Origin of the sequence: Alteromonas sp. KC3, from assembly GCF_016756315.1 — a bacterium.
Taxonomy (GTDB): Bacteria; Pseudomonadota; Gammaproteobacteria; order Enterobacterales; family Alteromonadaceae; genus Alteromonas.
In genome coordinates this window covers 1,672,475-1,730,145 of record NZ_AP024235.1, presented here as the reverse complement: position 1 = coordinate 1,730,145, position 57,671 = coordinate 1,672,475, and the positions used below count along the sequence as shown (strand labels likewise).

53 protein-coding genes and 1 tRNA gene (2 of these 54 running past the window's edge) are annotated in these 57,671 nt (G+C 44.0%); 31 read left to right on the top strand and 23 right to left on the bottom strand.

Features of this window, described 5'->3' with window-relative positions:
- Nucleotides 1–75 carry the 5' portion of a diguanylate cyclase gene (locus JN178_RS07795; protein WP_202265042.1) on the bottom strand. 1,203 nt of this gene lie to the left of the window's left edge, so only the first 75 of its 1,278 coding nucleotides appear in the window; the start codon lies at nt 73–75; its stop codon lies beyond the left edge, outside the window.
- A gap of 312 nt (nt 76–387) precedes the next feature.
- Here JN178_RS07795 and JN178_RS07790 point away from each other — a divergent pair, with 312 nt between their 5' ends.
- Nucleotides 388–972, top strand: a complete 585-nt coding sequence (locus JN178_RS07790) for an NAD(P)H-dependent oxidoreductase (RefSeq protein ID WP_202265035.1) — start codon at nt 388–390, stop codon at nt 970–972.
- A 121-nt stretch (nt 973–1,093) separates the two neighbouring features.
- Complete coding sequence (locus JN178_RS07785) at nt 1,094–1,366, top strand: putative quinol monooxygenase (RefSeq protein ID WP_202265034.1); 273 nt, start codon at nt 1,094–1,096, stop codon at nt 1,364–1,366.
- A gap of 80 nt (nt 1,367–1,446) precedes the next feature.
- Here JN178_RS07785 and JN178_RS07780 read toward each other — a convergent pair whose 3' ends face one another.
- Nucleotides 1,447–1,815, bottom strand: coding sequence for a winged helix-turn-helix transcriptional regulator (locus tag JN178_RS07780; RefSeq protein ID WP_202265033.1), 369 nt, complete (start codon nt 1,813–1,815; stop codon nt 1,447–1,449).
- Nucleotides 1,816–2,316: 501 nt separating this feature from the next.
- Here JN178_RS07780 and JN178_RS07775 point away from each other — a divergent pair.
- From JN178_RS07775 to JN178_RS07765, 3 genes are read left to right on the top strand one after another with little or no spacing between them, the layout of a single operon-like run.
- Nucleotides 2,317–2,808 (top strand): (2Fe-2S)-binding protein, encoded by a 492-nt coding sequence (locus tag JN178_RS07775; protein WP_202265032.1) that lies wholly within the window; start codon nt 2,317–2,319, stop codon nt 2,806–2,808.
- Nucleotides 2,805–5,102: a xanthine dehydrogenase family protein molybdopterin-binding subunit gene (locus tag JN178_RS07770; RefSeq protein WP_202265031.1), complete on the top strand. Its 2,298-nt coding sequence runs from the start codon at nt 2,805–2,807 to the stop codon at nt 5,100–5,102. Before JN178_RS07775 ends, JN178_RS07770 begins: the two co-directional genes overlap by 4 nt.
- Before the next feature lie 12 nt (nt 5,103–5,114).
- Entirely contained in the window at nt 5,115–5,876 is a 762-nt protein-coding gene (locus tag JN178_RS07765) for a hypothetical protein (RefSeq protein ID WP_232369721.1), read from the top strand.
- 68 nt (nt 5,877–5,944) lie between these two features.
- On the opposite strand, the gene JN178_RS07760 is transcribed toward JN178_RS07765, so the two are convergent.
- Nucleotides 5,945–6,439: an acyloxyacyl hydrolase gene (locus JN178_RS07760; protein ID WP_202265030.1), complete on the bottom strand. Its 495-nt coding sequence runs from the start codon at nt 6,437–6,439 to the stop codon at nt 5,945–5,947.
- 217 nt (nt 6,440–6,656) lie between these two features.
- Here JN178_RS07760 and JN178_RS07755 point away from each other — a divergent pair, with 217 nt between their 5' ends.
- The 5 genes from JN178_RS07755 to JN178_RS07735 all read left to right on the top strand — a co-directional run bounded on the left by JN178_RS07755 (nt 6,657) and on the right by JN178_RS07735 (nt 14,124).
- On the top strand, nt 6,657–7,301 hold the full coding sequence (locus JN178_RS07755; RefSeq protein WP_202265029.1) for an NAD(P)H-dependent oxidoreductase: 645 nt from the start codon (nt 6,657–6,659) through the stop codon (nt 7,299–7,301).
- A 1-nt stretch (nt 7,302) separates the two neighbouring features.
- Nucleotides 7,303–9,234: a monovalent cation:proton antiporter-2 (CPA2) family protein gene (locus JN178_RS07750; RefSeq protein WP_202265028.1), complete on the top strand. Its 1,932-nt coding sequence runs from the start codon at nt 7,303–7,305 to the stop codon at nt 9,232–9,234.
- 135 nt (nt 9,235–9,369) lie between these two features.
- On the top strand, nt 9,370–10,503 hold the full coding sequence (locus tag JN178_RS07745) for an efflux RND transporter periplasmic adaptor subunit (RefSeq protein ID WP_202265026.1): 1,134 nt from the start codon (nt 9,370–9,372) through the stop codon (nt 10,501–10,503).
- 2 nt (nt 10,504–10,505) lie between these two features.
- A complete protein-coding gene (locus JN178_RS07740) occupies nt 10,506–13,553 on the top strand; it encodes an efflux RND transporter permease subunit (RefSeq protein ID WP_202265024.1) in 3,048 nt (1,015 codons plus the stop codon).
- Nucleotides 13,554–13,698: 145 nt separating this feature from the next.
- Nucleotides 13,699–14,124, top strand: coding sequence for a hypothetical protein (locus JN178_RS07735; protein ID WP_202265022.1), 426 nt, complete (start codon nt 13,699–13,701; stop codon nt 14,122–14,124).
- Between the two features lie 95 nt (nt 14,125–14,219).
- Here the strand turns inward: JN178_RS07735 and JN178_RS07730 are convergent, their stop codons facing one another.
- The 4 genes from JN178_RS07730 to JN178_RS07715 form a co-directional block, all read right to left on the bottom strand.
- Complete coding sequence (locus tag JN178_RS07730; RefSeq protein ID WP_202265020.1) at nt 14,220–14,753, bottom strand: peroxiredoxin family protein; 534 nt, start codon at nt 14,751–14,753, stop codon at nt 14,220–14,222.
- Nucleotides 14,754–14,887: 134 nt separating this feature from the next.
- The gene (locus JN178_RS07725) at nt 14,888–15,712 is read right to left on the bottom strand and encodes a 2OG-Fe(II) oxygenase (protein ID WP_202265018.1); all 825 of its coding nucleotides are present in this window, start codon (nt 15,710–15,712) and stop codon (nt 14,888–14,890) included.
- A 10-nt stretch (nt 15,713–15,722) separates the two neighbouring features.
- Complete coding sequence (locus tag JN178_RS07720) at nt 15,723–17,060, bottom strand: aldehyde dehydrogenase family protein (protein WP_202265016.1); 1,338 nt, start codon at nt 17,058–17,060, stop codon at nt 15,723–15,725.
- Complete coding sequence (locus JN178_RS07715) at nt 17,053–17,856, bottom strand: CmcJ/NvfI family oxidoreductase (RefSeq protein WP_202265014.1); 804 nt, start codon at nt 17,854–17,856, stop codon at nt 17,053–17,055. The genes JN178_RS07720 and JN178_RS07715 overlap by 8 nt, the downstream gene beginning before the upstream one ends.
- 87 nt (nt 17,857–17,943) lie before the next feature.
- On the opposite strand from JN178_RS07715, the gene JN178_RS07710 reads away from it, so the two are divergent.
- The gene (locus tag JN178_RS07710) at nt 17,944–18,837 is read left to right on the top strand and encodes a LysR family transcriptional regulator (protein WP_202265012.1); all 894 of its coding nucleotides are present in this window, start codon (nt 17,944–17,946) and stop codon (nt 18,835–18,837) included.
- Nucleotides 18,838–18,861: 24 nt separating this feature from the next.
- Here the strand turns inward: JN178_RS07710 and JN178_RS07705 are convergent, their stop codons facing one another.
- Nucleotides 18,862–19,446: a TetR/AcrR family transcriptional regulator gene (locus tag JN178_RS07705; protein ID WP_202265010.1), complete on the bottom strand. Its 585-nt coding sequence runs from the start codon at nt 19,444–19,446 to the stop codon at nt 18,862–18,864.
- 156 nt (nt 19,447–19,602) lie between these two features.
- On the opposite strand from JN178_RS07705, the gene JN178_RS07700 reads away from it, so the two are divergent.
- From JN178_RS07700 to JN178_RS07690, 3 genes are all read left to right on the top strand, one after another.
- Nucleotides 19,603–20,757: an aromatic ring-hydroxylating oxygenase subunit alpha gene (locus tag JN178_RS07700; protein ID WP_202265008.1), complete on the top strand. Its 1,155-nt coding sequence runs from the start codon at nt 19,603–19,605 to the stop codon at nt 20,755–20,757.
- 68 nt (nt 20,758–20,825) lie between these two features.
- Nucleotides 20,826–22,358 carry an FAD-dependent oxidoreductase gene (locus JN178_RS07695; RefSeq protein WP_202265006.1) on the top strand — a complete coding sequence of 511 codons (1,533 nt, stop codon included), beginning with the start codon at nt 20,826–20,828 and terminating at the stop codon, nt 22,356–22,358.
- Nucleotides 22,359–22,551: 193 nt separating this feature from the next.
- Entirely contained in the window at nt 22,552–23,568 is a 1,017-nt protein-coding gene (locus JN178_RS07690; protein ID WP_232369720.1) for an MBL fold metallo-hydrolase, read from the top strand.
- Nucleotides 23,569–23,584: 16 nt separating this feature from the next.
- Here JN178_RS07690 and JN178_RS07685 read toward each other — a convergent pair whose 3' ends face one another.
- The gene (locus tag JN178_RS07685; RefSeq protein WP_202265002.1) at nt 23,585–25,303 is read right to left on the bottom strand and encodes a putative bifunctional diguanylate cyclase/phosphodiesterase; all 1,719 of its coding nucleotides are present in this window, start codon (nt 25,301–25,303) and stop codon (nt 23,585–23,587) included.
- A 221-nt stretch (nt 25,304–25,524) separates the two neighbouring features.
- On the opposite strand from JN178_RS07685, the gene JN178_RS07680 reads away from it, so the two are divergent.
- The 4 genes from JN178_RS07680 to JN178_RS07665 all read left to right on the top strand — a co-directional run bounded on the left by JN178_RS07680 (nt 25,525) and on the right by JN178_RS07665 (nt 30,144).
- The gene (locus tag JN178_RS07680) at nt 25,525–26,463 is read left to right on the top strand and encodes a GGDEF domain-containing protein (protein ID WP_202265000.1); all 939 of its coding nucleotides are present in this window, start codon (nt 25,525–25,527) and stop codon (nt 26,461–26,463) included.
- Between the two features lie 150 nt (nt 26,464–26,613).
- Nucleotides 26,614–27,825: a saccharopine dehydrogenase family protein gene (locus JN178_RS07675; RefSeq protein ID WP_202264990.1), complete on the top strand. Its 1,212-nt coding sequence runs from the start codon at nt 26,614–26,616 to the stop codon at nt 27,823–27,825.
- Nucleotides 27,826–27,902: 77 nt separating this feature from the next.
- Nucleotides 27,903–28,982, top strand: a complete 1,080-nt coding sequence (locus JN178_RS07670) for a peptidase M42 (RefSeq protein ID WP_202264988.1) — start codon at nt 27,903–27,905, stop codon at nt 28,980–28,982.
- A gap of 121 nt (nt 28,983–29,103) precedes the next feature.
- Nucleotides 29,104–30,144 carry a helix-turn-helix transcriptional regulator gene (locus JN178_RS07665; RefSeq protein WP_202264986.1) on the top strand — a complete coding sequence of 347 codons (1,041 nt, stop codon included), beginning with the start codon at nt 29,104–29,106 and terminating at the stop codon, nt 30,142–30,144.
- On the opposite strand, the gene JN178_RS07660 is transcribed toward JN178_RS07665, so the two are convergent.
- The 4 genes from JN178_RS07660 to JN178_RS07645 form a co-directional block, all read right to left on the bottom strand.
- On the bottom strand, nt 30,141–31,220 hold the full coding sequence (locus JN178_RS07660; RefSeq protein ID WP_202264984.1) for a cell division protein FtsZ: 1,080 nt from the start codon (nt 31,218–31,220) through the stop codon (nt 30,141–30,143). The two genes, JN178_RS07665 and JN178_RS07660, sit on opposite strands and share 4 nt — an antisense overlap.
- A gap of 257 nt (nt 31,221–31,477) precedes the next feature.
- Nucleotides 31,478–31,554, bottom strand: a tRNA-Val gene (locus JN178_RS07655).
- 175 nt (nt 31,555–31,729) lie between these two features.
- Nucleotides 31,730–32,806 carry a patatin-like phospholipase family protein gene (locus tag JN178_RS07650; protein ID WP_202264982.1) on the bottom strand — a complete coding sequence of 359 codons (1,077 nt, stop codon included), beginning with the start codon at nt 32,804–32,806 and terminating at the stop codon, nt 31,730–31,732.
- A gap of 118 nt (nt 32,807–32,924) precedes the next feature.
- On the bottom strand, nt 32,925–33,377 hold the full coding sequence (locus tag JN178_RS07645; RefSeq protein WP_202264980.1) for a MarR family winged helix-turn-helix transcriptional regulator: 453 nt from the start codon (nt 33,375–33,377) through the stop codon (nt 32,925–32,927).
- Between the two features lie 248 nt (nt 33,378–33,625).
- Here JN178_RS07645 and hmgA point away from each other — a divergent pair, with 248 nt between their 5' ends.
- Both hmgA and hppD read left to right on the top strand, forming a co-directional pair.
- Nucleotides 33,626–34,921 carry a homogentisate 1,2-dioxygenase gene (gene hmgA / locus JN178_RS07640; protein ID WP_202264978.1) on the top strand — a complete coding sequence of 432 codons (1,296 nt, stop codon included), beginning with the start codon at nt 33,626–33,628 and terminating at the stop codon, nt 34,919–34,921.
- 406 nt (nt 34,922–35,327) lie between these two features.
- Nucleotides 35,328–36,401: a 4-hydroxyphenylpyruvate dioxygenase gene (hppD, locus tag JN178_RS07635; protein ID WP_202264976.1), complete on the top strand. Its 1,074-nt coding sequence runs from the start codon at nt 35,328–35,330 to the stop codon at nt 36,399–36,401.
- A gap of 28 nt (nt 36,402–36,429) precedes the next feature.
- On the opposite strand, the gene JN178_RS07630 is transcribed toward hppD, so the two are convergent.
- On the bottom strand, nt 36,430–36,804 hold the full coding sequence (locus JN178_RS07630; protein ID WP_202264974.1) for a VOC family protein: 375 nt from the start codon (nt 36,802–36,804) through the stop codon (nt 36,430–36,432).
- Nucleotides 36,805–37,221: 417 nt separating this feature from the next.
- Between JN178_RS07630 and JN178_RS07625 the strand changes: the two genes are divergently transcribed.
- The 6 genes from JN178_RS07625 (at nt 37,222) to JN178_RS07600 (ending at nt 40,617) form a co-directional block, all read left to right on the top strand.
- Nucleotides 37,222–37,611 (top strand): ACT domain-containing protein, encoded by a 390-nt coding sequence (locus tag JN178_RS07625; protein WP_202264972.1) that lies wholly within the window; start codon nt 37,222–37,224, stop codon nt 37,609–37,611.
- 2 nt (nt 37,612–37,613) lie between these two features.
- The gene (locus tag JN178_RS07620) at nt 37,614–38,114 is read left to right on the top strand and encodes a PTS sugar transporter subunit IIA (RefSeq protein ID WP_159625278.1); all 501 of its coding nucleotides are present in this window, start codon (nt 37,614–37,616) and stop codon (nt 38,112–38,114) included.
- Between the two features lie 90 nt (nt 38,115–38,204).
- The gene (locus JN178_RS07615) at nt 38,205–38,552 is read left to right on the top strand and encodes an ArsC family reductase (protein ID WP_202264970.1); all 348 of its coding nucleotides are present in this window, start codon (nt 38,205–38,207) and stop codon (nt 38,550–38,552) included.
- A complete protein-coding gene (gene dapE, locus JN178_RS07610) occupies nt 38,546–39,682 on the top strand; it encodes a succinyl-diaminopimelate desuccinylase (RefSeq protein ID WP_202264968.1) in 1,137 nt (378 codons plus the stop codon). The genes JN178_RS07615 and dapE overlap by 7 nt, the downstream gene beginning before the upstream one ends.
- Complete coding sequence (locus tag JN178_RS07605; RefSeq protein WP_202264959.1) at nt 39,682–40,374, top strand: M15 family metallopeptidase; 693 nt, start codon at nt 39,682–39,684, stop codon at nt 40,372–40,374. Before dapE ends, JN178_RS07605 begins: the two co-directional genes overlap by 1 nt.
- A gap of 39 nt (nt 40,375–40,413) precedes the next feature.
- Entirely contained in the window at nt 40,414–40,617 is a 204-nt protein-coding gene (locus JN178_RS07600; RefSeq protein ID WP_159625286.1) for a DUF2897 family protein, read from the top strand.
- Between the two features lie 18 nt (nt 40,618–40,635).
- Here JN178_RS07600 and JN178_RS07595 read toward each other — a convergent pair whose 3' ends face one another.
- The 9 genes from JN178_RS07595 to JN178_RS07555 all read right to left on the bottom strand — a co-directional run bounded on the left by JN178_RS07595 (nt 40,636) and on the right by JN178_RS07555 (nt 50,590).
- Nucleotides 40,636–41,106, bottom strand: coding sequence for an energy transducer TonB (locus JN178_RS07595; protein ID WP_202264957.1), 471 nt, complete (start codon nt 41,104–41,106; stop codon nt 40,636–40,638).
- Between the two features lie 103 nt (nt 41,107–41,209).
- Nucleotides 41,210–41,665: a hypothetical protein gene (locus JN178_RS07590; RefSeq protein ID WP_202264955.1), complete on the bottom strand. Its 456-nt coding sequence runs from the start codon at nt 41,663–41,665 to the stop codon at nt 41,210–41,212.
- Nucleotides 41,666–41,873: 208 nt separating this feature from the next.
- A complete protein-coding gene (locus JN178_RS07585; protein WP_014949040.1) occupies nt 41,874–42,200 on the bottom strand; it encodes a heavy metal-binding domain-containing protein in 327 nt (108 codons plus the stop codon).
- 45 nt (nt 42,201–42,245) lie between these two features.
- Nucleotides 42,246–42,662: an HIT domain-containing protein gene (locus tag JN178_RS07580; protein ID WP_202264953.1), complete on the bottom strand. Its 417-nt coding sequence runs from the start codon at nt 42,660–42,662 to the stop codon at nt 42,246–42,248.
- Nucleotides 42,655–43,686 carry a succinylglutamate desuccinylase gene (astE, locus tag JN178_RS07575; RefSeq protein ID WP_202264951.1) on the bottom strand — a complete coding sequence of 344 codons (1,032 nt, stop codon included), beginning with the start codon at nt 43,684–43,686 and terminating at the stop codon, nt 42,655–42,657. The genes JN178_RS07580 and astE overlap by 8 nt, the downstream gene beginning before the upstream one ends.
- A gap of 101 nt (nt 43,687–43,787) precedes the next feature.
- The gene (locus JN178_RS07570; protein ID WP_202264949.1) at nt 43,788–45,104 is read right to left on the bottom strand and encodes a putative bifunctional diguanylate cyclase/phosphodiesterase; all 1,317 of its coding nucleotides are present in this window, start codon (nt 45,102–45,104) and stop codon (nt 43,788–43,790) included.
- Between the two features lie 305 nt (nt 45,105–45,409).
- Nucleotides 45,410–47,887: a glycogen/starch/alpha-glucan phosphorylase gene (locus tag JN178_RS07565; protein WP_202264947.1), complete on the bottom strand. Its 2,478-nt coding sequence runs from the start codon at nt 47,885–47,887 to the stop codon at nt 45,410–45,412.
- Between the two features lie 218 nt (nt 47,888–48,105).
- Complete coding sequence (gene pgm, locus JN178_RS07560) at nt 48,106–49,755, bottom strand: phosphoglucomutase (alpha-D-glucose-1,6-bisphosphate-dependent) (protein WP_202264945.1); 1,650 nt, start codon at nt 49,753–49,755, stop codon at nt 48,106–48,108.
- Between the two features lie 28 nt (nt 49,756–49,783).
- The gene (locus JN178_RS07555) at nt 49,784–50,590 is read right to left on the bottom strand and encodes a SeqA protein (protein WP_202264943.1); all 807 of its coding nucleotides are present in this window, start codon (nt 50,588–50,590) and stop codon (nt 49,784–49,786) included.
- A 313-nt stretch (nt 50,591–50,903) separates the two neighbouring features.
- Between JN178_RS07555 and JN178_RS07550 the strand changes: the two genes are divergently transcribed.
- The 5 genes from JN178_RS07550 to JN178_RS07530 form a co-directional block, all read left to right on the top strand.
- Nucleotides 50,904–51,854: an AAA family ATPase gene (locus JN178_RS07550; protein ID WP_202264941.1), complete on the top strand. Its 951-nt coding sequence runs from the start codon at nt 50,904–50,906 to the stop codon at nt 51,852–51,854.
- Between the two features lie 278 nt (nt 51,855–52,132).
- Nucleotides 52,133–53,035 carry a DUF58 domain-containing protein gene (locus JN178_RS07545; RefSeq protein WP_232369719.1) on the top strand — a complete coding sequence of 301 codons (903 nt, stop codon included), beginning with the start codon at nt 52,133–52,135 and terminating at the stop codon, nt 53,033–53,035.
- The gene (locus JN178_RS07540; RefSeq protein WP_202264939.1) at nt 53,032–55,068 is read left to right on the top strand and encodes a transglutaminase family protein; all 2,037 of its coding nucleotides are present in this window, start codon (nt 53,032–53,034) and stop codon (nt 55,066–55,068) included. Before JN178_RS07545 ends, JN178_RS07540 begins: the two co-directional genes overlap by 4 nt.
- Before the next feature lie 399 nt (nt 55,069–55,467).
- Entirely contained in the window at nt 55,468–56,316 is an 849-nt protein-coding gene (locus JN178_RS07535; protein ID WP_202264937.1) for a formate/nitrite transporter family protein, read from the top strand.
- 98 nt (nt 56,317–56,414) lie between these two features.
- On the top strand, nt 56,415–57,671 hold the 5' portion of the coding sequence (locus tag JN178_RS07530) for a bifunctional protein-serine/threonine kinase/phosphatase (protein ID WP_202264935.1). It continues 564 nt past the right edge of the window; only the first 1,257 of its 1,821 coding nucleotides appear in the window; the start codon lies at nt 56,415–56,417; its stop codon lies beyond the right edge, outside the window.

Below are 57,671 nucleotides of genomic sequence, written 5' to 3'. Positions count from 1 at the left end.
TACACGAATAAACGCGCCATCTAAGCCGACATGCGCTAAGCCGACAGCACAATAATGAAAAGTCTTTTCAAACATGGGACACCGCCCAGTGTAACAACTGCATTCCGTCGCCTCATATGTTGTTTATTGAATCACACGCTCAGCGTGCGAATTAGGGAAAGATAAGAATCCCGCAGAGGTAGCATTTACACTCTAGTCTATATATTAGTACAGCGTAAGCATAAACCTGCAATAAGGCGTAAAAATAGGAAAAAGGATTAGAGCGTCGATCATTTACCTTTTAATGCGCGTTTAAATAAAAACACAGTAGTTACTAAAAATACACTAATTGATTATATTAACTAAGTCACTAAAATAAACCACAATAAATACCAATGTGGAGTTTTTATGAAAAACGTCTTAATTATTAATGCGCATCAATATTACCCTTTTTCTGAAGGTCGTCTTAACAGTAGCTTAGTTGATCAAGCAACCTCACTTTTAACTCAAAAGGGCTACGATACTCGCCATGTGAATATGCTTGATGAGGTAGATGTTCAGCAGCAGCTAGAACTGCACCAATGGGCAGACATCATTCTTTTGCAATCGCCCATAAATTGGATGGGAGTACCTTGGTCTTTTAAGAAATATATGGATGAAGTCTACACAGCGGGAATGGGAGGAGCACTCTGTAACGGAGACGGTCGCTCTGCTGATGAGCCTAAAAAAGGCTATGGCACAGGTGGCACGCTAAAAGGGAAAAAGTACATGATGTCAGTCACCTTTAACGCACCTGAAGAATCATTTAATGATGACAGTGAATATTTGTTTCAAGGTAAGAGCGTAGACGACCTCTTGTTCCCCATGCATGCGAACTTTAGGTTCTTCGGCATGGAGGCCCTTCCTACATTCGCCGCTTTTGACGTAATGAAAAATGCTGACGTGGAAAACGACTTTAAACGCTTTGAAGCACATATCAAAAACACCTTCTAGCGCATGCCTTTTAACGCAAAGATTTGCGTAGCCAGCGTTTTTTGGTTACGCAGTCTTCGCGAATAACCTAGCATTGCTTTCTAACGAAACATATTAAACCTTACAATTGGAAACGAGTTATATGGTCGAATTTTCAGTGCTATTGTCGGCAAAAGAAGGTCAAACAGAGGCACTTGCAAATATTTTGCAACCACTGGTCGAAGCTAGCCAGCGAGAAGAAGGGGCGGTAATGTATGACTTACATGCCTCTGGGGCAGGACTTTTTGTGATCACAGAAAAGTGGCAAAACCAAGAAGTGCTTGATGCTCATGAAGCAACGCCACATTTTACTTCTTTTCAACGTGCCTCAGAAGGCTTAATTGACAGCGTCGTACGACTACCAAAAACTGCATAACGACTTCGTCATTTAAGATAAAAGGGGCATTTTTATGCTTCTTTTATTTAGAGCCCCTACTGTGTCTTTTCTAGAAAGCGCTATGCTGCATTATCCTCGCTGTGGCTTTCTGACCATATGCGTAACTGTTCAAGGATATCAAGGGCCGAACGCCCAAAATCAGTGAGGCTATAGGCCACCGCAATTGGCCGCGTTTCAATGACATTACGCGAAACCATACCATTGTTTTCTAGCTCTTTAAGCCGCTGATCGACCATCTTTCTACTGGCACCGCCTAACATCCGACAAAGGTCGTTAAAGCGTACCGGCTCATCTTTCAAATGATAAATAATGGACCCTGTCCATTTCCCACCAATTAAACGCATTCCACGCTCAATGGCGCATGGTTCATCACAAGTATTTAAAACTGTTTTTTTACCCTTAGCGTCTGTTTTTATTTCACTTTTCATTATTTTCCTCTAGAAAAAGCGGTAGTAACTAAAAGTATACTAATTGCTTTGCTGAACAAGGTAACTAAACTATACCACAAGTCTTTCTCGAGCTGTAACTTTGAGCACTTACTAATTAGTCTACACTTAGTGGTCAAGGTTCCACCGAACACCTCGGAGTCAATCAATGTGTAAATTAGTGTTCAACAACACACATTACTTGATCAGTTTTGGACCAATACCGCGCACCAGAAAGACACTTCAAAGAAATCACAACAATGGTGATTTTCTGTTTCTTAAACACTGCCTTAGGGCCTGTCTAGGGTTTCCTTCCACTACGCAATTGGCGAAACCCACATCTTGGTGTTCATCACTTTCGATCTACACAATGAAAACAGCAGTATCAAGACTATTTTTGACCTTAATAATAACAATATTCACGCAGGCAAAACAGACCGTTCACTCCAAGTATTTCCTTGGCGAGAGCATCACTAACCAACTAATCACACGGTGAATAATACCATGATTGAATTTACGTTAAACGGAAAAACAGTGCGCACCGATGCCGCACAAGATACCCCTCTCGTATGGGTGATAAGAGACGAATTTGGTTTAAAAGGTACGAAATTTGGCTGTGGTGTTGCTATGTGTGGTGCCTGTACGGTTCATGTTGAAGGCAATGCCGTTCGCTCATGCTCCTATCCTGTTTCTTTGGTTAAGGGAAAAGTCGTAAATACCATTGAAAGCTTTAACAATGAGCACCCTCTTCAAAAAGCATGGGTAGAAGAACAAGTGCCGCAATGTGGCTACTGTCAGTCGGGGCAAATCATGCAGGCAGCGACGCTTCTTGATAGAAACCCTAGTCCAAGTGACCAAGATATCGTGAATCACATGAGCACTAACTACTGTCGCTGCATGGCATATGTACGCATTAAAAAGGCCATAAAGCGCGCTTCTACTAATACGGTAGAAATCTTTGACCCACGTGCCACGTCTGAGGGAGAAAACGCATGAGCATAAAATCTTTAAGCCAAGCGAAAAAAGACAATATAAACCTTTCTCGTCGTTCGTTTATGGTGGGTACGGTAAATACAACACTGCTGATGGCGTTTGGCGCGTCAGCCATTCCTTCAGTTTTGTCAGCCAAAGAGGCGTTATCAAGCAAAACGTTCTCGCCCAATGTGTGGTTTGAAATGGACACTGCAGGAAATGTAGTGGTGAACATTGCCAAAGCCGAAATGGGGCAACATGTGGGTACGGCTATTGCTCGTATTCTGGCAGACGAACTAGAATGCGACTGGGACAAAGTGTCTATAGTGCATGTAGATACCGACCCCAAATGGGGCTACATGGTCACAGGAGGATCATGGTCCATTTTCCAAACCTATAAGCCCATGTCTCAGGCGGGAGCCGCTGGTCGCCACGTGCTTATAAACGCTGGCGCAACACTGCTTGGCGTCGCCCCATCAAGCTGCAAAGCACAACGAGGCTTCATTGTTTCTGGTAACCAGAAAATTAGTTACGGAGATATTGTTGCAAAAGGAAATGTGGATAAAACCTATTCCGCCGATGAATTAGGTGCACTCGCTATTAAACCTGGGAACAAACGTCACCTCATCGGTATAGGCAACGATTATAAAGCGTTAGACATACCGCCTAAGACTAACGGTAGCGCCGTATACGGCATTGATGTTGAAGTCGAAAACATGTTGTACGCACGCCCTATCTTGCCCCCAACACGTTATGGAAGCACAGTCACTAATGTTGACGACAGCCAAGCCAAATCACTTCCTGGTTATAAAGGTTTTAAAATATTGACCGACCCTTCAGGTACTGTCGAAGGATGGGTTGCCGTTCTTGCCAACGACTATCCAACTGCCATAAAAGCGGTTGATAAAGTTAAAGTAAGTTACAACGCAGGTAAGACAGCAAATGTTAGCGAAGCCGATATTCAAAAAGAAGGCGAGCGCATTTGTCGCGACCGCAGTGAAGGGACACTTTTTGTTGATGAAGGCAATGTTGCACTAGCACAAGAAAATGCGGCTAGCAGTATTGAAGCAATGTATACCACCGCTACAGCGAGCCACTTTCAATTAGAACCGCTAAATGCCATTGCTGAATTTAAAGAAGGCAAGTGGCACATTCATACGGGCAATCAGTGGCAAAGCCTTACCCTTCCTACTGTAGCAAAAGCCGCTGAAGTGCCAGAGGCCGATGTAGTTATCCATCAGTACTATTTGGGTGGTGGTTTTGGACGTCGTTTATTTGGTGACTGGATAATTCCGGCACTATTGACCGCTAAGGCTGCGGGCCAGCCTGTGAAAATGTTGTTTATGCGTCCTGACGATACTATGTTTGATCAGCCTCGCTCAGCATCTACATCACTATTTAATGCCTCATTTGATGAGTCGGGCAAATTTACTGGTATGGAACATGCGCTAGCGGCTGGTTGGCCTACCTTGGCAATGGCGCCAGGCTTTATGCCTGACGGTGTTGATGGCAAAGGCAAGGTTGACCCATTTTCAGCATCAGGTGCCGATCACTGGTACACCATGGAGCATCACCGAGCTCGCGTTATCAACAACAAAGTCGCGCAAGACACCTTCACTCCGGGTTGGTTGCGCTCTGTCGGCCAAGGTTGGATTGTTTGGGGCTTAGAGAGCTTTATCGACGAAATTGCTCATGAAACAAAACAGAATCCTGTGGACTTCCGTCTTGCTATGTTAGATGGCAAGGGTAAACAAGCAGGTAAAGCGCCAGAAAGTGTAGGCGGCGCTAAGCGACTTGCTAATACTCTTGAACTACTCAAGAAAAAAACCGCGGGTGTAACGCTTGGTGACAATGAAGGTATTGGCTACAGCGTAACGGCGGGACAGGAACGAACCATGCCGGCATGGATAGCAACTGCTGCTCACGTTCACGTTGATAAGCGCTCTGGCAAAATTACATTGAAAAAACTGTGGGTAGTGGCCGATGCGGGCATTGTCGTTCACCCCGATGGTGCAATGGCACAAATGGAAGGCTCGCTGCTTTGGGGCACCAGCCTTGCACTGTTTGAGCACAACGAGATAAAAGACGGCTATGTAGCCAAGAAAAACCTGCATACCTACTTACCACTTCGTATGAACGACGTACCAGAAATGGATATTGAGTTTGTTGAGAGTGACGAGTTTCCGGTTGGGCTTGGTGAACCCGGCGTTATCGGTGTTGCGCCCGCTGTGGGCAACGCTGTATTTGATGCCGTTGGCGTACGACTTCGTCACCTGCCAATGCTGGCCTCGCATGTTACCGATGCGCTAAAAGCATAAGGAGTGTTCACAATGAAGATATCATTTAAGTCAGGGCTGATGATAAGTCTGACAAGTGTTGTAGCACTATTGGCAATGTCAGTAACAGGGTGCACAAATAACGCTAGTGTGACAAAAGCTAGCAGCGAGCCCCTACCAAAGGATGTAGCAACAATTACCACTGCCTATACGGCCTATAAATCAAAACCGAATGCCGAGACCGCATTTGCATACCTGTTTGATGTGGCCACCAGCCCACGGTGTGTGAACTGTCACGGTGTGGTTGAAAACGGTGCACACCGCCCAACTGTTGGCGATAACCGTACGCACCATCCAATGAACATCACTTCCATTAATAACCTTAAGATGGCTGTCCAAGATGGAAAATTTGTTCAGGTAGGTGAAACTAACCCTGTTAATTGTCGTGGTTGTCACCAAGATGAAAATGCGGACGAACCAGGTCGCGCACCTGGCGCGGCAAACGACCTGATGCCTGGTTTCGTGTGGCATATGCCGCCACCCACCATGATTATTGCGCGAGACGTAACGCCCGTGCAGCTGTGTAATAACTGGTTAAATCCGCAGCTTAATTCATTTTTGGCACAGCGGGGTGGACGTAATGATATGAAAACCTTCAAAAAAGAGTTTGAACATCACGTTAAAGACGACCCACTCGTTCGATGGGCTTGGGCGCCAGGTCCAGGGCGCACGCCAGCACCGGGCACCCACGAAGACTTTGGCAATGCAATGACTCTTTGGATTGACGCGGGAGCCCCCTGCCCCAGCCAATCATAATTAAACAGTGGCCAAATAAAAACCGCGCATTTGCGCGGTTTTTAAACAACGCCGAAGCGTAATGATGATTAAAAATGATAGTGTGCACTTAAGACAAATGATTCAGAACCCGGATTAATGTCGCCAAGGCCACCATTTGAAATATGGCCAATTTCAGCTTCAAGTGAAACGCGTTCGTTTAATCGATAGAGGCCAGACAGCGAAGAGTAAAATTCGATAGAGTCACCTAACTCTTCTGATTCATCTACTATACCGGCGTGAAATGCTACACGCACAGTGAAGTCCCCCTGCTGGTAAACATCTTTTGCAACACCAGCAGCAAAGTAGTGCTGACCTTCGTCTGCGGTAACAAGTAACACGGTAGGACGCAAACCGTAGTAATTCTGTAATGGTTTATGGATATAAGCAGTATGCACTGCGTAACGATCGGCTTCGTCAAATACGTTCCATACCGCACCGCCAACTTTAAGTTCGCTGCCTTGTGGAAGTGCAGACGCGGAGAATGTCATTAAAGAAGAAACTGCTGATAGTGCAACTGCGAGTGTTTTAAGGTGTGTTTTCATGGTTATACTGTTCTTAGCAAAGTGTTGAAGTAACGTTCCGTCAAATCCATTATTTTCATCCGTGGGTGTATAATGGTAATCAAGTAACTTTTTTCAACCTAATAAACTTTGGTAACCTTATAACTTTGAAGAAATAGAAATTCGAAATTGATTTAACATCAACTAAACTTCTGAAATAAAAAACAAAAGTAGCTCTAAGCTCGCCTGGAAAACGTGTATGAATAGCGATAAAAATAGCGACATTGATGAAAATAAGAACAGTAAAAAGGTTTTAGTGCTTTTTGCTCACCCTGCGCAGACACGCTCTGAAGTTAACGTTCCACTTTTTTCAGATGCACAAGCTAACAAGCATGTCACCGCTGTAGACTTGTATGCCGAGTATCCCGATTTCAATATTGATATAGAACGCGAACAACAGCGGCTTATCGATCACGACATCATTATTTTTCTGTACCCATTATATTGGTACTCAACGCCGTCAATTTTAAAAGAATGGCAAGATCTCGTGCTTGAATATGGTTTTGCCTATGGACACGAAGGTACGGCACTTAAAGGTAAACAGTTTTTGTGTGCCATAAGCGCTGGTGGCAAAGAAGAAGCGTATCAAACTGATGGCTTTAATCATTTCACTATCCGTCAACTTCTCCAACCCCTTGAACAAATGGCAAGCATTACCCATATGACCTATCTTGCGCCTTTTGCGTTATTTGGCTCTCGCACCGCGCAAGAAGAACACCGTATTAGCGAGCATCGTCGAAAATGGACGACATTGCTAAATAAACTCGTCAAAGGCGAACTGAATATGGAAAAAGCAATGAACATCGAAAACCTAGCCGATTTGTGCACGCAGTCAGGAGAGTAAGATGACAGGCTATTTTCTTTATGCATTTATTTATCTCGTAGCTGCTGTTATTGCCGTTCCCATCGCCAAGCGACTAGGGCTTGGCTCAGTTCTAGGCTATTTAATTGCAGGTCTAATCATTGGCCCGGTATTCGGACTTGTAGGTGACGAAACTACAACCATTCAACACTTCGCCGAATTTGGTGTGGTGATGATGCTATTCTTGGTCGGTTTAGAACTTGAACCCCGGTCTTTGTGGGCCATGAAGTCCAAGCTTCTAGGCCTAGGTGGGTTACAGCTTGGACTGACTGCGGCGCTAATAACCGCCGCCGCAATTGCACTGGGTCAGCCCTTTGGGATATCTCTGACAATAGGGCTCATTTTTGCTTTATCCTCTACCGCTATTGTACTGCAAACCTTTCAAGAAAAAGGGTTACAGCAAACCGAGGGAGGCAAAAGCGCGTTTTCGGTACTCTTGTTTCAAGATATCGCCGTCATCCCTATGCTAGCACTAATTCCGCTGCTGGCTATTCCTGAACTGGCATCAAGTGCAGCAGAGCACGGAGCAGGCGGCGAAAGCCACGATAGCTTGAGCTTAGTAGAGGGGCTTCCGCCGTGGGGCTACGGCTTAGTCATCATTGGCTCTGTCGCCTTTGTCACCGTGGGCGGTCACTACCTAAGCCGCCCCTTATTCAAATTTGTCGCTTCATCAAATTTACGTGAAATTTTCACGGCAACGGCACTGATGCTTATTATCGGTATTGCCGCACTGATGGGTTTGGTAGGCCTCTCCCCTGCTCTAGGCGCCTTCTTAGCGGGCGTTGTACTTGCCAATAGCGAGTTTAGGCACGAATTGGAGGCAAACATTGAGCCTTTCAAAGGGCTGCTGCTTGGACTCTTTTTTATCACAGTCGGTGCAGGCATTAATTTTGGGGTTCTGTCGGACAACGCAGCATTGATTGCAGGTCTTACTCTTGTGGTTATGCTGATAAAAGCCATAGTACTGTATGTAATTGCCGTCGTATTTAAGTTGCGCGATAGCAACAAATGGCTATTTACACTTAGTTTGGCACAAGCGGGGGAATTTGGCTTTGTATTGTTAAGTTTTGCATCGCAAAACTATGTACTACCCAGTGATATTATTTCTGTTCTGTCTTTGGTTGTCGCCATTTCTATGTTCTTAACCCCTGGGCTTTTCATCTTGTTCGACAAGGCCATTATGCCTCGCTATAAAGGCAGTAAAACAGAACGTGAACAAGACACCATAGAAGAACAAGGCTCGGTTGTAATTGCGGGTATAGGGCGCTTTGGTCAAATTATTAACCGCTTACTGGTGGCCAATGATGTAAAAACCGTGGTCCTTGATATTCGCTCAGAACAAATTGATCTGATTAGGCGTGTTGGTACAAAAGCTTATTTTGGTGATGCATCTAAGCCGGATATTTTGCACACAGCAGGTGCTCATGACGCCTCTTTGTTGGTTATCGCCATCGATGATAAAGACACGGCTGCCGAAATGGTAAAGTACGCCAAGCATGCCTACCCCAATGTTAAGGTACTTGCTCGCGCATTCGACCGCGGTCACGGATATCGATTGCGCCAGCTGGGTGCTGACTATGTTGTGTCAGAAACATATCATTCCGCACTGGAAATGGGCGCAGAAGCACTGCGTTCGCTGAATATTCACCCCTTCCATGCTGAACGCCAAAAAATGGCCTATAAGAATATTGAAGACCAACAAAACGATGTGCTGTATCACGCGTGGATTGACGATGCGAGCGGTGAACGCGTTGACAATAACTACCTAAAACTATTTATTGAACTCGAAACGTTAATTGAAAATGCACTGAAAGCAGATTTGCATGACAAACACTCAAAAATGCGCGGTTGGACGCCGCCGCCTAAAGGCTACGCTGAAAAACTTGAGCACGATGAAATGCCTGACAATAAATAAGGTAACGCACATATTTTGAAGTTTGCATATAAAAAGCTGATCGAAACCACCGCTAAACGCTATAACTGTAATTACACTATGCTTTTGCGTGTTGCTTTGCAGCAATTACACACATCACCAATACGGAGAGTTATCATGCCGCTTTTTAAGGGTAGTTTCCCAAATACCGTAACATCTATAGGTTTCGCCATTGTTGTTCTTTGTGGCTTAAGTGCTTGTGATGATGCACCTGCTCCACCTAAGGCCGTATCTTCAACACCGGTCACTTTGTACAAGGTGCAGCATTCAGATGAAACTATTGCTAAGTTTCCCGGTCAGGTTGAAGCGGCAGAATACTCAAACTTATCTTTTCGAGTTGGTGGAAAGCTGCAAGAGCTGCTGGTCAAAGCGGGTGAAGAAGTCAAAGAAAATCAACTTATTGCGCGCTTAGACGACCGCGATGCAAAAGCACAACTGGCAACTGCTCAATCTCAATTCGATGTGACATCTGCCATGTTTAAGCGCATGGAAGCATCGGTAGAAAAAGGTGCTGTAAGTCGCTCTACCTTCGATGAAGCAAAAGCCAATTTTTTGTCCGCCAAAGCCAGTTTAACCAACGCAGAAGATCAGCTTAGCTATACCGAACTTCGCGCTCCGTTTGCAGGGCTTATAGCATCTGTCCCTGTTGAAAATTACCAAGTGGTTGTGCCGCAGCAAACCATTGCTGAACTTCATATGCCAGGGGCAATTGATGTGACATTTCAACTACCTGAACAAAAAATGCGTATGATTGACCGCTCAAGAGCAAAAGCAAACCGTAGTTCTGAAATTGCTTGGGTGACATTCTCTGGAATGCCAGAAAAGCGCTATGGTGCAATGTATAAAGATCATGAAAGTACCACTCGCCAAGGCGAACTGAGCTATGAAGTTACCCTTACGCTACCGGAACCAGAGGATATCAATGTTCTGGCGGGGATGAGTGCTACCGTCCTACTTGATATGTCAAAGCTCATAGAATCAGATGCGAAATTGTGGTTAGTGCCTTTTGGCGCGGTGGTTACCGACAATGCTGAACCTGACAAAGCCATTGTATGGCGCTTCAAACCAGAGGGTGATAATGGCCAAAAAGGCACTGTGGAGCCAGTTGAAGTCATGATCACGCGAGGTATCTCTAACGGCTTATTAGTAGAGGGTCCGTTAAACGATGATGACAGAATTGTCGCAGCCGGTGCCCATCTTGTGAAAGATGGACAGCAAGTTACGGAGTGGACGAAAGAAGGAGGCCTGTAGTCATGGTCGAGTATTTCTTTCGCCAAAAAGTTATTAGCTGGATGGTGGCTATCATCCTTGGACTAGGTGGCATTGTCACTTTCCTTGGGTTGGGGCAGTTAGAGTTCCCTGAATTCACCATTAGAAACGCGCTGGTTATTACGCAATACCCCGGGGCAACACCGGAGCAGGTTGAAGAAGAAGTTACCCTTCAATTAGAGAAAGCGATTCAGCGCATACCCAACGTTAAACGGGTAAGTTCGGTCAACATGGTTGGCTCGTCTCAAATAACCGTTGAACTTGAAAGCAGTGTTCAAGAAAAAGATCTAGAACAATATTGGGATAATCTACGACGAAAAATAGGTGATGCCCAGGCAACCCTCCCCCCAGGCACCAGCACGTCTATCGTAAACGATGATTTTGGCGATGTCTTTGGTCTGTTGATGACCCTTAGAAGCGAAGACTATACGCTAAAACAAATGGAAGACTTTGCTGATTTAATGCAGCGAGAAATTCAGCTTGTAGAAGGGGTGAAAAAGATTTCTATTGCCGGCACGGTTAACGAGCAAATTATTGTTTCACTAGACCACGACAAGATGAAAGCCTTGAATGTATCCACCGAAGCCATTGCAGGACTTTTGACAGCACAAAATATCGTGGGAAATGCGGGCTCTATTAAAGTTCAAGGCAAACGACTTTCTATTCAGCCCACCGGCGAATTCGACAACTTAGACGCCCTTGGTCAAGTGGTTATTGGCTCGCCCGCAAGCGGATTGATAAGGCTCACTGATATTGCCACCATTGAGCGTACGCTTAATGATACCCCCTCTATTTTGTATCACAGTGGCGGCGCACCTGCCCTTTCCATTGGTGTATCATTTGCGTCAGCGGTTAACGTAGTGGATGTCGGTAAACGCCTTGAGGCAAAAATAGCTGAACTAGAAGCGCGCATGCCTCTTGGCATGGAATTAACGACTGTTTACAACCAACCTACGGTAGTCGATGACTCTGTCACAGGGTTTCTCATTAACCTAGTAGAAGCTGTCGCCATTGTTATCTTTGTATTGCTCTTGTTTATGGGCTGGCGAAGCGGCGTATTGATGGGGCTCATTTTGGTACTTACCATCCTAGGTACCTTTATTCTGATGTCCATAAAAGGCATTGAGCTTCAAAAAATCTCCCTTGGTGCCCTTATTATTGCGTTGGGTATGTTAGTTGATAACGCAATTGTGGTTACAGAAGGAATGCTTATTGGCGTTCGCAAGGGGCAAACCAAACTGCAAGCAGCGAAAGATGTTGTGTCGCAAAACGGGCTCCCCCTTTTAGGTGCAACCGTTATAGCCATTACCGCTTTTGCGCCTATAGGGCTGTCACCTGATGCCACTGGCGAATTTGTTGGTTCGCTGTTCTGGGTGCTTTGCTTCTCACTATTTTTAAGCTGGATAACAGCACTCACTATTACGCCTTTCTTTTTCGATTTGTTATTCAAAACTGAAAAAGAACGAGGAACCAGTGAAGATGATGACCCTTACAAGGGGTTCATATTTACCGTTTACAAGCGCTTTTTAACGGCGGCCATTAATTTTAGGTACATCACTATTGTCATCGTACTTCTGGCATTAGTGGGAGGTGTTGCCTCTAGCAAATTTGTTAAAAATGCCTTCTTCCCCGACTCCTCAACCCCGCTTTTCTTTGTTGATTTGTGGCTACCTGAGGGTAGCGATGTTCTTACCACTGAGCAGTCTATACGTCGTTTAGAAAATCGCGTTATGCAGATGGAAAACATTGCTAACGTTACCAGCGTAATTGGAGGTGGCGCACAACGACTAACCCTTACCTATGCCCCGGAAGACAGATACGCCAGTTACGGCCAGCTAATTGTTGAAACCAATACAGTTGAATCACGTGATGCGCGCATGCGCGAAATCATTGAGCTCGTTAGAGAAGATTTCCCTAACGTGCAATACAAAGTAAAAGCATTACAAGTTGGACCTTCTGCCAAAGCAGCAATAGAAGCGCGCATTTATGGCCCAGAGCCAGAGGTTCTGCGGGAAATAAGCAGCGATATCGAAGCCATTTTTAACGCTGAGCAAACTATGGACAGCGTACGGCTATCTTGGAGCAACAAGGTTCCTTTTGTGGAGCCTGTTTTTCTTGAAGAGCAAGCTCGCCGAATTGGCGTTACCAGAGATGCAGTTCACACGGCATTCTTACTCAACAACGAGGGACAAAGCGTTGGCTTATATCGCGAAGGCAGCGACTTAATACCCATTGTCATGCGTAATGACCCTAACCAGCGCTACGACATAGACAACCTTGCGTCGCTTAATGTGTGGAGCCAAGAACAAGGTAAATACATCAGCATGGCCGATGTAATCAGTAATGTTGACGTAAGCCTGGACAACCCGATTATTAAACGCCGAAATAGAGTAAGGATGTTAGCTGTCTATGCCGAACCTTTGCCTTTATCGGGTGAAACGGCCGCTAGCGTGCAAGCCAAAGTACGCCCATTGGTAGATGAACTAACGCTACCAGACGGTTATAGCATTGAATGGGGCGGCGAATATGAAACGTCTCGCGATGCACAAAAAGCGCTTTTCGCTAGCATGCCAATTGGCATTATCGGCATGTTTATTATTACCGTATTGCTGTTTGGTAAATTGCGACAAGCACTGGCCATTTGGGGGGTTATCCCTCTTACCACCATCGGTATTATTGGCGGTTTAGTACTTGTTGGCGCGCCATTTACCTTCATGGCTCTGTTAGGCAGTTTAAGCCTAATTGGAATGGTGCTTAAAAATGGTATTGTACTGATGGAAGAAATAAACGTGCAATCAAGGGGTGATGGTGATGCATTTACTGCTGTTATCAACGCTTCAGTATCACGTGTACGACCGGTTTCTATGGCAGCAATTACTACCATTTTGGGGATGATCCCGCTGTTTTCCGATGCGTTCTTTGCATCTATGGCGGTAGTAATAGTATTTGGCTTAACGGTTGCAACAGTACTCACGCTGCTTATTTTGCCAGTGTTGCACTGCACCTTCCATGGTATTAAGGCAGACAAATAGGCGCCGATACCAAGTAAATGTGTGTAAGAAGGAGCACTAGCCTCGAAAAGCAAAGTGCCATACTATAAGTCAATAAAGCCAGCGTAAGCTGGCTTTTTATTATTTGATTTTGTTTGATAAATACACAGTGGTAACGGAAAAAGTTATGAGAGAACTCGCCAAACTCAAAGGCTATTATTTTACAGCGGTCGTTAGCCTACTGTTTGCTGTTATTGGCTTTTCGTATAACGCATGGCGCATGGAAGTGTCTGAGAGTAACAACAATGTGCGTACTGCGTCATTTGAAGTACTTAAAGCGCTAGCGGAACTAGAACGCAATGTATTTGCCGCACACTACGACCAAGACTCTATAAAAGGAAACCCAAGAGAGGGCTGGGTGCAAGTGGGATTAATTTCCGACCTGAGCGTTCTTATCGACCCCAAGGTTGAGAGCAAGGCAAATGCATTGAAAATCAGATGGGGAAAAAACTGGGAAATGCTTCCAACTACAGAATCGTCAGCGACAACCGTCGTTGCAGCCATTGACGAAGTGCGTGTAGAGATAAAGGATGTGTTATCGTCACTGCAATAAATAGCAGACCAAAGCGAACTTCAGGCTATGCCTATCGCTCGCTTTGGTACTACGCCGGCTATACGTTCTAAGCGTTGACGTTTACAGCACACTTTTTAATAAGCAAATGTACCTCTAATTGGGTAGTTATTGTTTGGGTCTCGTATCCAATTTAAACCATTTGCCAGGGCGCCAAGTTCGGGTCTGACAAATGGGTTATTAGAAATATCGACAACATGCAGGTTGCCTTGCTCATTCACCACAAACAAGCCTGGCTCGGCAAAATTATGATCGGTTTCTTGCTCAGAGCGCGGTATTGAGATGTAGACACCAAGCGCCTTCATTTGCGCTTCTGTTAAGCCGTAGGCGACAGGGAAATTTACCGATACTTGGGTTAACTGCTGACGCATTTGCGCTTCAGAATCAGCCGACACGGCAATAATATCAACACCAGCTTGCGCAAAATGCTCTTTGTATTCTGCAAGCTGGTTTAGATAACGAGTACACAACGGGCAGTGACGACCGCGGTATACAAAAACCGCTTGCCACGTAAAGCCATCACGTGGTTGACCTAAGGTAACTTGATTACCTTCACTGTCTGTTACTTCAATAGACGGAAATGCATCACCTGCATTTAATTTAACTGACATTTGTTTTCTCCAAATCGATTAATAGCTGAGGCATTTTATGGTTGATGTTGCCAAACATCGCGCCTGTGTATGATATTAGGGAGTCTTAGCACTAATACAATGAGTAGCATTTTTGTAACTACCCCGAGTCTCCCTTAAAGTTCGAATAGCATATCGGTACGTATAATGTACTTAACGCCTTTGGTTATTGGCGTTGAGCTGTGTAAACAGTGTAAAGGATGTCGCCCGTGAGGAAATAAAAGTACTCCTCCAGTAGGTGTTCTAACATTTATATGAGCTTGCTTGTCGCCGCGTCGAGCAGGCTCACCCGGCTTATCTGCATTGACAAGAAATTGTGTTTCACCCCCCTCGAAATCATCGTTGAGCAAAATAAGAAATGTCATTTTGCTGTATCTGTCTGAGTAAGCATTGGTGACCAAATTATTGCCAACAACTTTTGATCCTGGCCAATCCCCATCAATATGAAATTTAAAATAATCACCTTCTTGATAGCGATAAAAACGAAACCGAGTATTAATACCTAGCGGTTTTTTACCATCAAATATCGACAAGTGTTGCTCTGCCAGCGCAGATACGCGTTGCCATATACGTCGCTCTGTCGCATCGTCAACCACAATTGTTACATTGTCGTTATGACGAATCTCGCGAGGAAGCGAGACCGCGGCATCTTTCAGAAAGCCCAACGCTTCAGATGTTTCGATAAAGCGGCGGCACTCGGCCTCACTGAAAACATTGAGCAATTGGTATGCACCTGGCACTTCAGCGATATCATTGCGTGTTGCCAAGAGGCCTTGGTCTGCTTTTGCATTAGCCTCGCTTGAATCCGCGTCAAAATTTACGCTTTTTCCAGCGTCTACTGAATCAAGTAAAAAGGCATTGTCGCGTTTCGCGGCCCATGTAGGAATAGCAGGGTTTTGAGCTCCAGGCTCACGTGCAATAACGAAAAAGTTCTCTTTCATCTCTAGTCTCCTATGCGCTTATTACTTGCACTTGGGTAAACTGTCTATGCCCATCTAGAGAGCCGTGATACCCATAGCCACTTTCTTTCGCTCCTACCCAGGGTGCATCTCCCGCTCCTACACCAGCGTTAATACCCACCATACCTGCTTCCATGTTTTCAGACACGTAACTGGCGTTTTGACGACCAAATACAACCGCGCCTAAACCTAGGTTAGAATTGTTAGCATGTGTAATTGCCTCATCAACGTCCTTAAATGAGGCAATGGCGATCACTGGGCCAAAGGTTTCTTCGTTCGACATCAACATACTTTGTGTTAACCCAGCAACAACGGTTGGCTGAATGAACGGTGGATGATAATCATCACTTCCCAACAAAAACTCAGCGCCCTGTTGCTTAGCATCAACCAAGTGCCTTATCACGTGTTGATGCTGTTTTTCATTAACCAAGGGCCCAATATTGACACCCGCTAAGTCCCAAGGTCCGACTGAGTACTGAGCGGCAATATTGACCACCCGCTCACAGAATTCATCATAAATAGCTTCGTCTACGTAGATACGCTCGGTAGACGTACACATTTGCCCGGAGTTTTCAAACGAGCTGGCTACGGCGAAACGCGCCGCGGCATTGATGTCCGCATCGTTAAGCACAATCATGGCGTCATTACCTCCTAACTCCATAACCAAGCGATGAAGTTTGGGTGCGGCTGTTTTCATGATGTGTTTTCCCGCTTCAACGGAACCTGTGAAAGCGACCATATTTATGTTGCTTTGCACCAAAGCCTTACCGACTTCACCGTCACCATGAACAATATTCAGTACCCCTTCGGGTAAAACGCGATTCAGCGTGCTCACAAACAGATCTGCAACCAAAGGCGTATTTTCAGAGGGTTTCAGCACTACCGTGTTACCAGCAACCAATGCTGGTACAAGCAAGTTATTCGCCATGGCTAAGGGATAGTTCCACGGCGAAATAATGCCAACAACGCCAAGCGGACGATAATGGATTTGTGTTCCACTTGGCTTTCTAATCGGGCTTACCGCTTGAACCACTTCTTGGCTGAAGTAAGCTGCGCTTTGCATTACCCCCATTACTTCATAAGTTGCTCTGCGTTTATCTTTTCCCATTTCCTGTGAAATCAAAAAGATTAGCTTTTCAGCTACACTTTCAAGGGCGCTGAAGGCTTCTTTGACTATGCTTGCCCTTTGCTGAGCGGTGTACTTACGCCAAGCCTGTTGTGCTATGCGCGCTTTGCCTACCGTGTCCTCGACCGCACTTCTACTCGCTATTTCTACGCGCCCAATTTCCTTACCATCAAGCGGATTAGTCGATACCAGTGGATTACTCATTCTTATCTCCTGAAAATACAATTGCTCTAATCTCTATACTTGTGCGCGGTGGTAATAACTCTCCTTGCTGATTGTTTATAACTTCGACGGCAGAATGAGGAACACCAAACATGCCTTCTGGAAGCGTCGAGTCGAACACCTTAAATAACAAGCCTTCACCAGGAGCCATATCAGATTGGTAATACCAGCGGTGTTTTGGGCTGTAACTAATCGCCGCTAATTCACCAACTCGGTCGGGGTAAATAAGTTTTAAACGATGAAAATCACTTTGCTGCACTGTTGCCAAATCAACCATTGCAAGAGGCGATGATTTAACAACGCTGTGTACCGGTAACCACAAATTGACCAGCTTATAGTTGCGTGATCGGAGCTGTGACTTGTCTTTTGTCTCTGCAAGCATACGATGCTCAGCTGACGTATTTGTATAGTCGTTGTGTACCGTTTTTACTGGGGCTCTGTTATGGATGGTTTTCTCAGCGCGCGTGGTAGAGCGGTAAGTATGATCAAAGATTTGAACATGCTTGGTATCAAACTTGCGCTGCAAGAATGTAATTACAGAAGGGTATAGCTGCGCTATCACTGCTTCGTCGTTCTCAAAGTGATTAAAAGCCGGTTCAAATCTCACGACTTCAAAACCGTTTGTATCAATTGAAAACTCGCGCTTGCTTTTACGCATATCAGTGATATCGATATTTCGCTTATCAATTGATGTGGTCAATTCCGAAGCGCCAGGCCCTTGATAGGTTTGGTCGTATTCCAATGTACCTTGGGGTAATACATAATTTACAGAAAACATGATTCATTCCTCAATATCGCTTTGATGAGTGAATGATAAAGTCCGAGGTGATACAATAAAATCAAGTAACCCATGTAACTGATACAAGTGAAACCAAGTAAACTTATAGAAATCAAACAACTGAAGATTTTGCTTGCCCTAATTAAGGAAAAGAATTTATCGAAAGTGGCCGAGCAATTAGGCATATCTCAGCAAGCAGTGAGTGAACACTTAAAAAAATTGCGTTCAGCATTCAACGATAGGTTATTTATTAGAAGTGGCAGTGGTGTAGAGCCCACTGCGTTTACTGTTGCGCTTCAGCCAAAATTAATTGCGGCCATTGAAGCGGTAGATGGCCTGCTTAAACCCGACACGTTTTTACCTGCATCGACAAAAGCTACATTTACAATAAGCTGTACCGACTTTGAGCAAGTTTCGCTGCTTCCCAAAGTACTCAGTGTTATTAGAAAAGAAGCGCCCTTTTTAAAGATTGCAGTGAAAAAACTAGAGTTAGACACGCTAGCTGCAGATTTGAAAAATGGTGATGTAGATGTTGCTCTCACTAACCCCGCATTTGCGCCGAGCCACTATCCATGCGAAACACTTTATAATGAACACTATACCTGTGTAGCTTCATCAAAAAATAATCAGGTTTCATCGTCAATGAGCATTGAAAGTATTGCCAACATTCCACAGGTGGTTGTGTCACCCTCAAGAGGTGATTTTAGTGGGGCAATACAGCACTGGTTTGAATCACAAGGCCACCCTCGCAATGTTATGATGACCTTTCCTACTTTTTCTGCGGCAATAGCAGCTATCCACAGTACAGACCTATGCGGATTTATTCCAAGCGCCCTCCTTCCCGACTCTCGCCTTCAAATGATAGAGATCGCTCCCCTCCCTCCTCAATTTGATGTAATTAGTATCTGGCACCAGCGCTTGTCCAGCGACCCCTTAACTCAGTGGATACGCCGTATCATTCGCGATGCAGCCAATAGTTAATAATCAACGCCTAATGCTGAATGGCTATGTATCAAAGATGATCCCTCTTAACATCGCCATGTGTTGCTGTTCGTGTAGCTTCCGTTCTTCGCGCGTATAAAGCTTATCGAGCGTGGGGCGGGAAACGACGTAGTATTGCGTTGCGCCCAACAAGTGGTACACAAAAGCAAGCGGTGAGTGCTCTACAAACCCCCCCTTTTGCTGCCCGCTATCTACAATGGCAACAATCTCATCAAGAAAAGGGCGCAAAAACCACTTATTTGCTTGTTCAGCGCGTTCGCGATTATCGAGTAACTCTCGCATGAGCAAAATGATCACTCTTAGTCGTTCTTCATCAGCGCGTATCATCTTTTCAAATAGTGCAAATAGCTGTGTTTGCGCATCGTCAGATTCAGTTTTGATTTCCGTTACCAGGTCAATAAGATGATTAGCCGCCTTTGCTAGCACAGCAGCGTAAAGCTTTTCTTTTGATGGAAAATGATGAAGCAAACCCTGCTTACTTACACTTACCTCCGCGGCAACATCGTTAATGCTTGTGCCATAGAAACCATTTTTCGAAAAAAGAATAGTAGCAGTATTCAATAACTTGTCTTTCGTTTTTAACTTCACTTCGTCGTTCCAACGCCAAAAGTGTTAATACAATGTTGACAGCTTACCACTTGGTAGGTACTTTGTAAAAAACCTACCGATTGGTAAGTTACCTTAAGAAATGTACACCGCGTTTGAATAACCAAAACGTACGCTTCCCGTTTTAGGAGTGACATCATGAATACCGATATCGAAAAGTTGTTATTAAAGAGTGCGAAACAAAACGTAGCGAATAAAACTACCTCACTAGGTGATATTGAGGTGCGCTCCGATACCAACAGATATACCAGTCAATCTCGATTTAACGATGAAATAAATAAGGTGTTCAATACGTTGCCAACCATTGTGGCTCACGTCTCTGAAGTGAGAGAGCTTGATAGCTATAAAGAAGTTAAGACGACCATGGGGTCCTTAATTGTTAGCCGAGACTCCAACAATCACGTGCATGTGTTTAGAAACGCTTGCCGGCATAGAGGTGCGAAATTGGTAGAAGATTCAGGGTGCACCAAGCAGTTTGTGTGCCCCTACCACGCATGGTCATATACTACAGATGGTACCCTAAACAACATTCCTGGCCACCAGCACTGCTTTCCTAATACTCATAAGTCAGACAATGGCTTGATAGTAGTCCCCAGCATCGAAATGTATGGTTTCATTTGGGCATGCCCAAGCGTTGCTGAAAATGAAGATATCAAAGCCCATTTAACGAGTCACTTGGCTGGCATGAATGCACACCTTGAGTGGCTAAAAGCAGATGAGTTGACGCACTTCAAACGCTTTACCAAGGTATGGAAGGGTAATTGGAAACTCTTTTCTGAGGGCGGGCTTGAGACTTATCACTTTGCATTTGCACACAAAGAAACCATAGCGCCGTTTTTCTACAACAATGTGGCAGTAATAGATAAGGTTGATATGCACTACAGGGTAGTCATGCCCACAAAAAACCTGTCGTCTGAAGCGGCACAAGCAACAGATGATTTATCGCTGCACGACTACAGCCATACACTATTTATGCTGCTTCCGAATACAGCGCTGCTTATACAAAAAGAACATGTGGAATTTATAAGCTTTCGTCCGCTAAGTTCAGGTGAAACCGAAATAACTGTCACGACGTTAATTCCCAATAGTACTGACGTTAACGATGTTAATCAGCTTCGCCATTGGCAGAAAAATCACGACATCACAAATACCACGCTTAACGAAGACTGGGCATTGGGCGAGTCTATTCAATCATCGTTAGAAAGCGGTGCATTACCCTTCATTCAATATGGCAAAAATGAATGGGCTCTGCATGCCTTCAATGAAGAGCTTAATGCCCTTCTTGCTGTGTAGTGACTCTTTTCATGTAAAAAATCGGCTTTGGGTGCTTAAAAACTAATTGGTTCGACGAGGTAGAGTCTATGTCGCAGTATAGAATTTGGGAATGTCAGGCGTGTGGTTGGCTTTATGATGAAGAAAAAGGCTGCCCGGAAGAAGGTTTGCGCCCCGGTACTAAATGGGAAGATATTCCTGACGATTGGTGCTGCCCTGAATGCGGCATTAGTAAGCGTGATTTTCAAATGAAACAGGTGGCTGAAACGAGCGAAGTTGAGCAAATGAACACTCAAAACGGATCGCTCCCACTCTTTCACAGTGAAAGCCCTGCAGGAATAAAACCGTTAGCCAGCAAACGAACTCAGAACAACGACGCAAGCGGCGCTCCCATCGTGGTTATAGGTTCGGGCATGGCGGGCGTTAACTTTGTAAAGTCGTATCGTCGACACGATAAACATACGCCTATTGTTGTAATTTGTGCAGATGATGGCGCGATTTACAGCAAACCTCAGCTGTCTAATGCCTATGCGCAGCAAAAAAGTATTGCCGCGCTTACCCAAAGTTCAGCCATAGAGTTTTCGCGCCAATATAACGTTAGGCTTTTTACTCATACGTTGGCAGAACGTGTAGATACACAGGCAAAGTGTGTGTTACTTCAAGGAGGCGGAGCGCAACCTTACGATAAGTTGGTTCTAGCCACAGGTTCATCGGCTATCACGCCCTCTATTGAAGGTAACGCAAACCACAAGATTCGCGCTCTAAACAACTTAAGTGATTACGGGCAGTTTGTCACTGAAGCCGCGCACGTGCGCCACGTTACTATTATGGGTGCAGGCCTAATTGGCTGTGAGTTTGCAGATAACCTGCTTCGCGCAGGACTCGGCGTTAGCATTGTTGACCCGAACCCCAGTGCGCTCTATTCGCTTCTGCCCCATGAAGCGTCACTTTCACTAACTCAGTCTCTAACAGAAGCAGGTGCCGATTTCCATTTTGGTACGACGGTGTCGCGTATTGAAAATCGCGAGCTGGGCACAAAGGTGATACTGGCTAACGGACGGCGCTTTAATAGCGATCTTGTACTATCGGCAATTGGCGTACAACCCAACATAGAATTAGCGTTGCGTTCTGGTATTTCGTGCCAGCGTGGTATTTTAGCTAACAGTCATCTAGCAACATCGGTTCAAGATGTATTTGCCATAGGAGACTGTGCCCAAGTTTCAATGCAACGCGTTGCTGCTAGTGATGATGCAAGCCCCATTAAAGATAATACCGAACAGATTGGTGCAGTTCTGCCCTATGTCGCGCCACTGTTAAACCAAGTTAAGTTACTAGCCTTAAATTTGGCCAACGAGATAATACATGAGAAAAAACCCGCGCATTTGTCTTACCCCATAATGCCAATCGTTGTGAAAACCAGCTGCCACCCTATCAACATGGTACTCCCCATTCATACGACTGCTGGCCACAATCGATGGGCAGTAGAAGAACAAGATAGTGACGGCGTTAGTGCAAGGTTACTCGATAATAAGTTCAACACCATCGGCTATGTGTTGACAGGCAAATACGTAACCAACGAGCGCTGTAACGCATACACCACCCTTATTCCCAATAGAGATTAGCTTATCTCCACGGCTGCCTTGAAAACGTTGATAAATGGCTATGCCGATTCAAAAACAACCTAAATTACACTAAGCAGTTTACTTTTGAGCAAAAACAAGTATTATAAATAAACTACACCGTGCAGTATACTTTTATTAAGGTGAGATAATGCTTGCTTATCGTCGCACTTGCTTTGTTATTGGAGTTTTATTTATGACGTCGTTTTGCGGTTGCTCAAACGCTATTGCAGAGAATGCCCCACTACCTGAAAAATTCAGCAATACACACATTACATACCAAACGTCATTAGGTGATATGTGGAAGATGTTGAAAGCCTATTGGCGCGACGACAGAAAGGCAGCAACGCCTACATTTGAAATTCCGGTTGTTCCGCTTGATATCGACAAGCTTGATGCGGTTGAAGAAGACAGCATTGTGAAACTTGGACACTCAACCACACTGCTTAAGGTAAACGGCGAGTACATTCTTATCGATCCTGTTTTCAGTGAACGCGCCTCACCTGTGCAGTGGATGGGACCAAAGCGATTTCATGCATCGCCCATTAATATAGAGGCCCTGCCCGAGTTGGCAGCGGTTATTATTAGTCATGATCACTACGACCATTTAGATAAGGGCAGCATAGAAATCCTTAAACACAAAACGAGACAGTTTGTTATGCCACTTAAAGTTGGAAATCACTTGCGTGACTGGGGCGTAAAGAACAGTAAAATAACCGAGTTGGACTGGTGGCAAAAAACAATATTGAGTGGCATCGAGATAGTTGCAACGCCGTCTCAGCACTTCTCTGGACGCGGATTGTTTGATAGGGATGAAACACTTTGGGCTAGTTGGGTAATTCGTAGTACCACCACAAATGTGTTTTATAGCGGAGATTCTGGTTATTTTGATGGCTTTAAAGACATTGGTGATAAGTATGGGCCATTTGATTTATCACTCATTGAAACCGGAGCATACAACGAACTGTGGTCAGATATTCACATGCTTCCGCACCAGAGCCTTAAAGCCCATATCGATGTGCAAGCCAACGTAATGATGCCAGTACATAACAGTACGTTTGACTTGGCCTTGCACAATTGGAATGAACCTCTGGTTAAAATAACTGCCCTTGCTGAAAAGCAACGAGTGCCTGTGAGTACGCCAATTTTTGGTGAGATTATTCCAATCGCAAATGCAGCAGAAGCACCTAACAAAGTATGGTGGGAAGAATAAAAGTAGGTCTCTTCCCCTACTTCTTTGTAAGAAGTTTTTCGATTTCATTTGGAGCCAAGGGTTTTGAAAACAGAAACCCTTGTGCATATTCAACGTTTAAGTGCTTACAATAATTAGATTGCTCCTGAGTCTCAATGCCTTCTGCAACAATATTGAGTTCAAGTTTGTGGCCCATATTTATAATTGCTTCTAACAAAGCACCGTCATAAGGGTCCTCAGGGGCATGCTTCAAAAAAGAGCGATCAATTTTTAGATGGCTAATCGGGAATTGCCTAAGATAACTGAGTGAAGAATAACCCACACCAAAATCATCAATGGCAATTTCTACTCCCTTGGCTCTAAGCGCTCTTAACCCCTCAAGCACACTATCATCTGATTGAATGAGTAAATTTTCGGTCAACTCTATTCCCAAATCGCTGGGTAAAAGCCCGAACCTGCGTATCGTAGATTCAAAATTTGAAAAGAAATTCGGTTGAATTAACTCCTTTCCCGAAATATTGATGTCTACCCGAAGCATAATCCCCTTTTCTTTCCAAGCCTTGACCTGCTTGCACGCTTGCTCTAAAACCCACTGTCCAATTTTAACGATAAGATCAGTACGTTCGGCGATGCCTATGAAAATATTCGGAGGAGCACTTCGACTCGCGTCGGCAGGACACCAACGCAGTAGTGCTTCACATGCTGCAACGTGCTGATCACGCAAATCAAACTGCGGTTGATATACCAACATGAATTCGTCTTTCTTTAACGACTCGTGAAGCTGTGCCGTAATTGTCCGTTGCCGATTAACTTTTTCAAAAAGCTCAGCACTAAAGAATTGAAATTGATTGCGCCCTTCAGCCTTTGCTTGGTACATGGCGACATCAGCTTTTTTTAATAGATCGTCAGGCTTGCTCCCGTCTTGGGGAAAGTTACTCACGCCCGTACTCACCGTCATGTGCGCATTTTCCGTACCCAGTTCGAATGTACAGCCAAAACAGTCAGTAAGTTTTGAAGCAATGCGCGATACCTCATCTTGTGAAAGATCGCTATTAAGCACTATCACAAATTCATCGCCGCCAAACCGCGTTAACTTTCCATCGTTGCTTAAACATTTTTCAAGGCGCTTAGCAACGCTTCGCAATAACTCATCCCCCCATGTATGGCCCAAGGTATCATTAACTTCTTTAAACATATCAAGGTCTATGAAAAGAACTGCAAATTGGCTGTTATTACTTTTGGCCTCGGCAATTCTTGACTGCAATTCACTGTAAAGGAAACGTCTGTTTGGCAGCCCAGTGAGTAAATCGGTAGACGCCATTCTTTCTAGTTCTTGTAGTGCGGTATTTTCTTTAGACAAGTCCACATCAATGCAGAACATTTCTGGGTTGTCGGTTCCTTCCTTCAGCATCACATGAGAAGAAAAGACATGAACTAACGAACCATCTTTTCGTTTTAATTGAAGTCGTTCTGAGGGGATAGCTACACCTTCTTGCAGCCATTGTTGATGTAACGCTATGACGGCTTCCTTCATTTCAGCAGGAATAATGAGGTCTTCTAGTTTTCTACCTATAGCGTCTTGTTTTGAATAACCGTAAATTTCCTCACTTGAATGATTCCAATAAATTACCCGCCTTTCCTTGTCATAGCCCTGTACTGATATTTTGGGCAGCGCATCGATGAGATCAAGGAACCGCTGCTCCCCTTCATCGTACAAAGTAATGAATTGATTATCACTTCCTGGTTCAAAATTCATAGCACTCCTTCGCACTTGTAATCACATCACAAGCGTTTCTGGCAACCACTCTATATCAAGTATAGATTCAGTTTTCTAAACTGCTCAAGTAATCGACTGCACAAACTGTCAGCGGTACGAAAAAGCAGTGTTAGTTTGCAAACAAATTCCCTTGTAATCAGGGACATTTTTTAAAAAATAAACTACTTTTAAGTAAACAGTAATCCGTAAGGCAAGTGGTTGTGATTGCGCCTGGTTGTAATTTTAATCAACTCATACAAACGTTCATAGAATCGAGTAAGGACGGCTACGCCATTTTTTGTCCTGACGATAAACTCCTATATGCCAACTATGTATTCTTAGACATATTCTGTGCAACAAACTGCAAAGTTGAATACTGGAGCTTTGAGCAACTTGTCCGCCATGCATATGACCAAAAACGCGGTATAAACATTGAAACCGACCACATAGAGAGCTGGCTTGAATATGTAAGAAGTGTGAGACGAAAACGCCCACACCGGATGTTTGAGGTCGACTTAGTCAATGGACGCTGGATGCTTTTTTCAGAACATCTTCTCGACTCAGGCGAGTTGCTGTTACAAGCGAAAGACATTTCAAAACAGAAAGTGACTGAAAGTACACTGCAACGCTCCTTAGTTCAGCTTAAGAAACTTGCGCTTACCGATGAACTCACCCAATTAGCCAACCGCCGCTCTTTCGTAGATGCCGTTGAAACTGAGCTAGCACGCGTTCAGCGAAACCAAGCGTCGGCCACAATGTTAGTCATAGACTTAGACCACTTTAAACGCATTAACGATACTTATGGCCACTTAGCAGGCGATCATGTGCTAAAGCACACTGCTGCCATTTTGCGTCAATCTACCCGTCAATACGATATTGTGGGTAGATTGGGCGGGGAAGAATTTGCGGTGTTTATGTCTGAGGCGGATCTTAACGTCGCCTATGAAGTTGCTGAGCGCATTCGCAGTTCACTGGCACAAAGTGTGACCGAGGTAGACGGCAATAGCATTAGCGTTACAGCATCTATTGGTATCTGCACTAAACTTAAGCCCGACAGTTTTGAGACGCTGTTTACCGACGCAGATGAAGCGCTGTACAAAGCAAAATCAGATGGAAGAAATCGCATTGCTGTTTTTAATACTCTTAATCGCACTACATGAGTAAGGAAAGCCCACAACGGCACTGTTCAGAAAACTGAACTCTTCCCTTCAAACGGCTTATACGTTCTTATTTAAAAATAAAATACCCTATGCGTTGCGCAATTTCATTTAAACATGCAACCTGTTAAAAAAGAACAATTTGGAGCCGTTATGGCAAACGAAAAAAACGTTTATGATCTTGTGTTGTATGGCGCAACCTCTTTTGTTGGGCAAATTATTTGTGAGTACCTTGCCACTTATAAGGATGAACAAGTAACGTGGGCGATGGCAGGTCGCAGTGAACAAAAACTTATTGAAGTGAAGCAAAGAGTTGGTATAGACGTGCCCCATGTTGTCGTTAACGCTGACGATGAAGATGGTTTACACGCGATGTGCGAACAAACCAAGGTAGTGCTCACGACAGTGGGTCCTTATGCGCTCTATGGCGAGAGCGTTGTAAAAGCGTGCGTAAACACAGGCACTGCTTATTGCGACTTAACTGGCGAACCTCAGTGGATAAAACGCATGGTGGACAAGTACCACAGTGCGGCGCAAAAAAGTGGCGCCCGGCTGGTTAACTGTACAGGCTTTGATTCTATTCCCTCTGATTTAGGCGTGTATCACCTACAAAGGTTGGCCATCGAGAAAACAGGCAAACCAGCCACACAAATTAAAATGCGTGTGCACCGAATACGTGGTGGAGCGTCAGGCGGAACAGTTGCCAGCTTGCTCAACGTTTTAAAGGAAGCAAAAAAAGATCCAGGCTTACGTAAAGCTTTAGTGAACCCTTATGTACTGTGTCCCGAGAGGCATCCGTATTCAGTGCGGCAGAAAAATCACAAAAGTGCAGAGTATGACGATGAGTTAAAGATGTGGACCATGCCATTTGTGATGGCATCTATCAACGAACGTGTTGTTCACCGCAGCAATGCTCTATTAGGGAATATGTACGGTGAAAACTTCAGATACGACGAGGCCATGTCTGCCAAAAACAAGAGTATTGCCAAAAAGACGACACTTGGCCTAGGTGCATTTATGGTGGCGGCGAATATATCGCCATTAAGAATACTTCTCGAAAAATTTGTGCTACCCAAACCGGGAGAAGGACCAAGTAAAGAAGAGCAGCTTAATGGAATGTATGATATGCGCTTTTATGGCACCCTTGCCAACGGTGAAAAGATTGAAGTCAAAGTCTTGGGCGATAGAGATCCGGGGTATGGCTCTACGGCCAAAATGATTACACAAGCAGGACTTTGCCTTGCAAATGATAGTGTAGACACACAGGGCGGATTTTGGACGCCTGCATCACTGCTAAACGACAACTTAATCAAGCGGCTTGCCGAGCACGCTGGCGTGATAGTTGAAGAAGTGAGTAGTCAGTAAATTACAAACGTAAATAGTCTTTGACCTTTTATAGATAACAAGCTATTACGTTTTTTTATTCTTTTATTGGTACCCTAATGAATAGTCTATTGCCATCATCGTTTGTCGAATTACTCTCTTTGCTGATGCGCGAACCCAGTGTAGTTGGTGCAGAGCACACCTTCTTTCGAGTATTGCAACGAGAGTTGGAAGAACGCGGAGCAAAGGTAACATGGTATGAAGGCCTGCTGGTTGCTCAAGGAAGCGACCCTCACAGTATCATGCTTTCAGCCCATATCGACCGCCACGGACTTATTTGTACAGGTCCTAACGAATTTCAATATGCGGCATTTGTTGCCGGAGCGCGCTCGGACTTACTCGGAAATTCTGTTAGTGAACAGCTAATGAAAAAAATTGAAGGGCGATTTGTCAATGCTCCCGTGTTTGCCTATGAGCCTTGGACAGGCGCATACCGCGGCCGAGGGCATATCAAGGGCTCTGAGATCTGCGAATTTCGCAACAATCTTATTTTTGAACTTGAAGGCCTTGAACATGTGGTAGCAGGCACCCCCATAGCCATGGTAGACAAGCTCAAAGTGACCGAAGACGCGCTTGTGGGCCAGCTCGATAATGTCCTATCGGCGGCAGTAATGATCTATTTATTTGAACTCGGCTTTACGGGCACCGCGTTTTTTACAGCTCAGGAAGAGGCCGGAAAAAGCTGGCGCTACCTGCTTGAGTGGTTTCGACGATTTGGTGGCTCAACCAATCAGTTATTTGTGCTAGACACCAGCCCTATGCCAGATTTTGCAGCAGCTTCTGCACATCATTTGGTGCTACGCCACGAAGACGCAAACGCGAAATTCAATGAAGCGCTAACTGCCAAGCTTGCTACAACCTGTGAAACGCTGGGTTATCGCTATTTATACAAGGACGACTACGTTCGAGAATTAAATAAAGAACGCATTGCCAACGGTGAAAGTGAACATTCACTAGGCTCAACCGAATTAGGTCGAATCGTCGCTGCATCGCAGGGGCTGGTAGATGGCACCACGTTGCAAGTACCAAGTTCTGGATATCACACCATGCAAGAGACTGCTCCGCACGCGTCTGTTAAAGCGTTTATCGACGTTCTATGCGAATTATCAAACATTAATGCACCACAAACACAGGTGTAAGTGCGATAAAACACGACGATTGCGGCGTTATTCACTGTAACAATTTAGCATGCGACAATTTTTGTCGTATGCGGTCTCTATGCTATGGTGAGTTCACAATCGCTAAAGCAAGTTTGCCACAATGAGTGCATTTCAACGAAAGCTCGACATCCTTCAATTTGTGCCTTCTGCGCCCAGAAAAGTTTCAAGCCGCCAAATTTTTGAAAATCTACAAAACTGCGGTCATCACAATATTGATATGCGCACGGTGCAGCGGGACTTAGTCAGCCTAGAAAACATTGGGCTATTTGGTTTAGAAGTTGATAAGCGTTCGAAACCCTACGGCTGGTTTATAAACGCGAATTTTAAGAAACTCAATTTAAGCTTAATGGACGGCAATACTGCGCTTGCGTTTAAGGTACTTGAACAATCAGGTGCCACACTACCAAATTCTACGCTTAAAGAAATGCAGCCTTACTTTGCAAAAGCGAGCCAGGTCTTAGAGCAAGATAGTGACTCGTTACTTACAAACTGGCTTAGATCGGTGGCAGATTCGCAAGTTTCCCAACCACTCATCCCTCCAGAGATAGATGCGGCTTCGTTTGAACGGTTAAAAAGTGCAATCTTTTTTAGAAAACAAATCTCTGCCGATATTAAGCGTATTTTTAGCGGCGGAAACGAAATGGTTTGGAAGCACTACGACAGAGTTAACCCTATGGGACTGGTGAAACAAGATGGTCGACAACTTTTTGTGTGTACTTTTGGTTCGCTGCACAAAAGACGCTACGCGTTGCCGTTACAATTTGTTAGAAACGTTACCGTTACCGATGAAGACTGCCAACAAGAATTTGGTGAGCTAGAAAGTGTTCAAACGTTGTCGGCTAACAAAAAAGAAGACATTGAGCTTAAGTTATTGGTTAAAAATAACGCGTTATTTTTGCTTCACGGCTATAAACTCAGTGATGATCAAGTAATAACCCCATCTCTTCAATCAGATAAATCCGTATTGACCGCGACGGTGAAAGACACCAACAAACTGCGCGCCTTTTTGAGAGGCTTGGGCGATAACATCGAGATCCTAGCCCCTCAAAAACTGCGGCAGTATTTTGTTAAACTGTCTGAAAGGTTGTACTTCGCTTATCAGGAAGAAGCAGCGCAAAATAAATCGTTGTTTTCTGATTAATTTAAATCCCTACCCTGCAACCTCACAAAAGCAGGTATTTCCAAGTATGCCGCGTCCTTTCTCAATGATGTGGATGCTTGCTTCATAGGTATCACATTTTTCTCTTCTTCAAAGCTTTGTTCACTTGAAGGCACACCCGTGGCGATAACTAAGACTTCACCAAAATGTGGTAGTTCTGGCGATAACGTTACGCCAGTAATAATAAGAGTTTGAGGGCCATCGACTAAAGATTGGAGGGTAGCTAGCATTTCTTCATACATAGCTAAACTGGGCTCTTCTTTGCACGTTAGCTGCGCAATAACGCCTTGCGCCCCTATTATATTCTGTTTGTCGACTAATGGGTTTTCTAAGGCGCGCTTTAATGCTGCGCTTAATAAACTGTCATCTTCAGCAATACCCACGCCTAGCGCAGTCTCTCCCTCAAGAGAGAGAATATGACTGAAATCATTGATATCGACGTTGATATAACCCGTGTTTGTAAGCATTACGATAATGGCTTCGACAATTTTATGCATTTGAGTGTCACAATGACGAAATGCAGAAAGAAGCCCTACGGTTTCATCTAGTGCAGAAAGCAATGAATCGTTAGACATAACTAGCGTAGCATTCGCTTTGCTTCGTATTGTCTCAAGCGCGTTTCTAGCAATGTCGCTTCGCTTGCCTCCTTCAGCCTTGAAAGGAAGCGTAACAAAACACATCACATCGATATCGCTCTCTTTGGCTAAATCTATCAGGATTGGCGTTGCGCCGCTTCCTGTGCCGCCACCTAGGCCTGCAATAATGATGATAAGGTCAGCATCTTTAATTAATGTCGTTAAAGCATCTTTACTCTGAATGGCGGCATCGCTTGCGACATCCGGGTTAGCCCCAGCTCCATACCCTTTAGTTGTTGCCTCCCCTATCAATAACACTTCATGATTTGAGCATCGATGCAACGCAGCGATATCGGTGTTAACAGCGGTAAACCTAATATTGTCATGCGCACAAAGACTGGCCATGTTGTTCACTGCATTACCGCCACAACCGCCTACACCAATAACGTGAATTTTAATTTGTTCAGTTTGAATGTTTTGCATGTGCTTACTTTCGAAAGTTTACGTTTGGTAAGCATGAAACAACTATACGGCAAAAAGTGACGCATAGAATTGTCAACCGTATGCAAGGTTAAGATGTAGTTACTTCAAAACTAAACGACTCCTTGTCATGAGCGTCTTTGCTGTTCAACACAATGAAGAGCGAATTGCTGTTTACGAAGCTATTTTCTTGGTCAATTCGTTATGAAACTGGACTAGTGCTAAGGCGAAGGTTTATGAAGATTTTGAAAAGGAATAGATGGTGCGTCTACCCTGATTCGAACAGGGGACCTCTACCATGTCAAGGTAGCGCTCTAACCAACTGAGCTATAGACGCATAATCGACGTTGCCAAGTGCAGAAGAATGTCCTAACAACGGCGCGTATAATACTTAGGCTTCGGCTTGCCTGCAAGAAAAAGTTAACCTTCGACAGGTTAAGTGACTAATAAGTCAGCAATGTTTGAAATATAGACTTAAAATTTAGTCGAGTTAACAAAAGGCCTGCCCACCTTTACACCTGTTTAAAAGGCAATGGCTTAATATTATTGACTAACGAACCGTCAGCCACTGAATTCATAAAATACTCCCCTAGCCTGTCAGTTTCTTTCAAGACAGTCTGCCAGTACTTAATGCGTGTATTGGCATCGAGTACTTCAAAATCCTTTCTGTCGGGAATTTTACTATAGGGCAAATTCGCTACAAACGTACTTGAGGGCACAAGCATCACTACATTGTCATAACTAGAACGATGAGGCACACGACCTTTCAGCCCTTTGTCGAACCATCCGGGAATGGGCTTGTTGTAAAAATGTGGATATAACACTAGCCCTTTGTCAGGCCCAAACGACAGATCAAAATGGTAATCAATAATACCGCCATCGCGATACATACCTTGCGGTGCCCCTTCTATGTTCGTTACGCCTTCAATAACCACAGGAATAGAGCCTGATGCTAATAATGCATCGTGAATATTACCTTGAGTCAGCTCGTGATATTGCGTAGGTAAGTGGTAGGGATCGTGAATAGTAAAGTCACTACCTGGCGTAGAAAAAACATAGCGCGTATACAGACGGGACAAGTTCTTGCGGCTAACGGTATTTGCTGCTGCACTCATAGCCAAACCAGAAAGTTGCCTAAACTTGCTTTCAAAGCGGGTTGCGCCTAAGCATTTTGCTACGATAAGGTGTGCTTTAAAACGCTCATTCGACAGTACTTGTTGCTTCCCCTCTTCGTCTACCATTACTTTTAGTAAGTCGAGCGCTTTTTCGGTTATTTCTTTGGGTGTAGGCTTATCGCTGCTATAGGTTGTCGTAGAATAAGATTCTGCCAATCGATTAATTGCTGCAAGCGGGTCATCTTGCACGGCGCAAATAGTTCTAAATGCCCCTGCGGACGACCCGATAACGTGGATTTGGTGCGATACATTGGCAAACCATTCTGGAAATAAAACGCGGTCAAGGCCTGCTAAAGAGAACCATTTTGGGCCCCCCGATGCCCCTAGAAAATAACTAAACAGTTCGGGGACAAAACCATTTTTGATAATAGTTTCACGTGCAGTTTGCCCTGCATACACTTCAAGAGGAGCCACTCAATATCCTTGATTAACGATTTCGAGGCAATTTAACAGTTAAACACGCAAAAGTAACCCTTACGCAATCTATCACCAAGCTTGTCAGACCACGTAATTAAAGGCACAGGCCCATATTTTATGACGTCAGCTTATCTATCACTTTTAGGAATATTTGATACTCAGAATCAGTGATGCTAGCTAGCTTTTCTTCTTGCCACCTAATTACATTGGGCAATATCTTTAAATACACGTTCTGCCCTGTTATCGACAAACTCACGTTAACCGCACGACCATCAGATGTATCTTGACGCTTATCAATCAAACGGTGACGCTCCATTTGCTGCAGGGCACGGGTTACTGTCACTTTGTCAAGGCGAGTGGCTTTTACAAGTTGCTTAGCTGTCATACTAACGATGCAGTCTTTCTTGCTTTCTTTATTGCTTTCTTTGTTTTGCAAAGTTCCAAGCGTTGCCATAATGCGCCATTGCGGCATAGTAAGGTCATAAGGGGCATACACTGAATATAAGGATTCACTTAGATTTCCAGAGAGCATCGCCACCCTGTAAGCCAGCATTTCATCGAGTGTCACCACATTCTCCTACTAAAACCAGTTAACTTGATTAGCTAGAGCGTGACCACACCCCTGCTGTCGCAAATGCACTAACCTGTAAATTATGAGTGTAAACTTAATAAAACAATTCTTGCACTCGCCTATGAAGCACTCATGCTGTTCACAATTGATTTACACGTTGATTAGCACTAGCCTACTCAAACTAGTTTCATTTGCAACTAGTTCGATATTCACTGTTTTTACCTTTTTATTATTGGAATGGGTTTATGGAAAACGTCACATATTTGTCTGGGTTTAATAACGAGCACGAAACAGAAGCGTTGCCAGGCGCTTTACCCAAAGGGCAATTTAGTCCACAAAAGGTTAACTATAAACTCTATGCAGAACAATTCAGCAGTACTGCATTTACAGCACCACGCGCGCACAACCGCCGAAGCTGGACATACCGCTTGCATCCTTCCATTGCCATGGGTGACTTTACTCCAGTGAGTAACGGCCTTATTCGCACTGCACCGCAAACCGGTATTCCCTGCCCACCTAACGTTTTGCGTTGGGATCCTGTACCACTTCCAGATAAAAAAACTGATTTCGTAGAAGGCCTTGTAACGGTCGCAACCAATGGCGATGCGCAAGCGCAAACTGGCATGGGAATACATTGTTACGCTGCTAATGCGCCAATGGACAACAAAGTGTTTTACTCATCAGACGGTGAAATGCTATTTGTTCCCCAACACGGGGATATGCTCGTGACCACAGAGTTTGGTAAGTTGTCAGTATCGCCTGGGGAAATTCTTGTTATTCCTAGAGGTGTACGCTTTGCTATTACGCCTACAAGTAGCGCTATTCGCGGATATATTTGTGAAAACTATGGCCACCCTTTTGTGCTGCCAGAGCGCGGCCCAGTTGGCGCAAACGGCTATGCAAACCAGCGTGATTTTCAATACCCAACAGCGTGGTTTGAGGATAATGAAACACCACATGTCATGGTTAATAAGTTTTGCGGCAACCTGTTTGAAGCAACACTTGGGCACTCTCCTTTTGATGTTGTCGCGTGGGTTGGTAATTCTGCACCGTACAAGTACGATTTATCGTTGTTCAATGTGATGAACACAGTCAGTTTTGACCATCCCGACCCTTCCATATTTACCGTTTTAACATCACCATCTGATCTAGAAGGCACCGCAAACGTCGATTTTGTCATATTCCCACCACGTTGGATGGTCGCTGACAATACCTTTCGTCCTCCCTATTACCATCGCAATATTATGAGCGAGTTTATGGGGCTTATTGAAGGTACATATGACGCAAAAGAGCATGGATTTGTACCTGGTGGAATGAGTTTACACAATTGCATGACGCCTCACGGACCGGAAGCAGAAGTGTTTGAAAAGGCGTCTAACGCTGAACTCAAGCCGCAGCGCTACGAAAATACACTGGCCTTTATGTTTGAGTCACGTTACGCCATCGCTCCTACTGAGTTTGCCTTAAACTCAGAGATACGCCAGCGTAACTATTTATCATGCTGGGACGGATTGAAAAAGTACTACGACGGTAAAAAGTAATTAGAGCGTGTTGACCTTTGCCGTACGTTTTTACAGCAAAGTGTTTAGCATTTAGACAAGGAAGTGCACACGTCGTGTAGCCATCTACATAAGTGTGCAACAAGCATGTACGCAATGCTCGGTCATCCGGTGTGTATATGCTTGTGCACTGCCTAATTGCGCTGTACGTTTTTATGAACACATAGAAACAGTAGACAAAAACAATATAAACATTCAAAAACAATAACTTATTAGAAATAGGCGTACTTTAAATAAACTCACATAGGTGAAGCGAAAACAAATCGTTACACCTGGGCTTTCCAAGCCACTGTACTTGTATAGCGGTATGCTATTGCCTGCATTTTTACCTCGCGCTTACAATCCACTCACAATTACAAAATCAGTATTACGTTGAGGAAGTATCTCCATGGCAGATTTATTTGAAAATCCAATTGGCTTAGACGGCTTTGAATTCTTAGAGTTCACAGCGCCTGAAAAAGGCATGTTAGAGCCGATATTTGAAGCTATGGGTTTTACCCGAGTAGCACGTCACAAATCGAAAGATGTAGAACTCTGGCGCCAAGGTGACATTAACTTATTAAGTAACTACGAGAAAAATTGTCATGCCTCGTACTATGCCGAAGAGCATGGTCCATCGGCTTGCGGAATGGCTTTTCGTGTAAAAGACTCGCAGAAGGCCTACAAAGAAGTGCTTGCACGTGGTGCACAACCAATGGACACGCACACAGGTCCAATGGAGCTAAAACTGCCTGCCATTAAAGGTATCGGTGGAGCAATGCTTTACTTGATCGACCGCTATCAAGGCGACAACACTATTTACGACATCGACTTTAATTGGATTGAAGGTGTCGACCGCAATCCGAAAGGCTGTGGCTTCCATACACTCGACCACCTAACTCACAACGTATATCGCGGTCGAATGGATTTTTGGGCAAATTTCTACGAGAAGCTATTTAATTTCCGCGAAATTCGTTACTTCGACATTAAAGGTGAATACACAGGTCTACTGTCTAAAGCAATGACAGCGCCTGATGGTAAAATTCGAATTCCGTTAAATGAAGAAGCGGTGGGCGGCGGCGGCCAAATCGAAGAATTCTTGATGAAGTATAACGGTGAAGGTATTCAACACATTGCATTTGCGTGTGACGATTTAGTTGCCTGTCTTGATCAATTAAAGGCGCGCGGCATGAAGTTCATGACCCCACCTCCAAATACTTACTATGAAATGCTAGAAGAGCGTTTACCAGGCCATGGCGAAAACGTAGACGAATTACAAAAGCGCGGCATTCTGCTTGATGGTACTACAGAAAATGGTGAGCCACGCCTATTACTGCAAATCTTCTCAGAAACGGTATTTGGCCCAGTGTTTTTTGAGTTTATTCAACGAAAACAAGATGAAGGGTTCGGTGAAGGTAACTTTAAGGCGCTGTTTGAGTCGATTGAACGCGACCAAGTGAATCGCGGCGTAATCAACAAATAACAACGCTTCGTATCTGGTGAAAGGCAGCTTAATCGCTGCCTTTTTCACCTTTTTCATATAAAGCAAAGGGGGCGCCTGACGGATCGATAATGATACAAAAACTGTCACTTCCGTGATGTCTAATATCACCCACTTTCTCCCCGCCCATTTTGATCGCGTTTGCTAACGCCTCGCTTAAACTCTCAACAGTGAAATAGTTTATCCAGCCACCTGGCAACGATGCATTTACCCCTTTTTTGTGACATATACCACCTACGGGTGTGCCATCGTTTCTCATCATTACGTAATCGTTATAGCCGCCCATATCAACAGGCTCCTTTTTCCATCCCATGACCAATTCATAAAACGCAACGAGCGATTCGGCATCTTCAGTTGTTATGTCACACCAAGAAGCTTCTGACATGGCTAGGTTCCTTATTTAATCTTTAGGCAAAAAATAGGCATTCGCGTTAACAAATGTAGATCAATTGATGACACAAGGATACTTTTAACGCTTTTTTATGTAGCGCTTTGGCGACACACTTTTGTGACTAACCGCTAAAACCCTACATTAAAGTCAAGCCAAGAAATTGCAAAAAATCTAAACATTTTTTATTTTCACTGTAGACATCGCCTGTGGAAAATGCTTGCAAAATCGAGAATGTTATCCACTGCACATTGTTTGTACAGTTTATTTATTTCTTTATTATCATGGACTTACAACAAGACCCCAAACTACTCAACAAACTTATCCACAGATTAAGTGGATAACACGTAGCACTTAACCACAGTTAGTGGTTTAATGTGAGTATCTTCGAAGTTTTCATTTTTTCGGTTTCTCATGCCAAAACAAACACTCTTAGTTCGTGAGTCTTTATTTACAATTCACAGTTTGGATCCAGATAGCGACATACCGGCCGCTGTTCTACAGAGCCCCCTCTTTTTTCTTGGAAAAACAGAAGAAGAGCTGTCGATTGTTGTACCTAACACGGTAGAAGTCTCATCGTTAGATTGTGATGAAGGCTGGCGAGCGCTCGAGTTACTAGGACCACTTCACCTTTCACTAATCGGCATAATGGCTCAAATTGGACAAGTTCTCGCAGCGGCAAAAGTATCAATCTTCGTTGTTTCAACCTTTGATACTGATTTCTTTTTAGTAAAAGACAATAAACTAAATGACGCTGTTACCGCATTGAAAAAGGCAGGTTATACCGTTCATGAGGAAGGTTAACCGTGCAAGGGAAATTACTCAGTTATCCTCCTGAAGTATTTGCAAAGCGTGTCGATATTCCAAGCCCTTTTTCTGGGCAGCTTTTACCGCTAACCGATTTAGAAGACACACTGTTTAAGAAAGGTTTTTATGGACCCGGTGCGGCGATAAGCTCAACCGCGAATACTGTTTACGCCCCTTTTAGCGGCACGGTGCTCAAAGTTGAACCTATCGACTATGCCATTGAGGTAAAGTCGTCAGTGGGTTTAAAATGCCGAATTAAGTACGGCTTTGACGCACATCACTTACACGGTGCTCAGTTCAATTGCGGCTTAAAAAAAGGCGACCGTTTTTCTATAAAAACACCGCTTTTTACGGTGAATTCAGTGTGGTTAAAACAACAAGGTGTTGCAAATATTTGTATAATGACAGTATTAAATGCTCACGCCTTATTGGGTGTTCTGGCCGCTAACCACAGATACGTAGAGGCCAACGAAGATACGCTTTTATCGCTCTATATTTAAATCGGCCAGCTGTCGAATGCCTTTATTTGTAATGACTAAAAGTGCGCAAGTATATTTAACGAAACAACAACAAGTAGTATGGAATTTTTTATGAGTACAGTGCTTTACGGTATTCCCAACTGTGACACCATTAAAAAAGCTAAAAAATGGCTTACTGACAACAATGTCGAATTTACTTTTCACGACTATCGCAAAGACGGAATAGATGCAGACTTTCTGCAACGAGCAGAAGCAGCGCTAGGCTGGGAAGCCATGCTCAATAAACGCGGTACAACCTATCGACAGTTAGACGAGACTGAAAAAGCGTCGATTGATAAGGACAAAGCATTGGCGCTACTTGAGCTTCACCCAGCTATGGTTAAGCGCCCTATCCTGTTGCATAACAACAGCTTTTATATTGGCTTTAAACCCGCACAATACGAGGGCATATTTTGTTAAACGATTCCGTTATTGAAATTGCTGAAAATCTAATGAATCGGCGTTCAGTAACGCCTGAGGATGCGGGTTGCCAGGAAGCAATGAAAGACTTTTTAGGGGCGCTGGGGTTTGCAAATGAAACCATGGTATTTGACGACACCACAAACCTTTGGTCGCGTAGAGGCAAAGAAGGCCCTGTATTTTGTTTTGCCGGTCACACAGATGTAGTGCCTAGCGGTCCTGAAGACGCATGGAAGACGCCCCCATTCGTAGCCACAGAAGTAGATGGATATCTACATGGCAGAGGTGCAGCTGACATGAAAGGCAGCTTAGCTGCAATGCTGGTTGCAACAAGAGAATTCGTTAACAAGTATCCCGACCATAAAGGCAGTATTGCTTATCTGATTACCAGTGATGAAGAAGGCCCTTTTATTAACGGCACAACCCGTGTCATTGACACCCTAGAAGCTCGCAATGAAAAAATAACATGGTGTGTAGTGGGTGAACCCTCGTCAACTGATGAAGTGGGAGATATCGTTAAAAATGGCCGTAGAGGCTCGCTTACAGGCGATTTAGTGGTAAAAGGGGTTCAAGGACATGTTGCTTATCCTCACCTGGCCAAAAACCCAGTGCATCTTGCTGCCGCTGCGCTAGATGAACTCGCAAAATCGCACTGGGATGATGGCAATGAGTTTTTCCCACCGACTAGTTTTCAAATATCTAATATTCACGGTGGTACAGGCGCAGGCAACGTTATTCCTGGTGAACTTCACGTTTGTTTTAACTTTCGCTTTTCAACGCAAGTGACTGACCAACTTCTTATTGAACGTGTGACCACTATTTTGGACAAACATGAGCTTGATTACGACATTAAGTGGACATTTAATGGCCAACCTTTCTTGACCGATACAGGCGCGTTACTAGACGCCGCGCAAGGCGCTATTGAAGCAGTTAAGGGAAAGCCTACAGTCCTGTCTACAGCGGGCGGTACGTCTGATGGACGTTTTATTGCTCCAACGGGGGCGCAAGTTATCGAACTTGGGCCGGTCAATGCAACGATTCACAAGATTGACGAGTGCGTTAAGATGGCAGATCTCGAACAACTCGCAGATATGTACTTTGGCATATTAGAACGGCTACTTGCTCACTAATGTCTCCTGTTTCTGATAATCAATGGTTAGGCCTACACAACAACTATTTGGTTGACGTTGGCACTAACCATAGACTTCACCCTGACGTTGTTGATGACTTTACGGCAATGCAACAGGCAGCAGCGCAAGATGGGCTCGACTTACAACTTGTTAGCAGTTACCGAGACTTTGCTCGCCAAACTGCTATTTTTAATCGAAAATGGCGGGGCGAGACCGCCATCCTCGATAAGAATAGTCAACCCTTACGGCCAGACACACTAAGCGATGAAGAGAAACTTCACGCCATTTTAATGTGGTCAGCGTTACCCGGTGGCAGCCGTCACCATTGGGGAACAGATTTCGATGTTTACGACAAAACGTCTGTCGAAAAACTCAATGGACGTTTTGATCTTGTTGAAAGTGAGTATGAACGCGGCGGACCATGCTATTTGCTTGCGTGTTGGCTAGAGCAGCACATGGCCAGATTTGGTTTTTTCCGTCCATTCAGTGAAAGTACCGGTGGCGTCGCAAGGGAACCTTGGCACTTAAGCCATAGTGCTATTTCGAAACGTTTTGAAAAAGCGAGAAATATTCAGGCACTAGAAAACGCATTAAGTGAAAGTGAAATAGAAGGCAAAGCAACAATTCTTGCCATGCTTCCTTCGCTGTATAATCGTTATGTCTTAAACAAGGGCAATAGAAGTGCCGTGTAAACTGCACTATTGCAGTTTAAAACAAAAAGGGTAAACACAATGGATTTAACCTGGCTATTAGTGATTATTGTGTTGGTACTAGGTGTAGTGGTGGGTAACATCACACTGCTTAAATACAGCGCGAAATTTAAGTTCCCAACACCTTCAAAACCATTTGACTCTGATAATGAAGAGGCTGACAGTTCAGCACACCGCAGCCAAGATAAGAAGAAAAATGGTTTTGACGATGAAGATGATTGGTAAGTGAACCCCCTTACCTTTTTAGTCTGCTCGAACCTGAATTTTTTCTACATTGCTAAATTGTGATGTTTTTGGATTGTCGGTGAGTGCGAACTCAATGGCAACATAGTTATTGCGAATTTTATGAGCAGGTTTTGTGTAGAGCCATTTTTGAACGCCTAAAATTGCGGTCGCATCAAACAGGCCATCATGATCTGAAGCAACAACTTCGATGTCAGAAACGTTGCCGTCGCTTTCAATACTAAAGTTAACTAACACTGAGCCCTCGATGCCATTTTTAACCGCATATTTAGGGTACTTAGGTAGCGCACGCTTTATTACTGATGCCGTATTAGCTTCAGCTGCATTCACACTATCAGCCGCGCTAGCAGGGTTACTTGTGAGTACCAAAGCGGTAGACGCCGTCACTACAGCAGCTGTTGCTACGGTAGCCAGTAATACACCTCTGAACTTGGTTGCTTGTGTTTTCCTTTTAAACATTGTTTTTAGCATGCTTATTCCTTTTAATCCCTTAGTTTTTATATTCAATTAGTTATACGGAAATTGCATACACTTTACAATGAATAACGTTTACTTTGGGGCAAGGCTAAATTCATTAATTTACTCTCATCGAATGATCGAGTCTCTTTGTTTGCAAACAGCTGAGAATTTTTTCAGACAACCAGTCAGTGGCTTCTTTTGTAGTAGGAAAAAACGCAAAGGGCAATGACGATGTCTCGTAAACGCGAGACCAGAATTTTCTTTGTAACTCAGCCCCTTCTGCTTCGTGAAAAACTATGGCTGTCGCAACGAGGCCCTGAGCAACCGCCTTATCAACTATAAGCTGACCGCTATTCGTTGCGGCCATGGGAGCTAATGCTAAACCATTTACGTTAACCACACTACCCCAACAAGGCACATCAACCTTTGCTCTTTGTGCACCAACAACCACTTCGTATTTGTGCATAAACTCTAAATTAAAAGGCCCTTTCAAGTCGATATAGAGAATATGTTGGCTTCTGTTAAACCTAGCCTTAACCTCTCCATGAGCATCGAATTTATTTTTATCCATAGTGTCGCCTCCCTTCGCTTGAGTATAAACCACTGTCTACATTTCCGTCGAAAAAGTAGACCATAAGCCCAATAATAGAGGTGAATATTTCAACGCTTTTTTTTTATTGGACCTATTAGTACAAAAGCGCATAGGTGCTTGTCCACTCGAAAAGGTAGACTAAATAAAAAAGGTATAGTCGTGCTATGCCCTAGGAAAGGAACTTGGCTTAAAGCGGCGTCGTTTTAACAGCAGTACCACTTATGCTTACCATTAGCATACTGCCTTTGTCGCCGATAACTTGATAGTCTAAATCGATACCTACTACGGCATTTGCGCCCATGCTCCGCGCTTCGTGCTCCAGTTCAGTAAATGCTAATTTACGCGCTGTGGTTAGTTCCTCTTCATAAGATCCAGAACGCCCACCTACGATATCTCTTATTGAGGCAAAAAGGTCCTTAAAAACATTGGCTCCCATCACCGCTTCGCCAACCACGATGCCATAGTATGCCTCAATCTTATGTCCCTCTAATGTCGGGGTTGTAGAAACAATCATGTGTAACTCCTTTTTTAATTAATGTTGTCGCAATCAGTCACAACCTTACTTTGCATTTTCTATTTCAAGATGCTGTTTTATCTGCGCAATTAGCAATTTCGCACTCTCTTCTTTATAAGGAATTGCAGCTTGGTTACCCCACACTGGCTTTGGCCATGCCATATCACCTTCAAATCGCGCAACATGATGAACATGAAGCTGTCTAACCACATTCCCTAATGCTGCTACATTTAACTTAAAAGGTGTGAAAACCGCTTGCAAAACCTTTGAAACCGTTGCCGACTCTTGAAGTAGCAATATTTGCTCGTGCTCAGTTAAATCGATAATTTCCGCTATGTCATTTTTTCTAGGCACAAGAATAAGCCAGGGAAACTGACTATCGTTCATCAACAGTACACGACACAACGTAAGATCACAGACAAAAAATGTATCATTGTGTAAACGGCTATCTAACTCAAACATCGAGGTCTTCCAGAGTTGTTGGTACTACCGTTAGCAGCGCGCGTTGTCCAATTGCTACGTTGGCATTAGGAAACACTATCGCTTCGCCTTCATGCTCTGCAATATAGTCTTTCCCCTTCTCGCTAGCCAACACTGTCCCTTTGGCATAATCCATAAAGTTAGGCGTATCATCATCAAAATGAAGGGTAAAGTCGTCGTAATGTTTGTTGATGACTTGATTCACTCGATAGATATCTAATTCGGCCACGTCCACATCAGGTGCAAAATCATCTTGGGTAATGAGCGACGTAATGGCCTGTTTCGCATCCTCAAAACGGGTCATATCATTCTCACCAAATGGTCGCACTTTGCCTAATTCAACCGTAAATGCATGGGCGTTGAATTGGTATGATGAAAAATAACTAAACGTCGTTGTTGCGCTTTCAGAAAGCAAGATAGTCTTAACACCGCACGCTGCCAAAAATGCAAGTTGCCCTTTACTGTGTTTGCGTTCGTGCAAATAAGGATAAACTGCAAATTTTTCATTCTTAGATGCACGTATGGCCGTGTGTAAATCGTAGTGATAACGCGGTCCTTCATTCTTTTCAAAAAATGTTGCAACAGCGTCTTCGAGGGCTTTAGCTCTAACGCGTTCCTGATTAACCAATCCTTCACCTTCTGAATGAGCGCCACTAAATAAACGGTTCATGTTCTCTTCAACAAATCGCTGTGCAATATCCATTGCTGGTAAATTACCAAACAGGAACAGCACGTTGTGCGAAAGTGTTAGCTCACTTTTGAGAATTCGCATTACTAATTCATCGCAAATCTCAATAGGAGCGGTTTCATTACCGTGCACGCCGCAAGATAAAACAATTTGTTTTTTTGGTGTGGCAATAGACTGAGGAAAAAAGCTAATGATACCGGGCGCGCTTACGCTTACTTGTGTACCGTTATTGAGTGTGAAATGTATAGGGTCGTCAAAGCGTTCTGGGGAGCGACGCGATAATGATAAAAAGTCGCCGCTATCAATAAGTTGTTGCATGTCATAACCAGTCTAATCGTGAATGGCTATAGTGTAACGATAGCGCCGCACAAAATCATCTGATGGACATTAATATTGTGGGTGAAGTGTAAATGACCTTACTAAGCCAAAGCCCGACGGGGAGAAACCCCAACAATGATTTCTCGTTGAGTCAACGCAATGAAGTGCTTAAGAGGTACAGCGCGAGAGAACAAGTACCCCTGCCCTTCTGTAACGCCAACTTCGCGTAAGATATGTAACTGCTCTAAGGTTTCTACACCTTCAGCGACCACAGCGCACTCTTTTGCTTTCCCAATAACCTTTGCAGCCTCAATAATCGCGCGGTTTACCGGATGCGCTTCTAACTCCATCACAAACGATTTATCTATTTTAATAGCGTCTAAATCCAAATCACGAATATAAGCTAAATTCGAATAGCCTTTTCCGAAATCGTCGACAGAAATAGCGATACCCAAACTTCGCAGTTGATCAAGTTGCTTTTTAACCATTAATGAATTTGATAATGCAACGTCTTCTGTCAATTCCAGTTCAATACGGTTAAGGGGCATCGAATAGGTTTCACTTAACGTTACAAGGGTCGGAATTAATTGACTATCGTAGAGCTGTGTTGGCGAAATATTCACTGACAATGACAAAGGAAGCTTTAGTGCGTCAAATTCATTAAGCGCCCTAAAAGCTTGCTCGAGCGTCCAATAGCCAAGCTCATTCATCATATTATAAGACTCAGCTGCCTCAATAAGCGGTCCGGGGAACAGCACACCATCAAGCGGATGATTCCACCGTAAAAGACACTCTCCACCTACTATAGTTAAGGTGTTTAAATCCACTTTTGGTTGAAAGTAGAGTTCTAGTTCATTATTCGCAATGGCCCGCTTAAGATCGGCTTTTAAAGCTAGGCTTCTTCCTGTGTCTGTTTTATCAAATGTAGACAGTGCAAAGTAGTTTTCGTATTTGTTTTCTTTGGCTTGCTTCAGCGCGGTTTCAGCTCTAGACACAAAGGTAGTGATATCAAACTGTTTAGGACTGTGCTTACTTGTGCAGACCACGCCCACATTGAAGTCGGCAATAAATGCTGTGTCTTCATAATGCATAGGTGACTTGAAATGTTCGACTAAGCGCTCGAACATTTCGCGCATTACTATTTCATTATTTTCGTTTGGGAATACGATGCCAAAAATATCACCGCTTATGCGGCCTAACGCAACTTGAGAACCAAATAAGCCCTGAATTCTGTTTGCGATTTCAAGCAGAAAACGATCGCCAATGTGAATGCCAAGACTTGTTGTCACATCTGAAAAACGAACCACATCCACGAGCATTAATGATAACGAGTGACTTTGAGAAGCCTCTCGTGAAATGCTATCGATAAATGCATATCGGTTGGGAATAGTTGCCAGCGATGTATGTACTTGGCTCATTATGTTTTCCTTCAGCGTTATCGCTGCTAGGTACGAATAAACAACTTCTTATATAAAACCATGGTGCATAGAGAGGTGCAACGACGGCAAAGTATGATTTTGCATACCCTATTATTCTTATCAACACCTTTTTGAGTAGCGCACACTGACATAAAAAGATGATTGAGTAACTATACTCTCATTAATGAGGAAAAATACATTCAACTTTAAGCTAGATTGAACGATTAAGCCTTTTTTGCACAGGGCAAACAAAAAAAGCCCAGAGATACTTACATCGCTGGGCTTTTGGTTTTTATCGTATTTCTCTAGCTTTCAATCTTACAAGGTGAAAGTTTCCATACGCGTTCAACGTAATCTCGAATTGAACGGTCAGAGGTGAACTTGCCCATTTTCGCCGTGTTGATGATGGCCATTTCAGCCCAACGCTCTTTATCACGATATGCGGCATCTACGGCAATTTGTGCGTCAGAGTATGCGCGGAAATCCGCAAGCACCATGTACGGGTCACCATTATCCAGAAGACTTTGCTTAATAGACACTAATGCGCCTGGCTTACCTGGTGTAAAGTAGTCAGTTTCTAGCCAGTCGAGAACCGCTTTAATTTCTGCATCTTTGTAGTAGTAGTCATAAGGATTGTAGCCGTTTGCTTTAAGCTCGTTGACTTCTTCTACTGTTAGACCAAAAATAAAGATGTTGTCGTCGCCTACTTCTTCAGCAATTTCAACGTTAGCACCATCTAGTGTACCGATTGTCACCGCACCGTTAAGCGCTAGCTTCATGTTACCGGTGCCCGATGCTTCTTTACCCGCAGTACTGATTTGCTCAGACACATCCGCCGCAGGAATCATCTTCTCAGCAAGAGAAACGCGGTAGTTCGGCAAGAACGCAACTTTAATCTTGTTGTTCACACGCGGGTCGTTGTTGATCTTATCTGCTATTTTATTAATCGCATAGATAATATCTTTAGCTAGTTTATAGCCAGGTGCCGCTTTCGCGCCAAATACGAATACACGAGGGTGCATGTCATAGTCTGGGTTTTCAAGAATACGACGATACAGCGCCATAATGTGTAAAAGAGCAAGATGCTGACGCTTGTACTCGTGAAGACGCTTAATTTGAACATCAAATATGGCGTTAACGTCTACCTCTAAATCAAGCGACTTGCGAATTTCTTCCGCTAACAATTCTTTGTTCTCTAGCTTCACTTTCATGAATTGCTTCTGGAACGTTTTGTTATTAGCAAACTTTGCAAGACCTTGCAGCTTATCAAGATCTTTAGGCCAGTCATCACCAATTTTCTTATCGATGAGCTTAGACAGCGCAGGGTTACATGCCTTCAACCAGCGACGTGGCGTGATACCGTTTGTCACGTTTGTTAGTTTGCCTGGGTATAGCTCGTCAAACTCAGGGAATAGTGACGATTTAACCAAGCGAGAGTGCATTTCTGCAACACCGTTTACGGCAAAAGAACCAATTACAGATAAGTGGCCCATGCGAACCATCTTCTCGTTGCCTTCTTCAATGATAGAAAGCTTCGCTTTCATCGCATTATCACCAGGCCATTTCTTATCAACTTCAGCCATAAAGCGATGATTGATTTCGTAAATGATCTCCAAATGACGAGGTAAGATTTTCTCAATCATTCGTGCAGGCCATTTTTCTAGTGCTTCTGGCAATAATGTATGGTTGGTATAAGCAAACACTTTAGTGCTGATAGCCCATGCTTCATCCCAACCTAGCTCTGCGCGGTCAACAAGAATACGCATTAACTCTGGAACCGCAATGGCAGGGTGAGTATCGTTTAGCTGAATGACTACCTGATCAGCAAAACGGCTCCAATCATCTCCGTGTGCACGCTTATAACGACGAATAATGTCTTTAAGTGAACAAGAACAGAAGAAGTATTGCTGAATAAGACGCAGCTCTTTACCCGCTTCGGTTTCATCGTTCGGATAAAGGACTTTAGAAATTGTTTCTGCCGATACGTTTTCACGTTGAGCGTCAACATAACCACCCGCATTAAATACATCCCAGTTAAAGTAGTCAGACGCTTCTGACTGCCACAAACGCAATACGTTTACGGTTTTACCTTCGTAACCTACTACTGGAATATCCCACGGTACGCCTTTTACAATAGAACCTGGGTGCCACTCTTTAAGCACTCGGCCATTCTCGCCGTACTTAGTTTCAACGTAGCCGTAAAGCGATACTTCTTGAATTGATTCAGGGCGGCAAATTTCCCATGGGTTGCCATAATCACGCCAGCTGTCTGGACGCTCGATTTGAGCACCACTCTTTATTTCCTGACGGAACAAGCCATGTTCGTAGTGAATACCATACCCAATGGCTGGCAATTCCATAGTAGCAAGTGAGTCGATAAAGCAAGCAGCAAGGCGCCCAAGGCCACCATTACCTAGCGCCATATCAGGCTCTTCTTCTAGAATATCTGAAATTTCCACACCTAGTTCTTTCAATGCGCCACTTGCGACATCAAATAAACCGAAATTTTGAAGGTTGTTTGAAAGTAAACGCCCCATCAAGAACTCAGCAGAAAAATAATGCACGGCACGAGTGTCGTTTAAATAATGACTCTTCTGTGTCTTACGAAGGCCTTCTAGTACTTGTTCTTGAATGGCGGCACAGGTAGCTTTCCACCAAGCGTGATTGTTTGCTTTATTTTCGTCGGTGCCTAGTGTGCAGTGCAGATGCTTGATAACAGCAGCTTTAAATGCTGCCTTGTCGATAGCTGGAGAGGGTTGCGTCTTGGTCGCTTTTGCGTTCATTTTGCGTCTCACTCTTAATTAATGGGAGTCTTTCCACCGGAAAAACGTAATTTAATTACAGAATATCTTAAGAATATGACAGCAATATAGCAGTACTTAAACGATTATGTTGTAAACATTTTGTTAAAATAACAAAAAACCGCATGAATTCGTATGCATTCATGCGGTTTTTAACATTATATTTACAAATGAATTTTAAAGAAGATTATTTTTTGTGCTTATTTGATAATTTTTCCTACAAGCAATTCAGCTTCACCAATAAGCTCTTGTAAGTGACTTTCACCTTTAAAGCTCTCAGCGTAGATTTTATAAATTTGTTCGGTACCTGAAGGACGTGCCGCGAACCACCCATTGTCAGTAGATACTTTTACTCCACCGATAGCCGCATTATTGCCCGGCGCGTGAGTTTGAACTGCCGTAATAGATTCACCCGCTAACGTATCACTGGTCACTACCGACGCGTCCATTGCTGAAAGTTTTTGCTTTTGTTCAAGCGTAGCTGCAACATCCACACGGTTGTATACTGGCGCGTCAAACTGTTCTGTTAGCGCTTGATAATGCTCACCGGGATCTTTCCCCGTTACTGCAAGAATCTCAGCAGCCAATAAACACAAGATAAAACCATCTTTATCGGTAGCCCATGTACTACCGTCGCGTTCAAGGAATATACCACCTGCACTTTCTTCACCAGCAAAGCCAATTGTGCTGGTTGACAACCCTTCAACAAACCACTTAAAACCTACAGGCATTTCCGCAAGTGATTTATCTAAGCTTTTGGCTACTCGGTCTATCATACTGCTCGATACAAGCGTTTTACCTATCTTTAAGTTCGTAGGCCACTGTGGACGATGCGTATATAAGTAGTTAATTGCTACCGCAAGATAATGGTTCGGGTTCATCAAACCTGCGCTTTTGCACACAATACCGTGACGGTCAAAGTCTGGGTCGTTACCCCACGCTAAGTCAAAATTGTCCTTTAGCTCAATTAGGCCTGCCATCGCATAGGCCGATGAACAATCCATGCGCAATTTACCGTCTTTGTCGCGACGCATAAAACCAAACTGAGGGTCTACTGCATCATTAACTACTGTAATATTTAAGCCGTATTTTTTTGCAATGACTGACCAGTAGCCTACCCCAGCACCACCAAGAGGATCTGTGCCTAACGTCAAGTTCGCCTTTGCAATGGCATCCATATCGATAACGTTTGCTAAGTCGTCGATGTAGGGCACCATGAAGTCTTCTTCACGCACTAAACCTCGTTCTGTTGCTTGACGAATGTCTACGCGTTTGACCGCTGCATTACCTTCTGCAATTAGCGCATTCGCACGGTCTTGGATTTGCTTGGTAACATCGCTATCAGCTGGACCACCATGCGGAGGATTGTATTTAAAGCCGCCGTCTGATGGTGGGTTATGTGATGGTGTGATGACAACACCATCTGCTTTAATGTCGCTGTTTCGATTATGACGAATAATAGTACGCGAAATAACAGGCGTTGGCGTATAACCCATGCTTTCATTGTCACTGCGCTGAATGACAACATCTACACCATTTGCACAAAGTACTTCTATGGCAGTTATCATGGCAGGTTCAGACAAGGCATGCGTATCCTTTCCAACAAACAACGGGCCTGTAATCCCTTCCTGTTGGCGATACTCTACAAGCGCTTGGCAAATCGCACTAATGTGCATATCAGTAAACGTATAATTTGACGCAGTCCCTCTGTGACCCGAAGTACCAAAAGATACGGCTTGTCCCGGATCACTGATGTCAGGTTTAAAACTGTAATACTGACTGACTAATTGCGCTACATTAATCAGTTGCTCTTTCGCCGCGCTCTGACCCGCTTGCGGATGTAATGCCATGAAAAAATCCTTATTTTAGAAGTCTGATTTATTTACCTTCAGAAGAAAAACGCGCTACTACTGTTTCTACTACATCAGGTCGATAACCTAAGTTACGCAAAACCTGTTCCAGCATATTCGTTTTCTTTGCCGTATTGTTGTTAGTCACAACCCAGTATGGGCTATCTGGAATAGCCTTCGGGTTAGTGCTGCTACCATTTTCCAATAGCGCGGCTTTAGTTGTCGCAAAATACGTACGGTTTTTGCCTTTTATACTCTCCACTTTCGAGAAAGAGTCTGCATTAAGCTTGTGCGCTGCACTTAAAACGAACAGAAATTGGTCAACACGCTTGGTAAATGTTCCCAACGCATCTTTTGAGACGGTATCGAGGATGTCGCGCTTGTCATGCAGTTCTGTTGTCTGAACATCATTTGTTGCCATAACCGGTTTCTTGTTAGTAACCGTTGCACGGGCCGTTGATGGTTTCTTTGCAATCGGTTTCTTAGCCGTCGCTTTTGCTTTCGACTTGAGCGCAGGTTTAGTTGCCTTTACCTCGGTGGCGGCGCTACTGTTAGTCCCGATTGGCTGTTTAGCAGCAGTCTCATTTAAAGAAGCACTCTCTACGGCTTTGTTACTTTCTTGCGCTAGGCCACTTTCTGGCGCCGCGCTTACTTTTTCAGCAGCTGTGCTTTTCGTTTGAATTGTTGTTGCTGACTCGGCCGTATTTACATTAGACGCTGCACCATCTTCAGGTAACAGTAGGCGTCTTAAAATTTGTGATGCACTTTCACCAATATGCTTAGTCTGGCTGGCGATGAAGGCATATAAATCGTCATCTATCTCAATGCTTTTCATAACTACTTCCTTTTTAAGAGCCACCATTATAGACAACACCGATAGACTACGCAGCACTTAATCTCTGTTGTTTTGGTGTTTTTTAATGCTAAATGATGGCATTGCGCACGCCTGATCTCCCTTTCAACCAAAAGCGCATAAAATCGAAGGTAGTGTCAGACATACCTTTGTATAGATGCAAAAAAGAAAGCCATTTACACGACTTGCTAGTATCAAGTGATATGAACCTTTTGAGATAGCTCGCATTCGACACGTTATGCGCTATATGTATGTGTAGTAATCGAACCGAGAAACAAAAACATAGTGAACAGTTATGCGGCCTGACATTTTAAAGATACAAAGTGCACTTGGCGAAAAAATCATTGGCAAACCGCACCAATTGCAACTTGCCGTTGCATGCCTGCTTGCTAATGGTCATTTATTAATTGAAGATTTACCTGGCATGGGTAAAACGACTTTGTCTCACGCACTCTCACAAGTGTTTGGCCTTCACTATTCTCGTATACAATTTACCTCTGACCTACTCCCTTCGGACATGCTAGGCGTCAACATTTTCCATAGCCACGAAAGCGACAACGATAAACAATTCAGCTTTCGTCATGGCCCTATATTTAGTCAAGTAGTGTTAGCTGACGAATTAAACAGAGCGAGCCCTAAAACTCAAAGTGCACTACTTGAGGCCATGGAAGAGCGACAAGTCAGTATCGATGGGGTAACCCATGCTTTACCCTCCCCCTTTTTTGTCATTGCCACACAAAACCCCAGCTACCAGTCTGGTACCTATCCACTTCCTGAATCACAGCTTGACCGCTTTTTTATGCGTATTTCGCTTGGCTATCCTGCGTGGGAAGCTGAAAAGGCCATGCTGCTGCAAAAGGACATGAATGCACAGCTTCCACAAATCATATCTGAGCATGCTTTGCTGGATATGCAAAACGCTGTTAGTAAAGTACACACAAGTGAAGCTGTAATTCACTATATTTTGAGTTTGGTCAGCGAGAGTAGAAACAGTGGAACTTACCCCAACCCTCTCTCGCCACGAGCCAGTCGCGCTCTTTTACAGGGTGCGCGCGCTTGGGCATTTATTAACGCAAGAGATTTTGTTACACCTGAAGACGTTCAAGCGGTATTCATCGCCATCACTGCACATCGATTGACAGCTTCAGATCCTCATCAAAGCGCCAGTACAATGCAAAACCAACATGCCACGGGTGAAGCGTTGAGCCAACAATTGCTAGACAGCGTTGACCCCCTTGCAGCTTAAGGACCGACAAACAATACCATTTCATTGATAGAGAACGTCTTGTGTTAAAAAGCACTATTTTACACTGGTTAACACAGCGTTATAGAGAACGTTGGTTGCGGTGGTTGGACACTCGGATACCAGCCAATGACACTGTGCATATGACATTGGACACCATATTCGTCCTACCTACTGGTTTTGGTTGGTCATTTATCATAATGGCATGTTGCCTATTTTTACTTGGCACCAATTATCAAAATAACCTCATGTTAATCCTGTGTTATTTAATGTTGGCCATCATGCTGTTAACACTCTTCTTCAGTCACCAAAACTTCGCAAGGCTTGCGTTCAAAGCGAAGCGTATTGACGGATTTCATTGTAATGAAACAGGCGAAGTTGTGCTGCACGTAGTCACTCATCCAACGCATAAAAACAAACGTGCCAGTGGGGTTGTAAAGCTATCGTGGTTGAGCCCAGTAAGAAAGGGGCAACAAAAACAATTCGCCTCTGACACGAAGTTAATCGAATATGCGCTAGATAATGAATATGAAAACCCTTCTCAGGTCATTGGTACCTTGCGCGTCCCTATTTCAATTCGCAGCAGAGGAAGACATAAGCTACCACGCTTGACTATTGCCTGTGACTTTCCTTTGGGGCTCTATAAATGTTGGACGCACATAGACCTCAACAAGTGGTGCATGGTTTACCCAAAACCAATAGAGGGGTGCGTCAACTTATTAGGCTTAAACGACAGTAATGAATACAACGCTACAACTCGCTCAAACACAAGCGCTGATGACTTCTACGCGTTGACAGATTACGAGCTAGGACAACCTCTTAATCGGGTAGCGTGGAAACAAGTTGCCAAGAACGGCAATTGGGTCGTGAAGCAATTTAGTACATCGGACAGTCAGATTCAGGTAATAACGATACCGCCAAGTTTTAATACGGAAGAAGCGGTTTCCATTTTAACGTGGCACGTTCTGGCATTGCATAAACAACAAGCCGTTTATGGACTATCTTATCGCGGCATAGAGATCGCACCAGATGCAGGTCAATCTCATCTTATAAAATGTTTAGAAGCACTTGCTGTTGTAGATAACAAACTGACATTTAAAAGTGATACAACGGTAAATAAGATAACCGACACCGCGCCTACAGTACCCCAAAAAGTAAAACACGCTAAAAAGGCCGCATCATGAAAAAAGTGCTAAACGCCTTTTCGTTCTCACCTACTCATAACCCCATGATACTGTTGTGTGTAGCGTATGGCGTACTACTTTTCACCCTAAAAAGTGCGTTGATGCTGTGGGTTTTAGTGCTGGGTGTATGCGCCTGTATAGTACGTATTGTTGCACTTAATCAGCCACATAGCTTACCCAAAGTACGAACCGTAAATTTGCTGGCGGTTCTTGCTGTTTTTGCGCTAGCCTGGTTTGGTCTATCAATAGGACTACTTGATAGCATGATCAATTTATTGGTCATTGCTTGTGCACTCAAGCTTATGTTGGTCGAGAAAAAAAGAGACTTTCATCTACTTATTTGTACATGTTTATTTCTTATTGGCTGCGGTTTTATTTCTGCGCTAAGTATATTAGCGTGGTTAGGATATTTGGGCATTCTAATACTATTGCTTTTAGCAACCGCCCTATACCACGGCCCAAATGTTTCGGTAAAACACAGCACTAAATTTATCATAACGTTAGTTTTGCAGGGCTTGCCAATTGCATTTTTACTGTTCTTGGTTTTACCTCAGTTGCCTCCTTTGTGGCAAATGCCTACGTCAAAGTCATCACAAACAGGCCTGTCTGAATCAGTAACGCCTGGTGATATCGCCTCTTTAGCAAAATCATCCGATCTTGCATTTACAGCAACCTTCGAATCGGCGTCAGATGTCCCTTTGATGGCTACTCGTTACTGGCGCGCCATGGTAATGGAAGACTTTGATGGGAAAACCTGGTCTATCAGCAATAAACGGCGCTTGGCGGAAAGACAACTCCATTTAATGAATAAACCTTCGCCGTTAACCCTTATGCAGACGCAAAACGGCGAAAATAATATTTCGTATGAAATGATTGTTGAGCCTACTCACCAAACGTGGCTTTTTGGTTTAGAAGTATCAGTGCCCAACAATGCACTTAACGCAGTTGAAGTACGCGAACTGTTTGACCATACCTTAAGAGCAACTGTCCCCGTGGCGAGCAAAAAAGTATTTCATTTACGTTATTTGCCAGATCAACCAGTGATAAATAGCATCGCTGGCTTTGAGCGAAACCTTAACCTCGTACTTGAAACGACGAATAACCCACGTACTCAAGCATGGGCAAAAAACCTTGTAGCGAAGTTTGAAACGCCGCAAGAAGTTGCGCAAGCCATTATGCAGCACTTCGCCAACCAATCGTTTCGTTACACCCTTGAACCTAGTGCTATGCCAGATGACCCCATTGACACTTTTTTGTTTGACGAAAAATCGGGTTTTTGCGCTCACTATGCAGGTGCAATGACCTACGCCCTCCGCGCAGCTGGCATTCCAGCACGCATGGTTACAGGTTACCACGGCGGCGAGGCACTTAATGACAACGTACTCCAAGTTCGCCAATATGACGCCCATGCGTGGGTTGAAGCTTTGGTGGGCGAACAATGGGTTCGCTTCGATCCTACCAGTATGGTGGCACCGTCTCGTTTAGCTTATGGGTTAGAACAAGCTTTACTCGATTTTGGTGAGCAGCGTGAGAAAGGGCTGCTAGGTAATTTGGGGCAGGCTGAATTATTTACCCAGATCCAAGGGTGGTTGCGGCAGTTAGACTACACGTGGAGCAAATGGATTTTGGGCTTTGATGCCAATTCACAAAGCGATATGTTAGAAAGGCTGCTCGGGGAGCTCAGTACAAAGAAAATGACCATAGTATTTTTAAGCCTAATTGGCATAATTGGCGTCATTTTACTGGTGTATTTTTTCCCTGTTACCCTTGTGCCCTCACTTGCGCCATACCAGCGCTATTACGTTAAGTCATTAGCATTAATTGAAAAGCACACCAACACCAAACGAGGCAACGATAGTCCAAGCCACTACACACAAAAAGTAGCCGCTCAGCTTAATACAACCGCAAACAGTATTATTAATGACTTACATAGGTTGTATACCCAACTGTGCTATCAAGAGCAGGCCGATGAAAAAGCGACCAGTATTAAAATGAAGCAAGGATACAAACGACTAAAGCGCTCACTCAACTAAGGTTTTCACATAGATAAAGTTCTCACATAAATAGTGCGGTACTATCCAATTTTGGTGCATTTGAACCAAACTATTTCTCATCTCTGCGCATTCAGAAGTAACATGAAAACAGAAATATTGCTGATTATTCAAAGCGATACGAAAAGTCATTTCAGACTGGCACTCTTCTCGCTTTACACTTCTTGCGATAACGTTATCGAGCGGATTAGATTTACAGTTACACAGCGATAGCGCGGTGCTTTTTGAGCTCTAAGATGCTATCGAACGTGCCATAACAATTTAAATGATTTGGACAAAGGCGTCCCCAATTCTTTTGCGAAAGAGAATTGCGGACGCCTTTTTTTGATCATTTAAACCCTTTGGCCTCTTAATTTAATTACTTAAACAAAAGGTGAACCCATGGCTTATCTATTACCTGCTGAATTTGCTACCAAGATGGTAGATGCCGGCGAAGCAAAAATATATATGTCCACTCGTGACACATTAATTCGTGCCTATATGGCAGGTGCTATATTGGCGTTGGCGGCGGTCTTTGCAGTCACTATCGCAGTGCAAACTGGAGTTTTCCTGCTAGGCGCCGTACTCTTCCCTGTTGGCTTTTGCATGCTATACCTAATGGGTTTTGACCTGTTAACCGGTGTTTTTGTGCTGACACCTTTAGCATGGCTGGCTAACAGACCAGGCGTTACGCCAAAGCAGATCTTGCGTAACTGGGGATTAGTATTTTTAGGTAATTTTGGTGGTGCGCTTACCGTTGCCTTTATGATGTCGTTTATCTTTACTATGGGATACAACGTTGATGGCGGTGCTATTGCAACAAAGGTAGCGAGCATTGGTGAAGCGAGAACTCTCGGTTACGCAGAACACGGCGCCGCAGGTTGGATCACCATTTTCATCCGCGGCATGCTGTGTAATTGGATGGTGTCTCTTGGCGTGGTCGGCGCGATGATTTCAACCCACGTAAGTGGCAAAGTGTTGGCAATGTGGATGCCAATCATGCTGTTCTTTTTCATGGGGTTCGAACACTCTGTGGTTAATATGTTCTTATTCCCCTTTGGCCTCATTATGGGTGGTGATTTCTCTATTATGGATTATTTCATCTGGAACGAAATCCCAACGGCGCTAGGTAACCTAGTAGGTGGTTTAGCCTTCACGGGTCTAACACTGTATACCACTCACGTAAAAACTTTGCCCAAACGCAAAATTCCTGTAAATAGCGCAGCTGCATCTGAAACACTGCCCATTTAACAATGCGCATGCGCGGCTTTTATGAATGATTTAATTCAACAGAAGTCGCGCAGCTTAAATCAATTGGGGTTATTGTTTTACTATGAGAGCTTAGCGATATGAATGCACCATTGAATCAACCTAGTCATTCAAGAGCATCGACGCACATTGAGCTAAGCGCATATTCTACCAAAGGAATAAAGCGCGTTAATCAAGATGCATTCAGTTACTGCATAGCAAAACCGCATAGCCATTCATCTAATTTTCGTCATGAGCGAGCCAGTTTTTTTCTCATTGCCGATGGCATAAGCAGTAGTACAGTGAGTCAAGTTGCCAGTGACTTCGCCACTTCACATTTCACCAAAATGTTCAATCTTGCCCCTGAAGTTTGGGACATTGAACAAACAGCAAAAGCACTCATTATCGAAATAAACGCATTGCTCTGGGCGAGAAACCAACAAAGTGCGTTTTGTTACACCCCTGAAAAAGGTTATGTGTGCACTTTTTCTGCTGTAGTCATTGTTGACAATACGCTTCACATTTTTCACGTTGGTGATTGTGAAGTGCAAATCGCTACATCGTTAGTTTGCAAAACCCTTACTCGAGGGCATCGACAGCCAAGCACAGAGTCGCCTGACCATAGTTATCTAGCAAACGCCCTGGGCATTTCTTCGCAGATTGCGATTGACTATAGTACGTTGACGTTATCGGAACGCAGTAGCATTGCACTAAGTAGTGATGGTGTCTTTGAATTTACAAGTATTTCAGATGCGTTAAGAGAGGCGCAAACCTTTCAATCATTGCCCGACGAATTCGCCAAGCAACATGTAAATCGCGCGCTTGATAGTGGTAGTGATGACAATGCAACGTTATTGGTAATTACCATCACTCCCAATTTTGTATCCACGCCGGACACTTTATTCGTGCCTCAAAGTGACCAAGCCTTACACCTCACTGTTGGCGATAGCGTTGACGGGCTTATAGTAAAAAGGCAGCTTTATACATCGGCTCGCAGCCACGTTTATCTGGCGACATCAGCGTCAGGTAATAAGGAAAATGAAACCTCTGGTCGCCACCAACTCGTGCTAAAAACACTTGCGACAGACTTCATTACTACTGACAAACCCACAACGTTAGACTGTACACTGCTTCCTAATATCGAAAGTTGGTTTGCCAGACGGATTGATTGCCCTCATATCATTAAGCATCCGCTGTATGTTGAACTGGGCTTTTCTAACCCTCCATCTAAGCAATATTGCTTAAGTCAGTACGTAGAAGGCCAAACGCTTGCGCAATGGATGATGGATAATGAGACGCCAAGCCTTGAACAGGTGAGAAGTATAATCGAGCAAGTTGCTACAGGCCTTCAGTCCATG

Coding starts and splice junctions, on each gene's coding strand:
- JN178_RS07790 (WP_202265035.1), top strand. CDS start 388: ATGAAAAACGTCTTAATTATTAATGCGCATCAATATTACCCTTTTTCT.
- JN178_RS07785 (WP_202265034.1), top strand. CDS start 1,094: ATGGTCGAATTTTCAGTGCTATTGTCGGCAAAAGAAGGTCAAACAGAG.
- JN178_RS07780 (WP_202265033.1), bottom strand. CDS start 1,815: ATGAAAAGTGAAATAAAAACAGACGCTAAGGGTAAAAAAACAGTTTTA.
- JN178_RS07775 (WP_202265032.1), top strand. CDS start 2,317: ATGATTGAATTTACGTTAAACGGAAAAACAGTGCGCACCGATGCCGCA.
- JN178_RS07770 (WP_202265031.1), top strand. CDS start 2,805: ATGAGCATAAAATCTTTAAGCCAAGCGAAAAAAGACAATATAAACCTT.
- JN178_RS07765 (WP_232369721.1), top strand. CDS start 5,115: ATGAAGATATCATTTAAGTCAGGGCTGATGATAAGTCTGACAAGTGTT.
- JN178_RS07760 (WP_202265030.1), bottom strand. CDS start 6,439: ATGAAAACACACCTTAAAACACTCGCAGTTGCACTATCAGCAGTTTCT.
- JN178_RS07755 (WP_202265029.1), top strand. CDS start 6,657: ATGAATAGCGATAAAAATAGCGACATTGATGAAAATAAGAACAGTAAA.
- JN178_RS07750 (WP_202265028.1), top strand. CDS start 7,303: ATGACAGGCTATTTTCTTTATGCATTTATTTATCTCGTAGCTGCTGTT.
- JN178_RS07745 (WP_202265026.1), top strand. CDS start 9,370: ATGCCGCTTTTTAAGGGTAGTTTCCCAAATACCGTAACATCTATAGGT.
- JN178_RS07740 (WP_202265024.1), top strand. CDS start 10,506: ATGGTCGAGTATTTCTTTCGCCAAAAAGTTATTAGCTGGATGGTGGCT.
- JN178_RS07735 (WP_202265022.1), top strand. CDS start 13,699: ATGAGAGAACTCGCCAAACTCAAAGGCTATTATTTTACAGCGGTCGTT.
- JN178_RS07730 (WP_202265020.1), bottom strand. CDS start 14,753: ATGTCAGTTAAATTAAATGCAGGTGATGCATTTCCGTCTATTGAAGTA.
- JN178_RS07725 (WP_202265018.1), bottom strand. CDS start 15,712: ATGAAAGAGAACTTTTTCGTTATTGCACGTGAGCCTGGAGCTCAAAAC.
- JN178_RS07720 (WP_202265016.1), bottom strand. CDS start 17,060: ATGAGTAATCCACTGGTATCGACTAATCCGCTTGATGGTAAGGAAATT.
- JN178_RS07715 (WP_202265014.1), bottom strand. CDS start 17,856: ATGTTTTCTGTAAATTATGTATTACCCCAAGGTACATTGGAATACGAC.
- JN178_RS07700 (WP_202265008.1), top strand. CDS start 19,603: ATGAATACCGATATCGAAAAGTTGTTATTAAAGAGTGCGAAACAAAAC.
- JN178_RS07695 (WP_202265006.1), top strand. CDS start 20,826: ATGTCGCAGTATAGAATTTGGGAATGTCAGGCGTGTGGTTGGCTTTAT.
- JN178_RS07690 (WP_232369720.1), top strand. CDS start 22,552: ATGACGTCGTTTTGCGGTTGCTCAAACGCTATTGCAGAGAATGCCCCA.
- JN178_RS07685 (WP_202265002.1), bottom strand. CDS start 25,303: ATGAATTTTGAACCAGGAAGTGATAATCAATTCATTACTTTGTACGAT.
- JN178_RS07675 (WP_202264990.1), top strand. CDS start 26,614: ATGGCAAACGAAAAAAACGTTTATGATCTTGTGTTGTATGGCGCAACC.
- JN178_RS07670 (WP_202264988.1), top strand. CDS start 27,903: ATGAATAGTCTATTGCCATCATCGTTTGTCGAATTACTCTCTTTGCTG.
- JN178_RS07665 (WP_202264986.1), top strand. CDS start 29,104: ATGAGTGCATTTCAACGAAAGCTCGACATCCTTCAATTTGTGCCTTCT.
- JN178_RS07660 (WP_202264984.1), bottom strand. CDS start 31,220: ATGCAAAACATTCAAACTGAACAAATTAAAATTCACGTTATTGGTGTA.
- hmgA (WP_202264978.1), top strand. CDS start 33,626: ATGGAAAACGTCACATATTTGTCTGGGTTTAATAACGAGCACGAAACA.
- hppD (WP_202264976.1), top strand. CDS start 35,328: ATGGCAGATTTATTTGAAAATCCAATTGGCTTAGACGGCTTTGAATTC.
- JN178_RS07630 (WP_202264974.1), bottom strand. CDS start 36,804: ATGTCAGAAGCTTCTTGGTGTGACATAACAACTGAAGATGCCGAATCG.
- JN178_RS07625 (WP_202264972.1), top strand. CDS start 37,222: ATGCCAAAACAAACACTCTTAGTTCGTGAGTCTTTATTTACAATTCAC.
- JN178_RS07615 (WP_202264970.1), top strand. CDS start 38,205: ATGAGTACAGTGCTTTACGGTATTCCCAACTGTGACACCATTAAAAAA.
- JN178_RS07605 (WP_202264959.1), top strand. CDS start 39,682: ATGTCTCCTGTTTCTGATAATCAATGGTTAGGCCTACACAACAACTAT.
- JN178_RS07600 (WP_159625286.1), top strand. CDS start 40,414: ATGGATTTAACCTGGCTATTAGTGATTATTGTGTTGGTACTAGGTGTA.
- JN178_RS07595 (WP_202264957.1), bottom strand. CDS start 41,106: ATGCTAAAAACAATGTTTAAAAGGAAAACACAAGCAACCAAGTTCAGA.
- JN178_RS07590 (WP_202264955.1), bottom strand. CDS start 41,665: ATGGATAAAAATAAATTCGATGCTCATGGAGAGGTTAAGGCTAGGTTT.
- JN178_RS07585 (WP_014949040.1), bottom strand. CDS start 42,200: ATGATTGTTTCTACAACCCCGACATTAGAGGGACATAAGATTGAGGCA.
- JN178_RS07580 (WP_202264953.1), bottom strand. CDS start 42,662: ATGTTTGAGTTAGATAGCCGTTTACACAATGATACATTTTTTGTCTGT.
- astE (WP_202264951.1), bottom strand. CDS start 43,686: ATGCAACAACTTATTGATAGCGGCGACTTTTTATCATTATCGCGTCGC.
- JN178_RS07570 (WP_202264949.1), bottom strand. CDS start 45,104: ATGAGCCAAGTACATACATCGCTGGCAACTATTCCCAACCGATATGCA.
- JN178_RS07565 (WP_202264947.1), bottom strand. CDS start 47,887: ATGAACGCAAAAGCGACCAAGACGCAACCCTCTCCAGCTATCGACAAG.
- pgm (WP_202264945.1), bottom strand. CDS start 49,755: ATGGCATTACATCCGCAAGCGGGTCAGAGCGCGGCGAAAGAGCAACTG.
- JN178_RS07555 (WP_202264943.1), bottom strand. CDS start 50,590: ATGAAAAGCATTGAGATAGATGACGATTTATATGCCTTCATCGCCAGC.
- JN178_RS07550 (WP_202264941.1), top strand. CDS start 50,904: ATGCGGCCTGACATTTTAAAGATACAAAGTGCACTTGGCGAAAAAATC.
- JN178_RS07545 (WP_232369719.1), top strand. CDS start 52,133: ATGCTGTTAACACTCTTCTTCAGTCACCAAAACTTCGCAAGGCTTGCG.
- JN178_RS07540 (WP_202264939.1), top strand. CDS start 53,032: ATGAAAAAAGTGCTAAACGCCTTTTCGTTCTCACCTACTCATAACCCC.
- JN178_RS07535 (WP_202264937.1), top strand. CDS start 55,468: ATGGCTTATCTATTACCTGCTGAATTTGCTACCAAGATGGTAGATGCC.